The sequence below is a fragment of the Ideonella sp. sgz306126 genome (genome assembly GCF_056032705.1).
In genome coordinates this window covers 390,672-445,265 of the sequence record NZ_JBVYWP010000002.1, presented here as the reverse complement: position 1 = coordinate 445,265, position 54,594 = coordinate 390,672, and the positions used below count along the sequence as shown (strand labels likewise).

At 69.4% G+C, this 54,594-nt stretch carries 54 protein-coding genes (2 of these 54 running past the window's edge); 36 read left to right on the top strand and 18 right to left on the bottom strand.

The window, feature by feature from the left end:
* Positions 1 to 844, bottom strand: partial view of a TRAP transporter substrate-binding protein gene (locus tag AC0N04_RS06515; RefSeq protein WP_474280506.1) — the 5' portion only. It extends 164 nt beyond the left edge of the window; the window shows 844 of its 1,008 coding nt (coding positions 1-844); it begins with the start codon at positions 842 to 844; the stop codon falls past the left edge of the window.
* A gap of 162 nt (positions 845 to 1,006) precedes the next feature.
* Here AC0N04_RS06515 and AC0N04_RS06510 point away from each other — a divergent pair, with 162 nt between their 5' ends.
* The 4 genes from AC0N04_RS06510 to AC0N04_RS06495 all read left to right on the top strand — a co-directional run bounded on the left by AC0N04_RS06510 (position 1,007) and on the right by AC0N04_RS06495 (position 5,652).
* Positions 1,007 to 2,983 (top strand): sensor histidine kinase, encoded by a 1,977-nt coding sequence (locus AC0N04_RS06510; RefSeq protein ID WP_474279829.1) that lies wholly within the window; start codon positions 1,007 to 1,009, stop codon positions 2,981 to 2,983.
* A complete protein-coding gene (locus AC0N04_RS06505; RefSeq protein ID WP_474279828.1) occupies positions 2,980 to 3,609 on the top strand; it encodes a response regulator transcription factor in 630 nt (209 codons plus the stop codon). The genes AC0N04_RS06510 and AC0N04_RS06505 overlap by 4 nt, the downstream gene beginning before the upstream one ends.
* 70 nt (positions 3,610 to 3,679) lie before the next feature.
* Complete coding sequence (locus AC0N04_RS06500) at positions 3,680 to 5,008, top strand: class I SAM-dependent methyltransferase (protein ID WP_474279827.1); 1,329 nt, start codon at positions 3,680 to 3,682, stop codon at positions 5,006 to 5,008.
* Between the two features lie 74 nt (positions 5,009 to 5,082).
* On the top strand, positions 5,083 to 5,652 hold the full coding sequence (locus tag AC0N04_RS06495; protein WP_474279826.1) for an NnrU family protein: 570 nt from the start codon (positions 5,083 to 5,085) through the stop codon (positions 5,650 to 5,652).
* Between the two features lie 22 nt (positions 5,653 to 5,674).
* Here the strand turns inward: AC0N04_RS06495 and AC0N04_RS06490 are convergent, their stop codons facing one another.
* Positions 5,675 to 6,370 carry a phosphatase PAP2 family protein gene (locus AC0N04_RS06490; protein WP_474279825.1) on the bottom strand — a complete coding sequence of 232 codons (696 nt, stop codon included), beginning with the start codon at positions 6,368 to 6,370 and terminating at the stop codon, positions 5,675 to 5,677.
* A gap of 152 nt (positions 6,371 to 6,522) precedes the next feature.
* On the opposite strand from AC0N04_RS06490, the gene AC0N04_RS06485 reads away from it, so the two are divergent.
* The 7 genes from AC0N04_RS06485 (at position 6,523) to AC0N04_RS06455 (ending at position 13,788) form a co-directional block, all read left to right on the top strand.
* Positions 6,523 to 7,830, top strand: coding sequence for a DUF4397 domain-containing protein (locus tag AC0N04_RS06485; protein WP_474279824.1), 1,308 nt, complete (start codon positions 6,523 to 6,525; stop codon positions 7,828 to 7,830).
* 134 nt (positions 7,831 to 7,964) lie between these two features.
* Positions 7,965 to 8,246 (top strand): DUF427 domain-containing protein, encoded by a 282-nt coding sequence (locus AC0N04_RS06480; protein ID WP_474279823.1) that lies wholly within the window; start codon positions 7,965 to 7,967, stop codon positions 8,244 to 8,246.
* A gap of 118 nt (positions 8,247 to 8,364) precedes the next feature.
* Positions 8,365 to 9,912, top strand: a complete 1,548-nt coding sequence (locus AC0N04_RS06475) for a thioredoxin family protein (protein ID WP_474279822.1) — start codon at positions 8,365 to 8,367, stop codon at positions 9,910 to 9,912.
* Between the two features lie 57 nt (positions 9,913 to 9,969).
* Complete coding sequence (locus AC0N04_RS06470) at positions 9,970 to 10,338, top strand: glutaredoxin domain-containing protein (protein ID WP_474279821.1); 369 nt, start codon at positions 9,970 to 9,972, stop codon at positions 10,336 to 10,338.
* A complete protein-coding gene (locus tag AC0N04_RS06465) occupies positions 10,335 to 11,864 on the top strand; it encodes an alpha/beta hydrolase (protein WP_474279820.1) in 1,530 nt (509 codons plus the stop codon). The genes AC0N04_RS06470 and AC0N04_RS06465 overlap by 4 nt, the downstream gene beginning before the upstream one ends.
* Positions 11,861 to 12,628, top strand: coding sequence for an ABC transporter ATP-binding protein (locus AC0N04_RS06460; RefSeq protein WP_474279819.1), 768 nt, complete (start codon positions 11,861 to 11,863; stop codon positions 12,626 to 12,628). The genes AC0N04_RS06465 and AC0N04_RS06460 overlap by 4 nt, the downstream gene beginning before the upstream one ends.
* On the top strand, positions 12,625 to 13,788 hold the full coding sequence (locus AC0N04_RS06455) for an ABC transporter permease (RefSeq protein ID WP_474279818.1): 1,164 nt from the start codon (positions 12,625 to 12,627) through the stop codon (positions 13,786 to 13,788). The genes AC0N04_RS06460 and AC0N04_RS06455 overlap by 4 nt, the downstream gene beginning before the upstream one ends.
* A 20-nt stretch (positions 13,789 to 13,808) precedes the next feature.
* On the opposite strand, the gene AC0N04_RS06450 is transcribed toward AC0N04_RS06455, so the two are convergent.
* Complete coding sequence (locus AC0N04_RS06450; protein WP_474279817.1) at positions 13,809 to 14,123, bottom strand: hypothetical protein; 315 nt, start codon at positions 14,121 to 14,123, stop codon at positions 13,809 to 13,811.
* 196 nt (positions 14,124 to 14,319) lie between these two features.
* On the opposite strand from AC0N04_RS06450, the gene AC0N04_RS06445 reads away from it, so the two are divergent.
* A complete protein-coding gene (locus AC0N04_RS06445) occupies positions 14,320 to 15,048 on the top strand; it encodes a helix-turn-helix transcriptional regulator (protein WP_474279816.1) in 729 nt (242 codons plus the stop codon).
* 492 nt (positions 15,049 to 15,540) lie between these two features.
* On the opposite strand, the gene AC0N04_RS06440 is transcribed toward AC0N04_RS06445, so the two are convergent.
* The 3 genes from AC0N04_RS06440 to AC0N04_RS06430 form a co-directional block, all read right to left on the bottom strand.
* Entirely contained in the window at positions 15,541 to 15,738 is a 198-nt protein-coding gene (locus tag AC0N04_RS06440) for a YgaP family membrane protein (protein WP_474279815.1), read from the bottom strand.
* Between the two features lie 111 nt (positions 15,739 to 15,849).
* Positions 15,850 to 16,548, bottom strand: coding sequence for a Crp/Fnr family transcriptional regulator (locus AC0N04_RS06435; protein WP_474279814.1), 699 nt, complete (start codon positions 16,546 to 16,548; stop codon positions 15,850 to 15,852).
* A gap of 58 nt (positions 16,549 to 16,606) precedes the next feature.
* Positions 16,607 to 16,894: a YkgJ family cysteine cluster protein gene (locus AC0N04_RS06430; RefSeq protein WP_474279813.1), complete on the bottom strand. Its 288-nt coding sequence runs from the start codon at positions 16,892 to 16,894 to the stop codon at positions 16,607 to 16,609.
* Positions 16,895 to 17,166: 272 nt separating this feature from the next.
* Between AC0N04_RS06430 and mnmG the strand changes: the two genes are divergently transcribed.
* The 3 genes from mnmG to AC0N04_RS06415 all read left to right on the top strand — a co-directional run bounded on the left by mnmG (position 17,167) and on the right by AC0N04_RS06415 (position 20,880).
* Complete coding sequence (mnmG, locus tag AC0N04_RS06425) at positions 17,167 to 19,173, top strand: tRNA uridine-5-carboxymethylaminomethyl(34) synthesis enzyme MnmG (RefSeq protein WP_474280504.1); 2,007 nt, start codon at positions 17,167 to 17,169, stop codon at positions 19,171 to 19,173.
* Positions 19,174 to 19,208: 35 nt separating this feature from the next.
* Complete coding sequence (rsmG, locus tag AC0N04_RS06420) at positions 19,209 to 19,898, top strand: 16S rRNA (guanine(527)-N(7))-methyltransferase RsmG (protein WP_474279812.1); 690 nt, start codon at positions 19,209 to 19,211, stop codon at positions 19,896 to 19,898.
* Positions 19,899 to 20,088: 190 nt separating this feature from the next.
* Entirely contained in the window at positions 20,089 to 20,880 is a 792-nt protein-coding gene (locus AC0N04_RS06415; protein ID WP_474279811.1) for a ParA family protein, read from the top strand.
* Positions 20,881 to 20,919: 39 nt separating this feature from the next.
* On the opposite strand, the gene AC0N04_RS06410 is transcribed toward AC0N04_RS06415, so the two are convergent.
* Both AC0N04_RS06410 and argC read right to left on the bottom strand, forming a co-directional pair.
* Complete coding sequence (locus tag AC0N04_RS06410) at positions 20,920 to 21,513, bottom strand: hypothetical protein (protein ID WP_474279810.1); 594 nt, start codon at positions 21,511 to 21,513, stop codon at positions 20,920 to 20,922.
* A 304-nt stretch (positions 21,514 to 21,817) separates the two neighbouring features.
* On the bottom strand, positions 21,818 to 22,759 hold the full coding sequence (gene argC / locus AC0N04_RS06405) for an N-acetyl-gamma-glutamyl-phosphate reductase (protein ID WP_474279809.1): 942 nt from the start codon (positions 22,757 to 22,759) through the stop codon (positions 21,818 to 21,820).
* A 74-nt stretch (positions 22,760 to 22,833) separates the two neighbouring features.
* Here argC and AC0N04_RS06400 point away from each other — a divergent pair, with 74 nt between their 5' ends.
* From AC0N04_RS06400 to AC0N04_RS06375, 6 genes are all read left to right on the top strand, one after another.
* Entirely contained in the window at positions 22,834 to 23,400 is a 567-nt protein-coding gene (locus tag AC0N04_RS06400; RefSeq protein ID WP_474279808.1) for an RBBP9/YdeN family alpha/beta hydrolase, read from the top strand.
* A gap of 18 nt (positions 23,401 to 23,418) precedes the next feature.
* A complete protein-coding gene (locus tag AC0N04_RS06395) occupies positions 23,419 to 24,333 on the top strand; it encodes a ParB/RepB/Spo0J family partition protein (protein WP_474279807.1) in 915 nt (304 codons plus the stop codon).
* Between the two features lie 388 nt (positions 24,334 to 24,721).
* Positions 24,722 to 26,644, top strand: coding sequence for a PrkA family serine protein kinase (locus AC0N04_RS06390; RefSeq protein ID WP_474279806.1), 1,923 nt, complete (start codon positions 24,722 to 24,724; stop codon positions 26,642 to 26,644).
* A gap of 66 nt (positions 26,645 to 26,710) precedes the next feature.
* Positions 26,711 to 27,997 carry a YeaH/YhbH family protein gene (locus AC0N04_RS06385; protein ID WP_474279805.1) on the top strand — a complete coding sequence of 429 codons (1,287 nt, stop codon included), beginning with the start codon at positions 26,711 to 26,713 and terminating at the stop codon, positions 27,995 to 27,997.
* Positions 27,994 to 29,610: a SpoVR family protein gene (locus tag AC0N04_RS06380; protein ID WP_474279804.1), complete on the top strand. Its 1,617-nt coding sequence runs from the start codon at positions 27,994 to 27,996 to the stop codon at positions 29,608 to 29,610. The genes AC0N04_RS06385 and AC0N04_RS06380 overlap by 4 nt, the downstream gene beginning before the upstream one ends.
* A gap of 61 nt (positions 29,611 to 29,671) precedes the next feature.
* Positions 29,672 to 30,301, top strand: a complete 630-nt coding sequence (locus tag AC0N04_RS06375; RefSeq protein WP_474279803.1) for a TlpA family protein disulfide reductase — start codon at positions 29,672 to 29,674, stop codon at positions 30,299 to 30,301.
* 31 nt (positions 30,302 to 30,332) lie between these two features.
* Here AC0N04_RS06375 and AC0N04_RS06370 read toward each other — a convergent pair whose 3' ends face one another.
* The gene (locus tag AC0N04_RS06370; RefSeq protein WP_474279802.1) at positions 30,333 to 31,745 is read right to left on the bottom strand and encodes an FAD-binding oxidoreductase; all 1,413 of its coding nucleotides are present in this window, start codon (positions 31,743 to 31,745) and stop codon (positions 30,333 to 30,335) included.
* 39 nt (positions 31,746 to 31,784) lie between these two features.
* Between AC0N04_RS06370 and AC0N04_RS06365 the strand changes: the two genes are divergently transcribed.
* Positions 31,785 to 32,360: a cob(I)yrinic acid a,c-diamide adenosyltransferase gene (locus AC0N04_RS06365; protein ID WP_474279801.1), complete on the top strand. Its 576-nt coding sequence runs from the start codon at positions 31,785 to 31,787 to the stop codon at positions 32,358 to 32,360.
* A 21-nt stretch (positions 32,361 to 32,381) separates the two neighbouring features.
* Here the strand turns inward: AC0N04_RS06365 and AC0N04_RS06360 are convergent, their stop codons facing one another.
* Complete coding sequence (locus AC0N04_RS06360) at positions 32,382 to 33,503, bottom strand: 3-deoxy-7-phosphoheptulonate synthase (protein ID WP_474279800.1); 1,122 nt, start codon at positions 33,501 to 33,503, stop codon at positions 32,382 to 32,384.
* A 298-nt stretch (positions 33,504 to 33,801) separates the two neighbouring features.
* Between AC0N04_RS06360 and AC0N04_RS06355 the strand changes: the two genes are divergently transcribed.
* Both AC0N04_RS06355 and AC0N04_RS06350 read left to right on the top strand, forming a co-directional pair.
* Positions 33,802 to 35,196, top strand: coding sequence for a sulfatase (locus tag AC0N04_RS06355; protein ID WP_474279799.1), 1,395 nt, complete (start codon positions 33,802 to 33,804; stop codon positions 35,194 to 35,196).
* A gap of 234 nt (positions 35,197 to 35,430) precedes the next feature.
* Complete coding sequence (locus AC0N04_RS06350; RefSeq protein WP_474279798.1) at positions 35,431 to 36,735, top strand: hypothetical protein; 1,305 nt, start codon at positions 35,431 to 35,433, stop codon at positions 36,733 to 36,735.
* Positions 36,736 to 36,750: 15 nt separating this feature from the next.
* Here the strand turns inward: AC0N04_RS06350 and tldD are convergent, their stop codons facing one another.
* The gene (gene tldD, locus AC0N04_RS06345) at positions 36,751 to 38,214 is read right to left on the bottom strand and encodes a metalloprotease TldD (protein WP_474279797.1); all 1,464 of its coding nucleotides are present in this window, start codon (positions 38,212 to 38,214) and stop codon (positions 36,751 to 36,753) included.
* A 153-nt stretch (positions 38,215 to 38,367) separates the two neighbouring features.
* Here tldD and AC0N04_RS06340 point away from each other — a divergent pair, with 153 nt between their 5' ends.
* Positions 38,368 to 38,724: a hypothetical protein gene (locus AC0N04_RS06340; protein ID WP_474279795.1), complete on the top strand. Its 357-nt coding sequence runs from the start codon at positions 38,368 to 38,370 to the stop codon at positions 38,722 to 38,724.
* A 15-nt stretch (positions 38,725 to 38,739) separates the two neighbouring features.
* On the opposite strand, the gene rsmI is transcribed toward AC0N04_RS06340, so the two are convergent.
* Complete coding sequence (gene rsmI / locus AC0N04_RS06335; protein ID WP_474280502.1) at positions 38,740 to 39,666, bottom strand: 16S rRNA (cytidine(1402)-2'-O)-methyltransferase; 927 nt, start codon at positions 39,664 to 39,666, stop codon at positions 38,740 to 38,742.
* On the opposite strand from rsmI, the gene AC0N04_RS06330 reads away from it, so the two are divergent.
* The 3 genes from AC0N04_RS06330 (at position 39,665) to AC0N04_RS06320 (ending at position 41,418) form a co-directional block, all read left to right on the top strand.
* Entirely contained in the window at positions 39,665 to 40,099 is a 435-nt protein-coding gene (locus tag AC0N04_RS06330) for a YraN family protein (RefSeq protein ID WP_474279794.1), read from the top strand. The genes rsmI and AC0N04_RS06330 overlap by 2 nt on opposite strands.
* Before the next feature lie 68 nt (positions 40,100 to 40,167).
* A complete protein-coding gene (locus AC0N04_RS06325; protein ID WP_474279793.1) occupies positions 40,168 to 40,773 on the top strand; it encodes an SIS domain-containing protein in 606 nt (201 codons plus the stop codon).
* Between the two features lie 24 nt (positions 40,774 to 40,797).
* Positions 40,798 to 41,418, top strand: a complete 621-nt coding sequence (locus tag AC0N04_RS06320) for a BON domain-containing protein (protein ID WP_474279791.1) — start codon at positions 40,798 to 40,800, stop codon at positions 41,416 to 41,418.
* 52 nt (positions 41,419 to 41,470) lie between these two features.
* Here the strand turns inward: AC0N04_RS06320 and AC0N04_RS06315 are convergent, their stop codons facing one another.
* From AC0N04_RS06315 to AC0N04_RS06300, 4 genes are all read right to left on the bottom strand, one after another.
* A complete protein-coding gene (locus tag AC0N04_RS06315; protein ID WP_474279790.1) occupies positions 41,471 to 42,364 on the bottom strand; it encodes an NAD(P)-dependent oxidoreductase in 894 nt (297 codons plus the stop codon).
* Positions 42,365 to 42,452: 88 nt separating this feature from the next.
* Positions 42,453 to 43,589, bottom strand: coding sequence for a PilT/PilU family type 4a pilus ATPase (locus AC0N04_RS06310; RefSeq protein ID WP_474279789.1), 1,137 nt, complete (start codon positions 43,587 to 43,589; stop codon positions 42,453 to 42,455).
* Between the two features lie 21 nt (positions 43,590 to 43,610).
* Positions 43,611 to 44,258 carry a cyclic nucleotide-binding domain-containing protein gene (locus AC0N04_RS06305; protein ID WP_474279788.1) on the bottom strand — a complete coding sequence of 216 codons (648 nt, stop codon included), beginning with the start codon at positions 44,256 to 44,258 and terminating at the stop codon, positions 43,611 to 43,613.
* Between the two features lie 27 nt (positions 44,259 to 44,285).
* A complete protein-coding gene (locus AC0N04_RS06300) occupies positions 44,286 to 45,329 on the bottom strand; it encodes a type IV pilus twitching motility protein PilT (protein WP_474279787.1) in 1,044 nt (347 codons plus the stop codon).
* Between the two features lie 53 nt (positions 45,330 to 45,382).
* Here AC0N04_RS06300 and AC0N04_RS06295 point away from each other — a divergent pair, with 53 nt between their 5' ends.
* Positions 45,383 to 46,078 carry a YggS family pyridoxal phosphate-dependent enzyme gene (locus AC0N04_RS06295; RefSeq protein ID WP_474279786.1) on the top strand — a complete coding sequence of 232 codons (696 nt, stop codon included), beginning with the start codon at positions 45,383 to 45,385 and terminating at the stop codon, positions 46,076 to 46,078.
* Positions 46,079 to 46,106: 28 nt separating this feature from the next.
* On the opposite strand, the gene AC0N04_RS06290 is transcribed toward AC0N04_RS06295, so the two are convergent.
* Complete coding sequence (locus AC0N04_RS06290) at positions 46,107 to 46,598, bottom strand: Lrp/AsnC ligand binding domain-containing protein (RefSeq protein ID WP_474279785.1); 492 nt, start codon at positions 46,596 to 46,598, stop codon at positions 46,107 to 46,109.
* A 104-nt stretch (positions 46,599 to 46,702) separates the two neighbouring features.
* Between AC0N04_RS06290 and AC0N04_RS06285 the strand changes: the two genes are divergently transcribed.
* The gene (locus AC0N04_RS06285) at positions 46,703 to 49,744 is read left to right on the top strand and encodes an L-glutamate gamma-semialdehyde dehydrogenase (protein WP_474279784.1); all 3,042 of its coding nucleotides are present in this window, start codon (positions 46,703 to 46,705) and stop codon (positions 49,742 to 49,744) included.
* A 52-nt stretch (positions 49,745 to 49,796) separates the two neighbouring features.
* The gene (locus AC0N04_RS06280) at positions 49,797 to 50,429 is read left to right on the top strand and encodes an FABP family protein (protein ID WP_474279783.1); all 633 of its coding nucleotides are present in this window, start codon (positions 49,797 to 49,799) and stop codon (positions 50,427 to 50,429) included.
* On the opposite strand, the gene AC0N04_RS06275 is transcribed toward AC0N04_RS06280, so the two are convergent.
* The gene (locus tag AC0N04_RS06275) at positions 50,360 to 50,887 is read right to left on the bottom strand and encodes a hypothetical protein (protein WP_474279782.1); all 528 of its coding nucleotides are present in this window, start codon (positions 50,885 to 50,887) and stop codon (positions 50,360 to 50,362) included. The genes AC0N04_RS06280 and AC0N04_RS06275 overlap by 70 nt on opposite strands.
* Before the next feature lie 154 nt (positions 50,888 to 51,041).
* Between AC0N04_RS06275 and AC0N04_RS06270 the strand changes: the two genes are divergently transcribed.
* The 5 genes in view from AC0N04_RS06270 to AC0N04_RS06250 are tightly spaced (at most 54 nt apart) and all read left to right on the top strand, a layout consistent with a single transcriptional unit that may run on beyond the window.
* Complete coding sequence (locus tag AC0N04_RS06270; protein WP_474279781.1) at positions 51,042 to 52,670, top strand: peptide chain release factor 3; 1,629 nt, start codon at positions 51,042 to 51,044, stop codon at positions 52,668 to 52,670.
* A gap of 43 nt (positions 52,671 to 52,713) precedes the next feature.
* Positions 52,714 to 53,043: a DMT family transporter gene (locus AC0N04_RS06265; RefSeq protein ID WP_474279780.1), complete on the top strand. Its 330-nt coding sequence runs from the start codon at positions 52,714 to 52,716 to the stop codon at positions 53,041 to 53,043.
* A 7-nt stretch (positions 53,044 to 53,050) separates the two neighbouring features.
* Complete coding sequence (locus AC0N04_RS06260; protein WP_474279779.1) at positions 53,051 to 53,686, top strand: glutathione S-transferase; 636 nt, start codon at positions 53,051 to 53,053, stop codon at positions 53,684 to 53,686.
* Between the two features lie 54 nt (positions 53,687 to 53,740).
* Positions 53,741 to 54,019, top strand: coding sequence for a hypothetical protein (locus AC0N04_RS06255; RefSeq protein WP_474279778.1), 279 nt, complete (start codon positions 53,741 to 53,743; stop codon positions 54,017 to 54,019).
* A gap of 43 nt (positions 54,020 to 54,062) precedes the next feature.
* On the top strand, positions 54,063 to 54,594 hold the 5' portion of the coding sequence (locus AC0N04_RS06250) for an alpha/beta fold hydrolase (RefSeq protein ID WP_474279777.1). It continues 182 nt past the right edge of the window; 532 of the gene's 714 nt are visible here — the first part of the coding sequence; its start codon is at positions 54,063 to 54,065; its stop codon lies beyond the right edge, outside the window.

Here is a 54,594-nt window from a genome sequence, read left to right as displayed (position 1 = left end):
TCTTGGCCAGGGCCTCGTTGTTCAGCGCGTCGGCGCTGTCGTTGGCGACCTTGGTGGCTTCGACCATGGCCTGGTCCAGCTCGCCGCGGATATCAGCCGGCAGGCCGTCCCAGAACTTCTTGTTCACCACCACCGCGTAGCCCAGGTAGCCGTGGTTGGTCAGCGTGACGTGCTTCTGCACCTCGTACATCTTCTGGGTGTAGAGGTTGGAGTGCGGGTTCTCGGTGCCGTCCACCACGCCCGACTGCAGCGCCTGGTAGACCTCGGAGAAGGCCATCACCTGCGGGATCGCGCCGAGCGCGCGCATCTGCGCTTCCAGCACCTTGGACGACTGGATGCGCATCTTCAGGCCCTTCAGGTCTTCGGGCTTGTGCATCGGCCGGTTCGACGAGAACGACTTGAAGCCGTTGTCCCAGTAGGCCAGGCCCAGGATGCCCTTGGGCGCCAGCTTGGCCAGCAGGGCCTTGCCGACCGGACCGGCGGTGACCTTGTGCAGCTCGGCCTCGTTGTCGAAGATGTAGGGCAGGTCGAAGGCTTCGAATTCCTTCACGCCCAGCGGGCCGAACTTGCTCAGCGACGGCGCCAGCATCTGCACCGAACCCAGCTGCAGCGCCTCCATCTCTTCCTTGTCCTTGTAGAGCTGGCTGTTCGGGTAGACCTCGACCTTGACGCGGCCCTTGGTCAGCTCGGCGGCGCGCTTGGCGAAGAAGTCGGCGGCCTTGCCCTTGGGCGTGTCGGGGGCCACGACGTGGCTGAACTTGATCACGATCGGGGCCTCGGCGAAGGCGGCCGGCGCGAACGTGGCGGTCAGCGCGGCGGCGGCCAGCAGGCTGCGGCGGGTCAGGGAGCGGATCATCGGGTGTCTCCTTTGGAACGGTCACCGGGCAGGGGGCCGGCGCGTGCGGCGAATTCTGCGAGAGCGGCGGCACGCTGACCAGTTGTGGATTTCCACATCGGGCGTGCCGCCGGCCGCCGCATGCGTCGCGGCGCCCCTAGACTGCCGGCCATGGACGCCGCTCCCTTGCCCGCCGACCCCGCCCGCAGGCCCGCGCCGCAGCGCGGCCCGCGGCGCCTGGCCGCGCTGTGGTGGGCGGCGCCGTTCCTGCTGGCGCTGGCCTTCGTGGCGGCGGTGGCGGCCTGGCTGCAGTGGACCGACCTGCAGGACGCCGAGGACGAGCGCCACACGCTGATCGCCGACGCGCTGACGCTGGACAGCCGCATCGGCACCTGGATGCAGGGCGAGCAGGCGGCGGTGCAGTCGCTGGCGCTGCAGCTGACACCCCGCACCACCGCCGACCAGTTGCTGCGCCGGGTCGAGGTGATGGAAGGCATGCGGCGGCTGTGGATCAGCGTCACCGTGCTCGACGCCGACAACCGCATCCGCCTGCACGTGCCCGAGCAGGCGCCGATGCCCGAGCCGCTGGTGCGCGGCACCCGGCCCGAGGACGCCGGCCTGAGCGCGCACCTGTCGGCGCCGCTGCCGATGGTGGACGGCAAGCCCTCGGGCGAGCTGATCGTCCGTTTCGCCCCGACGATGCTGCTGCGCCAGACCGTGCCGTGGTGGCTGGCGCGGCGCTACGCGGTGCGCCTGGTCGACGGCTTCGACCAGACCATCGCCGCCGCTGGCGACGTGATGCCGCTGGCCGGCCATCCCAGCCACAAGGTCAGCGTCGAGCCGGTGATGGTCGACACCTACCTGGAGCTGACGGTGCGCGACGTGCGCAAGCCCTGGTGGCGCACGCTGCCGCTGCTGCTGATGGGCGCCTTCCTGCTGCTGACCGGCGCGGCCACGCTGATGCTGCGCCGCCAGATGCGCGAGGTGGCGCGCGCCGAGCAGGCCTGGCGCACCGAGGCCGCGTGGCGCCGGGCGATCGAGGATTCGCTCACCGTGGGGCTGCGCGGGCGCGACAACGAAGGCCGGCTGGTCCACGTCAACCGCGCCTTTTGCGACCTGCTGGGCTTCAGCCCCGAGCAGTTGCTGGGCTGCCTGCCGCCGATGCCCTACTGGCCGCCCGACCAGGTGGCGCAAAGCATGGAGCGCCACCTGCGCAACATGGCCGGCCAGGCGCCGCGCGAAGGCTACGAAACGCGCTGGGTGCGGGCGGACGGCCGCCTGATCGACGTGATGCTGATGGAGGCGCCGCTGGTGGACGCGGCGGGCCGGCAGATCGGCTGGATGGGGTCGATCGTCGACATCACCGAGCGCCGCCGCATGGAGGAGCGCGAGCGCCGCCAGACCGAGGCGATGGCCCACCAGGCGCGGCTGACCACGCTGGGCGAGGTGGCGTCGGCGCTGGCGCACCAGCTCAACCAGCCGCTGACCGCGATCGCCGGCTACAACGCCGGGGTGCTGCGCTCGCTGCAGCGCGCCGGCTATGGCGATGCGGTGGTGCTGCAGGCGGTGCAGCGCCTGGGCGAACAGGCGGCCGAGGCCGGGCGCATCGTGCAGCGCATCCGCGAATTCCTGACCCGCCGTTCGCCGCAGCGCGAGCCCTGCGATCTGGCCGCCACCTTGCGCCGCGCGGTCGAGCTGCTGGCGCGCGACCTGCGCCGCCAGCACGTTCTGCTGGAATGGGCGCTGGCGCCCGGCCTGCCGCCGGTGGACGCCGACCCGGTGCTGATCGAGCAGGTGCTGATCAACCTGGTGCGCAACGCCGCCGACGAGCTGGTGGCGGCCGGCCGGGCCGGCGGCCGGGTGCGGATCGCCGCGGCGATGGCCGGCGAGGGCTTCGTGCGGGTCGACGTGGACGACGACGGCCCCGGCCTGCAGGGCCGCGGCATCGAGCAGTTGACCGCGGCGTTCTACTCGACCAAGAGCGAGGGCATGGGCATGGGGCTGGCGATCTGCCGCTCGGTGATCGAAGCCCACCACGGCGGCATGGACGCCGGCGCCAGCCCGCTGGGCGGCGCACGCCTGTCGTTCACGCTGCCGCGCGTCGCGCCGGGCGATGATGGCGCCTGGCTCCGCCACGATCCCCCATGACCGACGACGCTTCCCCTCCCCTCGCGGTGCACCTGGTCGACGACGAGGCGCCGGTGCGCGACGCGCTGGCCTTCCTGTTCGCCTCGCACGGCATCACGGTGCAGGCCTACGACGGCGGCCCGGCGCTGCTGGCGGCCTTGGACGCCGGACCGCTGACCGGCTGCCTGCTGCTGGACGTGCGCATGGAGCCGATCTCCGGCCTGCAGCTGCACGACCTGCTGATGGCTCGCGGCGTGCGCGCGCCGGTGATCTTCCTGACCGGCCACGGCGACATCCCGATGGCGGTCGACGCGCTGAAGAAGGGCGCCTTCGATTTCATCGAGAAGCCGTTCTCGGACGCCGCGCTGGTGGAGCGGGTGCGGCGCGCGCTGGCGGTGGCCGCCGCCCAGCAGCGCAGCCGCGCCGCCGGCGACGAGCGCCAGGCGCGCCTGGCCAGCCTGAGCGAGCGCGAGCGCGAGGTGATGCAGCGCGTGGCTGCCGGCAAGCTCAACAAGGTGATCGCCGACGAGCTGGGCGTGGCGGTGCGCACGGTGGAAGTGCACCGCGCCCGGGTGTTCGCCAAGCTGGGCGTGCGCTCGGCCGCCGAGGTGGCGACCCTGCTGGCGGGCGGCGCGGGCGAGGGCTGAGGGCGTTCGGGCCGCGCCGGCATGCGGCTCCCCGGGTGCTGCGGCGACCAAACCCGCCGACAATCGCGCGATGAGCTCCGCGCCCCCCGATGACCTAGCCAGCCCCCTCGCCAGCGGCGCCGATACCGATGCCGACGCCGACGCCGGCCCGCTGCGCGAGGAGCGCAGCGCGCTGGCCGATCTGGCGCGGCGCGAGCGCTTCTTCGACACGCTGGCCGACAGCATCGCCTCGCAGCGCCTGGTCAAGCTGGTGCTGGGCAAGCCGCGCCAGCCAGGCTCGGATCTGGTGCGGGTCAGCGCGCGGCCGCTGCTGCTGCGCGGCCAGGCCTGCCTGAGCCTGGTCTACACCCACAAGACGCGCGACATCACCAAGAACCCGCCGCTGGCGGACGGGCTGGCGGCCTTGCGCGAGATGCTGGGGCGCGAGTTCAGCCATGCCCACTTGTTCACCAGCACCGAGGAGCTGCAGTTGCTGATCAGCAAGCGCGGCAAGATCGGACTGACGCAGCGGCGCCTGGACGAGCCGGTGGCGGCGGCGCTGGCCGGCGGCCATGACCGCGCCAAGCAGCGCGCGCTGTCGCTGGACCTGCCCTTCCTCGAAGACCTGGGCGTGACCGACGCCCAGCACCGGCTGGTGCCGGCGATGGCGCGCAAGTGGAAGCAGATCAACAAGTTCGTCGAGGTGCTGAGCCATGCGCTGGACGAGGCGCGGCTGGTGCCGCAGGCGGGCGGCGTCAGCGTGGTCGATTTCGGCGCCGGCAAGGGCTACCTGACCTTCGCCACCCACGATCACCTGACGCGCCAGCGCGGCTGGGCGGCGCGGGTGGTGGGCGTCGAGCTGCGCGACGACCTGGTCCAGCTGTGCAACGCGGCGGCGCGCCGACGCGGGCTGGCCGGGCTGGAATTCGTCTGCGGCGACGTGCGCAGCCACGTGCCCGAGAGGCTGGACGTGATGATCGCGCTGCACGCCTGCGACACCGCGACCGATTTCGCGCTCTACACCGGCATCCGCGCCGGCGCGCGCATCATCCTCAGCTCGCCCTGCTGCCACAAGCAGATCCGGCCGCAGATGCAGTTGCCGGCGCCGCTCAAGGGCATGTTGCAGCACGGCATCCACTTGGGCCAGCAGGCCGAGATGGTGACCGACAGCCTGCGCGCGCTGCTGCTCGATGCCCAGGGCTACGACGCGCAGGTGTTCGAGTTCGTCGCGTTGGAGCACACCAGCAAGAACAAGATGATCCTGGCCGTGCGGCGCGCCGACGACGCCCCCGGCGAAGCCCGGCGCCGCGGCGAGGCGCTGCGCCAGATCGACGAGATCAAGGCCTTCTACGGGCTCCGGGAGCATTGCCTGGAGCAACTGCTGCAAGCCGATGCGGCGCCGGCGGCGGCTCCACGCTGAGCGGCCCGCCGGCCGACGGGCCGGACGCAGGCCCCACAATCGGGCCCGTCGCGACTGTTGATCGAGGAGAGACGATGACCGTGCTGATCCTGGGCCTGCTGCTGTTCTTGGGCGTGCATTCGGTGCGCATCGTGGCCGATGGCTGGCGCACCGAGCAGATCGCGCGCCACGGCGAGAAGGCCTGGAAGGGCGCCTACGCGCTGCTGTCGCTGCTGGGGTTGGCGGTGCTGGTCTGGGGCTTCGGCCTGGCCCGGCAGCAACCGGTGGTGCTGTGGACCTCGCCGACCTGGACGCGCCACCTGGCCGCGCTGCTGACCCTGCCGGCCTTCGTGCTGCTGGCGGCGTCGCAGATTCCGGGCAACGCGCTGCGCGCCCGCCTGGGCCACCCGATGCTGCTGGGCGTCAAGCTGTGGGCGTTCGCGCACCTGCTGGCCAACCACACGCTCGCCGACGAACTGCTGTTCGGCTCGTTCCTGGTCTGGGCGGTGCTGGCCTTCCGCAGCGCCCGCCGGCGCCCGGTCGGCACGCCGCCGGTGGTGCAGGCGGGCCGCACCGCCTGGGCCGTGGGCGCGGGCGTGGCCGCCTGGGTGCTGTTCGCGTTCTGGGGCCACGCCGCGCTGATCGGCGTCCGGCCCTTCGGCTGACGCGGGCGGCGCCGGCTCAGGCTCAGGCCGAGCCGCGCTGCAGCCCGGGGCCGAAGCAACCGTGCCGGTCCCGGTAGGTGCGCCGCATCTGTTCCCGGGTGTAGGGCCGCGGGTGACCCGAGACCTTGAGCGACAGCGCGGTGACCCAGGCGTGGGTCTGGGCCTGGGGCGCGCCCACCGGCAGCGCCAGCAGCCAGCCGGCCAGCAGCCAGGTGGCGGCATGGGGGGCGCGCGGCGGACGCTGGGCGCCGCCGGGCGTCGCCAGCACCCAGAGGTTGACCGCGCACCCGAGTGAGCCCCCGAGCACCACTTCGCTCCACGAGTGGGCCCCGAGCCGGACCCGCGAGACCGCGATCAGCAGCGCCAGCGCCGCGCCGGGCAGCAGGTCGATCGCCCGCAGCCGGGCCTGCGGGCTGCGCAGCAGCAGCAAGGCGATCATCAGCGGCAGCAGCGACGAGGAGAACATCGCGTGGCCGGACAGGCCCGAGAAGTCGAGCGGCGCGAAGCCCAGGCCGAAGCCGATGAAGGCGACCTTGGTGGCGGTGGTCAGCGCGGTTGCGGCCACCGTGCCCGTCAGCCAGCGCCAGGCCAGCGGCCGCGAGCGGGCATGCAGGGACAGCCAGACCAGGGTGGCGGCCATCGCGGGCAGCAGGATCTGCGCCTCGCCGACGCGCGTCAGCAGATGCCAGGCCAGGGACGAGAAGGAAGCAAGCGCCATGCGCCCATGGTAGTGCGGGTCGCGCGGCGGCGACGCGGCGAATCCCCGGCCGGGCCGCTGCGCGGCGCATGGCCGGGCCGAGCAACAACGCAGTAACATCGCGCTTCGCACAATGGGATAGAGTCATTTCCCGCCATCTGATCGGACCTCACATGAAGAGAAGAACCTTGCTGGGCCTGCCGGCCCTGGTGCCCGCAGCGGCGTGGCTGAGCGCTTGTGGCAGCGGCAGCGGCGGAACGGCGTCGCTGCGCATGGTCAACGCGAGCCAGGGCTATGCCTCGCTCGATCTGTATTACCAGGATTCGAACAGCAACCTGACGAAGTGGATCTCGGGGGTCGCGTATGGCACGGGCAGCGCCTACACCAGCGTGACGGCAGGCACCGACAGCATCGTCTTCACCAACACCGGCAGCACCAGCAGCCTGTTGACCCAGAGCCGCACGCTCAACGGCAACACCCAGTACACGGTCGTCACCTTCACCTCGCAAGGCGCGTTGAAGTCGGTCGCGCTGGCCGACAACGTCACCGCGGCCAACAGCGGCCAGACCAAGGTCAGCGTGCTCAACGAGGCCGGCGATTCGGGCGCGCTCGACATCTACCTGACCGGCCCCAACGACAACCTGGCCACCTCCAGCCCGATCGCATCGAACGTGCTGGCCGGCGGCAGCCAGACGCCGTACTCGGTGCAGACGGCCGGCACCTACCGCCTGCGCGTGGTGGGCACCGGCGACATCACCGACCTGCGGCTGGATGTCACGGGCGTGGCGCTGGCCAGCACCGACGTCGTGACCTTCGTGCTGACCTCGGGCAAGTCGGGCGTGCTGGTCGACGCGATGCAGCTGAACCAGGGCGGCACCGTGACGCCGCTGCTCAACACCCAGGCTCGCGTGCGCGTGATCTCGTCGCTGGCGGACGGCTCCGCGGTGACCGTGTCGGTGGCCGGCGCCTTCATGAACGTCGGCGCGCTGCCGGCGGTGGGTTCGTACGCGCTGGTGACCGCGGGGACCGGCCTGGCCGTGACCGCCACGGTCGGCGCGACCGTGGTGAACGGCTCGCTGACGGCCAATCCCGGCGAGGACTGGACCTTGCTGGTCGAGGGCGCGACGGCCTCGGTGGCGACGGTGACCCTGATCGCCGACGACTACCGGCTGGCCAGCAACGTCGCCAACGCCAAGGTGCGCCTGATCAACGCCCTGGCCGGCAGCTCGCCGCTGACCATGACCGTCAACGGCGTCAGCGTGTCGACCACCGGCGTGTCCGAGGGCCAGGCCTCGCCGTACAACATCAACATCGTCGGCGCGAGCTCGGCGAGCGTGCAGGTCCTGTCGTCCACGGGGACGCTGGTGTCGCTGCCGACGCTGACCGAGGCCTCGCCGCCACTGGTGGCCCAGCATGTGTACACGATGTTCATGTACGGCTCGATGAGCTCGCCGCAGCACTTGTGGACCACCGACCGGTGATCCCGGCCGGCGGGCGCGGGAGCGCCCGCTGAGCCCGAGTCGGCCGAGGTCCCTGGCGACCTCGCGTCGATGACGCGAGGGTCCGGTGGCGCTGGCGGGCAGCGACGGACCGAACGATGCAGGAGACGCGTGCGATGAAAGCGATCTGGAACGGCGTGGTGGTCGCCGAGAGCGACGACACCGTGGTGCTGGAAGGCAACCATTACTTCCCGCAGTCGGCGCTCAAGCGCGAATACACCAGCTTCAGCAACCACCGCAGCAGCTGCGTCTGGAAGGGCCAGGCGCACTACCTGAGCCTGTTCGTCAACGGCGAGATGAACCCCGACGCGGTGTGGTTCTATCCGGAGCCCAGCGAGGCGGCGGCCCACATCAAGGACCGGGTGGCCTTCTGGAAGGGCGTGCAGATCGTCGAGTGATGGCGAGGCTGCCGTTGGGCAGAGGCGTCGGCACCCGGGCGGCCCGGTGCGGCGCGAGCCGCGCAACCGGCTGGAGGGCCGATTCCACGGCAGGCCGCCGTGCACGCAGGAGCGAGCGATGACGCGAACCCGGGTTCTGACGCAGGTGCTCACGCTGAGCCTGGCGATGGCGCTGCTGCCCAGAGGCGAGGCCGCGGTGCCGGCGGCGACGGTGGACTGGCAACCGGCTGCCAGCGATGCCGATGTGGCGCAGGCCTTCGCCCGCAGCCGTGCCGAGCACAAGCCCTTGCTGCTCTACTGGGGCGCCAGCTGGTGCCCGCCCTGCAACCAGCTGAAGGCCACGCTGTTCAACCGCCAGGATTTCATCGAGCGCTCGAAGCGCTTCGTCGCGGTCCATGTCGATGGCGATGCTCCGGGCGCCCAGCGCCTGGGCGCGCGCTTCAAGGTGCAGGGCTACCCGACGCTGATCCTGTTCAGTCCGGCGGGCGCCGAGATCACCCGCCTGCCGGGCGAGGCCGACGCGCCGCAGGTGATGCAGCTGCTGCAGCTCGGGCTGGCCGATGGCCGGCCGATCAAGGCGGTGCTGGCCGACGCGCTGGCGGGGCGCCCGGTCGGTCCCGACGAGTGGCGCCTGCTGGCCTTCTACAGCTGGGAGACCGACGAGAACCAGCTGGTCGGCGAGGCCGGGCGGCCCGCGCTGCTGGCGCGGCTGGCGCAGGCCTGCCCGGCCGCCCAGGCCGACGTCGCGACCCGTCTGCTGCTGCAGGCCCTGGCCAGCCGTCATGACGGCCAGGGGCTGCCCGTCGATGCGGCAACGCGCCAGCGGGTGCGGCTGCTGCTGGCCGATGCGCCGGCCGCGCGCCAGCAGATGGACCTGCTGGTCAACGACGCACCCGACCTGGTGCTGGCGCTGGCGCCGACTGCCGGGCCGGAGCGTGCCGCGCTGGCGGCGCAGTTCGATCACGCGCTGCAGACACTGCAGGCCGATGCCAGCCTGTCGCGCGCCGACCGGTTTTCGGCGCTGGGCGCGCGGGTCGACCTGGCGCGGCTGAACGGTCCGCGCGATGCGCTGCACCCGGCGCTGCCGTCGGCCTTGACGCGGCAGGTGCGCGAGCTCAGTGCGCGGGACGACCGCGACATCACCGATCCATACGAGCGCCAGGCGGTGATCACCGAGGCGGCCTATGTGCTGGGGCAGGCGGGCCTGTGGGCCGACAGCGACGCACTGTTGAAAGCCAACCTGGCCAAGAGCCATTCGCCCTATTACCTGATGAGCGAGTTGGGCAGCAACGCCCGCCGGCAAGGCCGCGCGGCGCAGGCGCTGGACTGGTACGGCCAGGCTTTTGCGCGCAGCCAGGGGCCGGCCACGCGCCTGCAATGGGGTGCCGGCTACCTGTCCGCCCTGGTCGAGCTGGCGCCCGGGGACGAGGCCCGCATCGAGCAGACGGCGCGCCAGATCCTGGACGAGGCGGCCCGCCAGCCTGCGGCGTTCGACGAGCGCAGCGGCCGTTCGCTGCAGCGCCTGGGCCATGCGCTGGCCACCTGGAACGCCCACCGCGCCCACCCCGCGGTGATGGAACGCCTGCGCGCCCGGCTCCAGCGGCTGTGCGGCGGGCTGCCCCGTGACGAGGCGTCGCAGCGCCGCCGTTGCGAGGCGCTGATCTGAGGCGCGCGGCGCGCAAGGCTGCTACCCTGCGCACCTGTCTTGTTCAAGGAAGCCGCGATGCCCCGTGCCGTGCTGGACGAAGCTCATATCCATTCCGCCGTGCGCGACCGCGTGGCGCATCTGCATGACGACATCGTTGCCGAGGTGGCCGCGGCCGTCGCCGCGCATCCGGTGGTGGTGGTCGGCATGGCCGGCAACCCGTGGCCGCGCAAGGCGCGCAAGGCGCTGGACGCCGCCGGCGTGGCGCATCACGACCTGGATTACGGCAGCTACCTGAGCGGCTGGCGGCGGCGCAATGCGCTGAAGATGTGGACGGGCTGGCCGACTTTTCCGCTGGTGTTCGTCAAGGGCCTGCTGGTCGGTGGCGCGGAGGACCTGCAGCGCCTGATCGACCGCGGCGAGCTCAAGGCGATGTTGGCCGCGTGAGGCACCGGGCGGTGCGGCTCGCCGCGGTGCTGGGCGCCGTGCTGGCGCTGATGGCGTCGGCGCACGCGGCGACGAGCCCGCCCGCCGCCGCGCTGAAGCTGTCCGCCTGCCGCCTGAAGGGGCTCGAGCACGAGGCGCGCTGCGGCGTGCTGCGTCGCCCGCTGGACCCGGCCCATCGCGACCGGGCCAGCTTCGATCTGCATGTGGCGGTGTTGCCGGCCTTGGCGCGCAACAAGCGGCCCGATCCGGTGTTCTTCTTCGCCGGCGGGCCGGGCCAGAGCGCGATCGCGCTGGCCGGCCCGGTCAGCGGCCTGCTCGCGCGCTTCCTGAACCGCCGCGACGTGGTGCTGATCGACCAGCGCGGCACCGGCCTGAGCGCGCCACTGGTCTGCGACGAGCCGTCCGCCGCGCGGCCGTTGCGCGAGCAGCTCGACCCGGCGCTGCAGGCGCGCGAGCTGCTGCGCTGCCGCGACCGGCTGCAGCGCCTGCCCTGGGGCGATCTGCGCTGGTACACGACGCCGCTGGCCGTGGCCGATGCCGAGGCGGTGCGCCAGGCCCTGGGCCTGGGGCCGGTGAACCTCATCGGGGCCTCGTATGGCACGCGGGTGGCGCTGGAGTACCTGCGTCAGTTTCCGGCCCACGTCCGGCGCGTGGTGGTCGATGGCGTGGCGCCGGCGGACCTGGTGTTGATGCGGGCCTCGGCCACCGACGCCCAGGCCGCCTTCGAGGCCTTGCTGCGCGACTGCGAGCGCGATCCGGCCTGCCGCCGCGACCACCCGGCGCTGCGCGCGCAATGGCAGGCGTTGTGGGCCAGCCTGCCGCGCGAGGTGACCGTGACCCAGCCGTTCACCGGGGCCGAGGAGACGCTGCGCCTGACCCGCGACGAACTGGCCTCGCTGGTGCGCGGGCCGCTCTATGCGCCGTGGATCGCTTCGGCCCTGCCGCTGGCGATCAGCGAGGCCGCGGCCGGCCGCTTCACGCCCCTGGTGGGGCTGAGCACCGGGCTCGACAGCGGCGGCCCAGGCGCGGGTCTGGCGATGGGCGAGCATTTCTCGGTGGTGTGTTCCGAAGACTATCCGCGCCTCGGTGCAGCGGTGGCGCCGCCGGTGCCGGACGGGGCGCCTGACGTCGGCGCGGGCCTTGAGGCGCAGTACCGCCAGGTCTGCGCCCATTGGCCGCGCGGGGCGCTGCCGGCGGCGTTCTATCAGGTGCCCGTGAGCCGCTCGCCGGTGCTGTTGCTGTCGGGTGCGATCGACCCGGTCACACCGCCGCGCCATGCGGCCGAGGTGGCGCGGGCACTCGGGGCCGACGCGGTGTCGCTGGTGGCGTCGCAGACCGGCCACGGCGTGATGTCGTCGCTGGCCTGCGCGCGCGAGCTGGTGTTCCATTTCATCGATCGGCCCGATGACGCGCAAGCCGTGAACGGCGCCCGCAGGGAGGCGGCCTGCCTGGCCGCGGTGCCGAGGCCGCCCGCGTTCGAGCCGCCGGGCGCCGATGCCGGCGAGGTGGCGGGGGGCGGTCGATGATCGAGGTGCAAGGCCTGGTCAAGTGCTTTCAGCAAGGGCGCGGTCGCCAACGCCAGCAGGTGCGGGCGGTCGACCAGGTCAGCTGGCAGGCGGGCGATGGGCGCATCACCGGGCTGCTCGGCCCCAACGGGGCGGGCAAGACGACCACGCTGCGCATCGTCGCCGGGTTGATCGCGCCGGACGCGGGCACCGCGCGGGTCGACGGCCTGGACGTGGCCACCCACCGCAGCGCCGCGCTCGCGCGACTGGGGGTGCTGTCGGATGCCCGCGGCCTGTACCCGCGCCTGACTGCGCGGGAGAACATCGTCTATTACGGCCGGCTGCAAGGCATGACGGGCCCGGCGGCGGAGCGTCGCGCGGACGCGCTGGCCGCGGTGCTGGACCTGCGCGCCCTGATGGATCGCCGTACCGAAGGCTTCAGCCAGGGCGAGCGCATGAAGACCGCGCTGGCGCGGGTGCTGGTGCACGACCCGCCCAACCTGCTGCTCGACGAGCCGACCAACGGACTGGATGTGCTGGCGATCCGCTCGCTGCGCGAGGTGCTGCGGCGGCTGCGCGACGACCACGGCAAATGCATCGTGTTTTCCACCCACATCATGCAGGAGGTCGAACGCCTGTGCGACGAGGTGGTGCTGATCGCCCAGGGGCGCACGGTGGCCCGCGGCAGCGTGCCCGAGTTGCTGGCGCGGACCGGCGAGACCGATTTCGAGGCGGCGTTCGTGCGCCTGGCCTTCGGAAGCGACGAATCAGGAGATCCGCGATGAACGCCGCCTGGCAGGTCTTTCGCAAGGAGCTGGTCGACGCGTTGCGCGATCGGCGCACGCTGCTGATGGTGTTGTTCAGCACGGTCGCGATGGGGCCGCTGGTGCTGGTGTTGCTGTCCAGCCTGGTCGGCGACATGGAGCGGCGCGCCGATGCGCGCGAAGTCTGGGCGGTGGGCCTGGCGAAGGCGCCGAGCTTGCGCAATTACCTGCAACGCCAGACCTGGACCGTGCACCAGGCGCCCGCCGATTACGAACAGCAGCTGTCGCACAGCCGGCTGGGCGAGCCGGTGCTGGTGGTGGGGCCGTCCTTCGAGTCGGCGTTGCGGGCGGGCGAGCAGCCGCGCTTGGTGATCGTCAGTTCCAGCGCCAACCCGCGTGCCGACGCTGGCGTGCGGCGCCTGGAAGCGGTGCTGGAGGGGTTCAACCGCGAGCAGGCGGCGCTGCGCCTGATGGTGCGCGGCCTGGCGCCCGCCTTGCTGCAGCCGGTGCGGGTCAGCACGCTCGATCTGGCGGACCCGGCGGCGCGGGCCGCCCAGTTGACCGGCATGCTGCCGTTCTTCGTGCTGATGGCGGTGGTGTATGGCGCGCTGAACGCGGCGCTGGACACCACCGCCGGTGAGCGCGAGCGCGGCTCGCTCGAACCGCTGCTGGCCAATCCGGCCTCGCGCCTGGCGCTGGTGACGGGCAAATGGGGCGCGGTGGCCGTGGTCAGCATGTTGATCGCGGTGTTGTCGTGCCTGAGCTTCCTGCCGGGGCAGTGGCTGTTGCGCAGCGACACGCTGGCGGCGATGTTCCGCTTCGGGGTGCCCGAACTGCGCGCTTTCCTGGTGCTGCTGCTGCCGCTGGCATGCGCGATGGCGGCGTTGCTGATGGCGGTCGCGATCCGCTGCAAGACCGTCAAGGAAGCCCAGGCCAGCGCGGCCGTGGTGGTGATGGCGGTCTCGCTGATGCCCCTGGTGTCGGTGATGAACCAGGGCGGTGAGAAGCCCTGGCATCTGTGGGTGCCGATCCTGGCCCAGAGCACGTTGATGAACCGGGCGCTCAAGAGCGAGCCGATCGGTGCGCTCGATGCCGCGACCCCGGCCTTGCTGTGTGCGGGACTGACGCTGCTCTGCCTGGTCTTCGTCGCACGGCGCCTGTCGGGCGCCGCGTCACGATGAACGCGAGTCCGTCGGCGGCCTCAGGCGGCGTGCAGCACGCGCCAGACCTCGTCCTGCCAGGGCAGGCGACGCACCAGGCGCGAGATGTGCAACGCTGCTTCGTCGGCCGTGAGCACGTCGCCGTGCTCGCTGATCAGGCGCAGGTTGGTCACGACGCCCAGCGGGTCGGCCATGGCCAGCACGCCGTGGGCGATCTCGATCCAGTCCCAGGCCAGGCCGGCCCGGCCATCGTCAAGTTGCTGGCCCCAGATGGTTTGGCCGGTCGACGGGTGGTCGGCGCCGCCGTTGCAGACAATTCTTGTGCCGAGATGAACGAATCCTGGTTTACGCTTCACGTCGGCCTGACAGAATACGGCAGGCCAGGAGAACAAGGTCCAGGGAGGCGGGGGCGTGATCGACGGTGCGGTTGGCATAATGACTATTTGATCGTCAGCATGCCCCGAAGTCTGGAGAGCTTGTCTTGCGTGTGCTAGCTGTAAATCCTGTCAGGGTTCACGCTTTGGGCCGTTGTCGGGCCGAAGGGTCGGTCTCATGAGTACGGATCTGCTGAGCGGCAGCTGCCAGACGATCATGGAGGCCAAGACGCAGGACGATTTCCGCGCCGGCATCGTCCGCTTCGCCCACGATCTCGATTTCGGCTACGTGTCGGCCATCACGGTGATCGACCACTCGCTGACCTATTCCGAGTTCATCAACGTCGGCAACATGCCGACCGAGTGGATCTCCGCCGGGGCCGCGCAGGTGACAACACACCGCCGTGATCCGGTGATGCAGCACTGCAAGAACGGCTCGGTGCCGATCATCTGGGATCAGCGAACCTACGCTGCACGGGACGCGAGCGACCTTTGGGAGGAGCAGGCGCACTACGGTTATCGCACGGGGATCTGCATGGCCCTGCATTTCCCGCAGGGCCGGCATTTCATCATGGGTGTGGATCGGGAAGCGGCGCTACCGACCAAAGCCGGGCATCTGACCCGCATCGTGGCCGATCTGCAGCTGTTCGCGGTGCACGCGCAGGACGCTGCCTTGCGCCTGTTTTTGCCCGACTCGCTTCAGGACGAGCGGCCGGCGCTGACGCCGCGCGAGCTCGAAGTGCTGCGCTGGACGATGGAAGGCAAGACCGCCTGGGAGGTCGGCATCATCCTCGGCATCAGCGAGCGCACCTCGGTGCTGCACATCCAGAACGCGATGCGCAAGCTGGGTTCGATCAACAAGCACCAGGCGGTGCTGAAGGCCTTGCGCCTGGGGCTGATCCACTGAGGGGGTTGACAAGCTGTCAGAGTTGACAGTGTTCAATCGGCGATGCACTTGGTTCAATGAGGTTGTGCGCTTCGATAGCGCTTCCTCTTCAACCGGAGTCACCATGAACCCGTCCGCTTTGACCTGCTTCGCCGCTCAACAGTTTGGCCTGTCTGCCGTGACCGAGTGCCCGCGTACCGGCTGGTAAGCCGTTCCGGGGCGCTTGTCTAGACAGGTGCCCGGGAGGCGCTCAGCAGGGAGGCGGCCCGCCAGGGGGGCCGACCGCGCCGAATTCCAAGTCCCGCTACCGCCGGCTGATGGCCCGAGGGGCTCCATCCAGGATGGGCGCCATCGGTGCTCGCCGGCCCTGGTTCCTGTTGCAGGTGTTGGCCGTGCTGGGCATGGTCAACACCTTTTTTTCGTGGCCGGTGCCCTCTGGCTTGTCGCGCCGACAGACCCACCGGGGTTGGCGCTGGCGCAAGTCCCTGCCCGGCCGGGCAGGGACGGTACGGGTCAGGCCTTTTTGTCCATCGGGCAGGTGGACATGCCCAGCAGCGGGTACAGCGGGCAGAACTTCATGACACCGGTGAGCAGCGGGACGACGCCGATCCAGCCCCAGGCGCCGATGGTGCCCGTCAGGGTCAGGGCGATCAGGATCAGGCCGACCAGGATGCGGGCGATGCGGTCGATGCCGCCGACGTTGACTTTCATGGGATCTCCTTCTATCCGTTGAGGCTTTGCACGAGCCGGTGAGGGCATCGTGCCTGCACAGTGTGCGCCTGTCTGTGACCCGGGTCACTCAGGGCAGACGACGAAGGCAGGTCACAGGCGGGTGCTGCTGCCGCTCGCCAGGTGGCGCAGGGCGGCGGCGTCCTGCAGCTCGATCCGCTCGCGGCCCAGCGTCAGCCAGCCGGCCCGCTCGAAGCGCTTGAGCAGGCGGGTGACGATCTCGCGCACCGTGCCCAATTCGTCCGCCAGGGCCTGATGGGTGGTCGACACCACCAGGCCGCGGCCGAGCAGGGCGCCCGCCAGGCGCTGATCCAGGCGCTGGAAGGCGACCGCTTCGGCCAGTGCCATCAGGTCGGCCAGGCGGTCTGCGAAGGTACCGAACACGAAGCGGCGAAAAGCCCCGTCGGCGACCCAGCGATCAAAGCCGCCTGGCGAGAGCAGCGCCAGTTCGCTGTCCTGCGTGGTGATGCCGTGGGCCACCAGCACACTGTGCCCGAACAGGCAGGAGGTCGATGCCACGCACAATTCACCCGGTGTGACTCGGTACAACTCCAGCGAGCGGCCGGCGTTCGAGCCGCGCGCCACCCGCACTTCGCCGCTCAGCACCATCGGAAAGCCCTGGCAGGGCGCCCCCTCCTCGAACAGCCGGGTGCCTGCGGGAGCTTGAAAGAGCGTGGCCTCGCGGGCCAGAACCTCCTCGCGCAATGTTTCCGGCAGGGCCGCGACGGCCGGATACATCGCTCCCAGGCGTGGGCTCCAAGGCGGTGGCATGCGGGAGGGGTCGGAATCCATGGGGGCAGTGTAGGGCCGGCTCCGTGAGGTGACGCCGACGCCTGCGGGTGGCGCGGGTTCAGCCGGAGCCAGGGTGGGGCGCGATCGCCGTGGTCGGGCGGGTCGCGGCTTCCAGCTGCGTCAACCCGCGCAGCGCGGAGCGGCGGTCGGTGCCGCACAGGTCGACGCTCGGGCGCAGCGAGGCGCAGACGGCCGGACGGCGGGGATCGCCGAAGAGTTGGCAGCGATCTTGGCGATCGAGCTGGATGCATCGTTCGCCCGCGGCCTTGCCGTCCGGCATGCCGGGAATCGGGCTGGAGATGGACGGCGCGATGCAGCATGCGGCGCAATGAGGGCGGCATTCCATGGCGAGGAGGCGTGTGGCGCGGCGTCGTGGTGATGGGCGGAAGGGATTTCCGGCATGCCGCAGGTCGGGGTGGGCTGGGGCCTTTAAAATCAAACGCTTGGCCAGATGCCAGCTTCGTTGGGGGCCCTGTCGATCAAGCGCTTTCCAGCCCGCATCGATCGCTGTTCTTCACGGGCCCCGGGTGGCTGCTTCGGGCGCTTGAGGCGCGTTGGCAGCATTTCAACACAGGCGCGGTGGCGGCAGGTCTGCCACTTCCTTTTCAGATCGGCCCCATGCTGTATCCCCAGGAATTTGACGTCATCGTCGTCGGTGGCGGCCACGCGGGCACCGAGGCCGCGCTGGCCGCGGCGCGCATGGGCTGCTCGACGCTTCTGTTGACCCACAACATCGAGACGCTGGGGCAGATGAGCTGCAACCCGTCGATCGGTGGCATTGGCAAGGGCCATCTGGTCAAGGAGGTGGACGCGCTGGGCGGGGCGATGGCGCTGGCCACGGACGAGGCGGGCATCCAGTTCCGCATCCTCAACGGCAGCAAGGGGCCGGCGGTGCGGGCGACCCGGGCCCAGGCCGATCGCATTCTCTACAAGGCGGCGATTCGGCGCCGGCTCGAGAATCAGCCCAACCTGTTGTTGTTTCAGCAGGCGGTGGACGATTTGATGGTGGAGGGGGATCGGGTGGTCGGGGCGGTGACCCAGGTGGGGATCGCCTTTCGGGCTCGGGCGGTGGTGCTGACGGCCGGCACCTTCCTCGACGGCAAGATCCATGTCGGTCTGCAGAACCATGCGGGCGGGCGGGCAGGTGACCCGCCGGCCGTGCGCCTGTCGGCACGCCTGAAGGAGCTGAAGCTGCCGCAGGGGCGACTGAAGACGGGGACGCCGCCGCGCATCGACGGCCGGTCGATCGACTTCGCCAGAATGACCGAGCAGCCGGGGGACTTGGACCCGGTGCCGGTGTTCAGCTTCATGGGCGATGCCGGCCTGCATCCGGTGCAGCGCCCGTGCTGGATCACGCACACCAACGAGAGGACGCACGAGGTGATCCGGTCGGGCTTCGACCGCAGTCCGATGTTCACCGGCGTCATCGAAGGGGTGGGGCCGCGATATTGCCCCAGCATCGAGGACAAGATCAATCGGTTCGCTGACAAGAACGCGCACCAGATCTTTCTGGAGCCCGAGGGCTTGTCGACCCACGAGTACTACCCCAATGGCATCTCGACCTCGCTGCCGTTCGACATTCAATGGGCGGCGGTGCGGACGATGGTCGGTCTGGAGAATGCCCACATCCTGCGACCAGGCTACGCGATCGAATACGACTATTTCGATCCCCGGGCGCTGCGCCACAGTTTCGAGACGCGGCAGATCCGGGGCTTGTTCTTCGCCGGTCAGATCAATGGCACCACGGGGTACGAGGAGGCAGCGGCCCAGGGGCTGTACGCGGGCGCGAATGCCGCCCGTCTGGTGCTGGGGCGCGAGCCGCTGCAGCTGCGCCGGGATCAGGCCTATCTGGGGGTGCTGGTCGATGACTTGATCACCCGGGGGGTGACCGAACCCTATCGGATGTTCACCAGTCGCGCCGAATACCGGTTGCAGCTGCGCGAGGACAATGCCGATGCCCGCTTGACCGAGATCGGGCGTGAGATGGGCCTGGTCGATGACCGCCGATGGGCGGCTTTCAATCGCAAGCAGGAGGCTGTTTCACGTGAAACCGAGCGCCTGAAGTCGACCTGGGTCCATCCCGGCATTCTTTCGGCGGCGGATGCCGAGCGATGGATCGGCAAAGCCCTGGAGCGGGAATACAGCCTCAGTGATTTGCTGCGCCGCCCGGGGGTCAGCTTCGACGACCTGGAGCAGGTGGCTCGGCGGAGCCGGCCAGACGCCGGTGTTTCACGTGAAACGCTGGAGAGCACCCTGGGTCCGGCGATGGCTTCCGAGGTCATCGAGCAAGTCGAGATCGCCACCAAGTATGCCGGCTACATCGACAAGCAGGTGGAGGACGTGGGGCGAGCGCAAGCCTGCGAGTCGTTGAAGCTGCCCGAGGAGCTGGACTACAGCCAGGTGACGGCGCTGAGCTACGAAGTGCGGCAGACGCTGGGCCGGCATCGGCCTGAGACGCTGGGACAGGCCGCGCGCCTGTCCGGGATCACCCCGGCCGCCATTTCGTTGCTGTTGGTTCATTTGAAGAAGAAGCGATTTCGCGGTTTCGCGGAAGCTCAGGCGCCGGAGCTTCCGTCGCCGGAGCGGGCAGGCGGACCCGCCGCAACCCCTCGGGCTCCGAACTGAGCGCGATGGCGCGACGACCTGAAGAAGGCCAACACATGGAATTGCATCCGCAACGGCAGGCGCTGCTGGAGGGCCTGGGGCGACTGGCGCTGCCGCTGCCGGACGGCGCCGAGGACCGATTGCTGGCCTACCTGGATCTGCTGGCCCGCTGGAGCCGCGTGTACAACCTGACGGCGGTACGCGATCCCGGGGACATGTTGACGCACCACCTGCTGGATTGCCTGGCCGTGGTGGCGCCGCTGCGGCGGTGGATCGGCCGCCCGGGCGCGACGTCGCCGACGGTACCCCGCGTGCTGGACGTGGGCAGCGGCGCCGGCTTGCCGGGGGTGGTGCTTGCGATCGCGCAACCGGATTGGTCCGTGACCTGCGTCGACACCGTGGCCAAGAAGGCCAGTTTCATCCGCCAGGCGGCGGTGGAGTTGGGGCTGGCCAATCTGGCCGCGCGGCATCAGCGCGTCGAGGACATGGTCGAGCAGGATTTCGACGTCGTGACCTCGCGGGCCTTTTCGTCGCTGGCTGATCTCGTCGCCTTGACCCGGGGGCGTCTGAGGCCGCAGGGCATCTGGGTCGCGATGAAGGCCAAGCTCACGGCTGACGAGCGGGAGGCCGTGGGGCCCGGCGTCGAGGTGTTTCACGTGGAACCGCTGTCCGTGCCTGGTCTGGATGCCGATCGGTGTCTGGTCTGGATGAGGCCCCGGGCGATCGCATCCCGCGCCGGCGACTGATCCGGTCGGCGCCTTGCCCGACCTCTGGCCGACGTGAGTTGCAGCGTCGGCGCCCTCGGCCGATGTTTCGTCGCGGCCCCCGGTCAAGCCTGGCTGGACAACGGCGACAATCACCTCGCGCCGATACCTCGCGCTGATGGCTTGCACCGCATCCGTTTCCCGAGAAAACCGACCCCACCGGACCGCCACCATGTCTCGCACCTTTTGCATCGCCAACCAAAAAGGCGGCGTCGGCAAGACGACCACCTGTGTCAATCTCGCCGCTGGATTGGCCCGCGTCGGGCAGCGGGTGCTGCTGGTGGACCTGGATCCACAAGGCAATGCCACGATGGGGTCGGGGGTCGACAAGCGCACGCTGGAAGTCAATGTCTACGACGTGCTGCTGGAAAGCGCCAGCGTTCAGGAGGCCCGCACCCGCTCGGAGAAAGGGGGCTACGATGTGCTGGGGGCCAACCGCGAGCTGGCGGGCGCGGAAGTGGAACTGGTCGCGCTGGACCATCGCAACGAGCGCTTGCGCCGCGCGCTCAAGGCGGCCGAGGCCGACTACGATTTCGTGCTGATCGATTGCCCGCCCAGCCTCAGCCTGCTGACCCTCAACGGCCTGTGCAGTGCCCATGGCGTGATCGTCCCGATGCAGTGCGAATACTTCGCCCTCGAAGGGCTGACCGACCTGGTCAACACCATCAAGCAGGTGCACGCCAACCTCAACCGCGACCTTCAATTGATCGGGCTGCTGCGGGTGATGTTCGATCCGCGGATCACCTTGCAATCCCAGGTCAGCGACCAGCTCAAGGGCCACTTTGGCGACAAGGTGTTCAACACCGTCATTCCGCGCAATGTGCGCCTGGCCGAGGCGCCCAGCTACGGACTGCCGGGTGTGGTCTTCGACCCGTCGTCCAAGGGGGCCTTGGCATTTGTCGAATTCGCCCGGGAGATGGTCGAGCGCGTCGGCAAGGAAGGGCTGACCGAAGCGCCGGCCTGAGCTCCTGGCAGGGGGTTCTGCCGGGCTGCAGACGAGTGGTCAGAAGTCGTGCATCACCACCACGGACAGGTGGTTCGAACCGACCCGGCGCGGGCCGACCACGCCGTAGATGCCCGAGCGATGATGAATGCGCAGCGCCAGCGACCAGTCGGGCAGCTTGGCATCTCGCAGCGCGATTTCCGGGGCCATGTGGAAGAGGGTGCGGTAACCGTCCGGCTTGGCGGGGTCGGTGTAGTCCGACCAGGGTTTGCCGAAGGCCTGCGACACGCCGATGCCCCAGCCGATCTCGAACCCCACCGAACCGACATGCCAGGGCGTGATCGAAGGCCGCCAGTCCAGCGCCAACTCGCCGTTGGTGGCCAGACCGCTGGCCTTGAGCACCGAGGCCTCGACACTGGTGGAGACGGGAATGTCGTGGGCGGCGCCCCAGGTCGCCAACCAAGCCGGTGCGGGTATCTTGCGGCGAATCACCAGGCCGCCGATATGGGCGCCGGGGAAGTCCAGCTGGCCACGCACCGCGTCGGGCAGGATTTCGAGCAGATTCGAATTGACGCCTTCGCCCATCAGCAGGCCCAGCGACCAGTTGCCCCCGGAGGTCGCGGGGGCCTGTGCCTGAGCCGCGGTCGGTGCCACCCCCCATCCGCCACACGCAACGACGGCCGCCAGCATCGATGCCACACCCCGTTGCCGGGGTTTCGCGGATCGGCCGCTTCGCACCTGCGCCCTCGACGGGATGGCGGAACCCCAGGGGCGGGCCATGGCCTGCTGCAGAGACCGGTCAGACAGAGATCGAGATTGAATCACCTGCACTCCCATGCCCCAAGGGGCTTGCTGGTCCGAAAGAGTATGCCCTGAGTGTTTCCAGATGTTGGCGGCCGGACGTCTGCCGACCTAGGGGAGGGCCGTGCCCGACGGGGTCGGGCCACCACCGTTCGGCTCACAGGCCCAGCGATTCTTCCTTGCCGAGGTGGATGTTCATCGCCTGGACGGCGGCACCACTGGCGCCTTTGCCCAAATTGTCCAGCCGGGCCATCAGCAGGGTCTGCGAGTCGTTGGCAAAGACAAACAGGTCGACCCGGTTGCTGTCGTTGCAGGCCTGGACGTCGAAGAAACCGTCTTCCAGTGTGGCGGGGTCCGACAAGGGCATGACCCGGACGAAGCGCTCGCGCGCGTAACGCTCTTCCAGCACCTGATGCAGGGCGGCACCCGTCGCTCCACCGGCCAGCTGGCTTTGGTGTAAGGGCACACTCACTGCCAGTCCCTTGTAGAAATTGGCAACGACGGGCATGAAGACCGGTGCGGTGTGCAGGCCGGTCTGGGCTTTCATTTCCGGCAGATGCTTGTGCGCGAGCCCCAGCGCATAAGGTCGCGGCGCGGACAGGCGCGCGTCGGCATCGGCCCGGTAATCCTCGATCATCTTCTTGCCGCCGCCCGAATAGCCGGTGATCGAGGTGGCGGAAACGGCCGCTTCGGCCGGCAGCAGGCCGGCATCGACCAGCGGCCGCAGCAGCAGGATGAAGGCGCTGGCATGGCAGCCGGGATTGGCGATGCGCTTGCTGGCGCGGATCGCATCGCGCTGGTCCGGGCACAGCTCGGGCATGCCGTAGATCCAGCCCGGGGCGGTGCGGTGGGCGGTGCTGGCGTCGATCAGGCAGGTCCGGGGGTTGGTGACCATCGCGGCCGCTTCCCGCGACGCGGCATCGGGCAGGCACAGGAAGGCCACATCGGCGGCGTTGAGCAGGCGTGCGCGTTCGGCGGCGTCCTTGCGCTTGTCGGCATCGATGCGCAGCACTTCCAGGTCGCCGCGCTGGGCCAGCACCTCGTGGATCCGCAGGCCGGTGGTTCCTTCCTGGCCGTCCACAAAGACCTTGAATGTCATGATGGTGTCTTTCGAAATGCTCGGACAAAAATCGGCGTGAGCCGCCGAGCATAAGCCAAGCCCAAGGAAGCCGCATGAGTCCTGTCCACCCTTTCCGCATCCTGCAGCTGCCGGGCTGGCTCGACTCCGGCCCTGGCCATTGGCAGTCCCGCTGGGAGGCGTTGCACGGCGACACCCGTGTCCAGCAGGACGACTGGACCTGGCCCCGCCGCGGTGACTGGATGGCGCGCCTCGAGGAGGTCTTGCTGGCCGACGAGCGCCCGGCCTTTCTGGTCGCGCACAGCCTCGGCTGCCAACTGGTGGCGGCCTGGGCCGCGCATTCGCGGCAGACGCGCCGGGTGGCCGGCGCGCTGCTGGTCGCGCCCCCCGACGTGGAGCGCGCCGACACGCCGCCGCACCTCAGCGGCTGGACGCCGATCGTACGCCAGCGCCTGCCGTTTCCGGCGCTGGCGCTGGTCAGCGACAACGATCCGTTTTGCAGCCCGGCGCGTGCTGCGCAGATGGCCGCCGACTGGGGTTGCAGCTGGCTGGACGTCGGGCCGCTGGGGCACCTCAATGGAGAGTCCGGCCTGGGCGACTGGCCCGAGGGCCGCCGCCTGCTGGCGGCCTTGATGGAAGAGCCCGAGGATGACGGCGACTGATCGCCGACAATCGCCGCCATGGCAACCAAAAAACCCAAGGGCCTGGGCATGGGCCTGGAGGCCTTGCTGGGCCCCAAGGTCAGCGATTCCCCTCAGGCGGGCGGCGAGGGCCCTGAGCGCGTGCCCAGCGCGCTGAAGCTGGATCAGCTGCAGGCCGGCAAGTACCAGCCGCGAACCCGCATGGATGAGGGGTCGCTCTACGAACTCGCGGAGAGCATCCGTGGCCAGGGCGTGATGCAGCCCATCCTGGTGCGTCCGGTGGGCGACCCTGCCGCGCAGCGCTACGAGATCATCGCCGGCGAGCGACGGTTCAGGGCGGCCCGGATCGCCGGGCTCGCCGAGGTCCCGGTGCTGGTCAAGGCCGTGCCCGACGAGGCGGCGGCGGTGATGGCGCTGATCGAGAACATCCAGCGCGAAGACCTGAATCCGCTGGAGGAGGCCCAGGGCCTGAAGCGACTGGTGGACGAATTCGGCCTGACGCACGAACAGGCGGCGCAAAGCGTGGGCCGCTCGCGCAGCGCGGCCAGCAACCTGCTGCGCTTGCTGAATCTGGCGGAGCCGGTGCAAAAGCTGCTGATGGCCGGTGATGTCGACATGGGGCATGCGCGCGCGCTGCTGCCGCTGCCGGCGGCGCAGCAAATCATGAGTGCCCACGAAATCGTGGCGCGCAAGCTGTCGGTGCGCGAGGCCGAGAAGCTGGTCGCCAAGGCGCTCAGCCCGGGGCGCCAGGCACCCTTGCTGCGGGTCAAGCAGGACAAGTCGCGCGACATCGTGCGGCTGGAAGAGCAACTGGCCGACAGCCTGACCGCCGACGTCGAAATCCGGGTCCAGCGCAAGACCCAGCGCGGCGAGCAGGGCGAGATCGCGATCCGCTTCGGTTCGCTCGACGAGTTGAACGGACTGCTGGACAAGCTGGGCGTGACCGAGCGCTGAGTGGAGCGAACGGAGGGCGCGGCATGCCCGTTTGGGGCGCGGCCCCGTCCACGGCGAGGCGTGGTGACCCCAAAGTGGGCACATTTACCCCAAGCCGGTAGGCATGAATCTCGCTGATGCGTTACAACAGCAGGGCATGGCAACGCGAGCGGCTTGAAAGGATGAAGAGCGGCATCGGGCGGTGTCTCATCGAGGCTTCCCCAAGCGCCATTCGCTTCACGCTGAACCCCTGGGCATCGAAACGATCGAACCCACATGAAATGACCTGACCGGAAAGCTCTGATGACGCCTGGGCCCGTACAGCCGGGACGCCATCAGAACTTCCCAGACGCCCTGATCGGAGTGGCTCCGAGGGGGGCGCCGCCTGACACACGACAGGAGGCCTTTCATGGACGTGATCAGCAGCTTCGCCGCCCGCTTCGAGCGCACTCGTGAAGAGGAGTTGTCCCTTGAGGACTACCTCGCCGAGTGCAAGCGCAACCCTCTGGCCTACGCCACCGCCGCCGAGCGCATGTTGAAGGCGATCGGCGAACCGCAGATGGTCGACACCCGCAACGATCCGCGGCTGTCCCGCATCTTCGCCAACAAGGTCATCAAGATCTATCCCGCCTTCGCCGAGTTCTACGGCATGGAGGATTCGATCGAGCAGGTGGTGTCCTACTTCCGCCACGCCGCGCAGGGGCTGGAAGAGAAAAAGCAGATCCTCTACCTGCTGGGCCCGGTGGGCGGCGGCAAGAGTTCGATCGCCGAGCGCCTGAAGGCGCTGATGCAGGACGTGTCCTTCTACGCGATCAAGGGATCGCCGGTGAACGAGAGCCCGCTGGGCTTGTTCGACGTCAACGAAGACGGCGAGTTGCTGGAACAGGAATATGGCATTCCGCGCCGCTACCTGAACCGCATCATGAGCCCCTGGGCGGTCAAGCGCCTGGAGGAGTACGGCGGCGACATCCGGCAGTTCAAGGTCGTCAAGCGCCACCCCAGCATCCTGAAGCAGGTCGGCATTGCCAAGACCGAGCCTGGCGACGAGAACAACCAGGACATCTCCAGCCTGGTCGGCAAGGTCGACATCCGCAAGCTCGAAACCTATGCGCAGGACGACCCGGACGCCTACAGCTATTCGGGCGGCCTGTGCCTGGCCAACCAGGGTCTGCTCGAATTCGTCGAGATGTTCAAGGCGCCGATCAAGGTGCTGCACCCGCTGCTGACGGCCACGCAGGAGGGCAACTTCAAGGGCACCGAGGGCTTCGGCGCGATCCCGTTCGACGGCATCGTGCTGGCGCACAGCAACGAAAGCGAGTGGAAGGCCTTCCGCAACAACAAGAACAACGAGGCCTTCCTCGACCGCATCTACATCGTCAAGGTGCCGTACTGCCTGCGTGTGAGCGAGGAGGTGAAGATCTACGAGAAGCTGCTCAAGGGCAGCTCGCTGCACGGGGCCACCTGCGCACCGGGGACGCTGAAGATGATGAGCCAGTTCGCCATCCTGACGCGGCTCAAGGAGCCCGAGAACTCGTCGCTCTACTCGAAGATGCAGGTCTACGACGGCGACAACCTGAAGGACACCGACCCGCGTGCCAAGAGCTACCAGGAGTACCGCGATTACGCCGGGGTGGACGAAGGCATGAGCGGCGTCAGCACCCGCTTCGCGTACAAGATCCTGTCCAAGGTCTTCAATTTCGACAGCCAGGAGGTGGCGGCCAATCCGGTGCACCTGATGTATGTGCTGGAGCAGCAGATCGAGCGCGAGCAGTTCCCTGCCGAGACCGAGCAGAAGTACATCGGTTTCATCAAGGAGCAGCTCTCGCCGCGTTACGCCGAGTTCATCGGCAAGGAGATCCAGACCGCCTATCTCGAGAGCTACAGCGAATACGGCCAGAACATCTTCGATCGCTACGTGACCTATGCCGACTACTGGATCCAGGACCAGGAATACCGCGACACCGACACCGGCGAGGTCTTCGACCGCGCGTCGCTGAACGGCGAACTGGAGAAGATCGAGAAGCCGGCCGGCATCGCCAACCCCAAGGACTTCCGCAACGAGATCGTCAACTTCGTGCTGCGCGCCCGCGCCAACAACGCCGGCAAGAACCCGCTTTGGACGAGCTACGAGAAGCTGCGCTCGGTGATCGAGAAGAAGATGTTCTCGAACACCGAGGAGCTGCTGCCGGTGATCAGCTTCAATGCCAAGGCCAGCGCCGACGAGGCCAAGAAGCACGAGGACTTCGTCGACCGCATGGTCGCCAAGGGCTATACCCCCAAGCAGGTTCGCCTGCTGTGCGAGTGGTACCTGCGCGTGAGAAAGAGCAGTTGATCGGCTGGCGGTGGCCCGGGCCGGCGAGCAGCGCGGCCCGGTGTGCGTCCCCGAAGGAGGTTCTGGATGGCGCTGCAATCAATCATCGACCGCCGGCTGGCCGGCAAGAACAAGTCGATTGGCAATCGCGAGCGCTTCCTGAGGCGCTACAAAGACCAGATCCGCGAGGCCGTCAAGCGCGCGGTGGACGGACGTGGCATCCGCGATCTGGAGCGCGGCGAAGAAGTGCGCATCCCGAAGAAGGATTTGTCCGAGCCGGTGTTCCACCATGGCAGCGGCGGCCAGCGCGAGATGGTGCATCCGGGCAACCAGGACTACCTCGCCGGCGACCGCATCGAGCGGCCCAAGGGTGGCGGCGGGCAGGGTGGTGGCAAAGGCCAGGCGAGCGACCAGGGTGACGGCGAGGACGAGTTCAGCTTCGCCCTGTCCAAGGAAGAGTTCATGCAGGTCTTTTTCGAGGATCTGGCGCTGCCGCACCTGATCCGGACCCAGATCGCCGAGGTGCCCGAGTACAAGACGCACCGTGCCGGCTACTCGACCGACGGCACCCCCAACAACCTCAGCGTGGTGCGCTCGATGCGCGGCGCGCTGGGTCGGCGCATTGCCCTGGGGGGCGAGTCGCGTCGTGAATTGCACCGGCTGGAAGAGCGCGTGGTTTTCCTCAAGCGCCATCACCCGGACGACCCGGTGGCGTTGAAGGAAATCGCCGAGCACGAGGCCGCCATCGCTGTCCTCAAGGCGCGCCTGGGCCTGATTCCGTTCCTCGATCCGATCGACCTGCGCTTTCGCAGCCGGGTCAAGACGCCGGTGCCCAGCAGCAAGGCGGTGATGTTCTGCGTGATGGACGTGTCGGGCTCGATGGACGAACAGCGCAAGGAGTTGTCCAAGCGCTTCTTCATCCTGCTGTACCTGTTTCTCACCCGGCACTATGAAAAGATCGACCTGGTCTTCATTCGCCACCACACCCAGGCCCAGGAAGTGACGGAAGAAGAGTTCTTCCATGCGCGTGAGACCGGTGGCACGGTGGTCTCGTCGGCCCTGGAATTGATGGACAAGATCATTCGCGAGCGCTATCCCGCTGGCGAATGGAACATCTACGGCGCCCAGGCCAGCGACGGCGACAACTGGCACCACGACTCGGGCCGCTGCCGCGAGTTGCTGGCCGACAAGATCCTGCCCGCCTGCCGCTACTACGCCTACGTGCAGGTGGCCGAAGAAGAGCAGAACCTGTGGGAGGAGTATGCGCGGCTGACCGAAACCCACCGCAGCTTCGCGATGCGCAAGGCCGTCGAGGCCTCGCAGATCTACCCGGTCTTTCGTGACCTGTTCAAGAAGGAAGGGGCACCGGCATGACCGACTATTCGCAGGACCGCCGCTTCGTCTACGACGCCCAGCGCATCCCGCAGGCCGGCGACCGGCGCCGGCCCCATACGGTGCTGGACGGCCCGCTGCCGCCGCCGCCGCGGCCCGCGCACCCCTTGCCCGATCCGAGCGACTGGTCGTTCGAGTTGATCGAGCAGTACCACGACGTCATCCGCCAGACCGCACGCCGCTTCGCGCTCGACACCTACCCGAACCAGCTGGAGATCATCACCGCCGAACAGATGATGGATGCCTACGCCAGCGTGGGCATGCCGGTGAACTACCGTCACTGGAGCTACGGCAAGGAGTTCATCGCCACCGAGAAGAACTACAAGCGCGGCAACATGGGCCTGGCCTACGAGATCGTCATCAACTCCAACCCCTGCATCAGCTACCTGATGGAGGAGAACACGATGGCGATGCAGGCCCTGGTGATCGCCCATGCGGCCTATGGCCACAACAGCTTCTTCAAGGGCAACTACCTGTTCCGCATGTGGACGGATGCCGCGTCCATCATCGACTACCTCGTCTACGCCAAGAATTACGTCGCCGAGTGCGAGGAGCGCCATGGCGTGGAAACGGTCGAGGAGTTTCTCGATTCCTGCCATGCGCTGCAGAACCACGGCGTGGACCGCTACCGCCGGCCCAGCAAGAAGACGCTGGCGCAGGAACTGGCGGCCCGCAAGGACCGCGAGAGCTACGCACAGCAGCAGGTCAACGACCTCTGGCGCACCCTGCCGCGCAAGGCCGAAGCCGCGGGCGAAGCGCAGGCCGCGCGGCGTTTCCCGGAAGATCCGGAAGAGAACCTCCTCTATTTCATCGAGAAGAACGCACCGCTGCTGGAGCCCTGGCAGCGCGAGGTGGTGCGCATCGTGCGCAAGGTGGCGCAGTACTTCTACCCGCAGCGCCAGTCGCAGGTGATGAACGAAGGCTGGGCCACCTTCTGGCATCACAAGCTGCTCAACACCATGTACGACGACGGCTTCCTGACCGACGGCGTGATGATCGAGTGGCTCAAGTCGCACACCAACGTGGTCTACCAGCCCAAGGTGGGCGAACGGGGCTATTCGGGCCTGAATCCGTATGCGCTGGGCTTCGCGATGTACACCGACATCAAGCGCATCTGCGACGCCCCGACCGACGAGGATCGACGGTGGTTCCCCGACATCGCCGGCACGCCCTGGTTGCCGGCACTGGACCAGGCCATGCGCAACTTCAAGGACGAGAGCTTCATCGGCCAGTATCTGTCGCCGAAGCTGATGCGCGACTTCCGCCTGTTCGCCATCACCGACGACGACCAGGAAAGCGAGCTGGAGGTCAGCGCGATCCACGACGAATCGGGCTACCGCAAGGTGCGTGAAGCCCTCTCGCGCCAGTACGACCTGGGCGCGCGCGAGCCCAACATCCAGGTCTGGAACGTCAACCTGCGCGGCGACCGCTCGCTGACTCTGCGCCACACCCAGCACAACAACCGCCCGCTGGACGACAGCGCGAACGAAGTGCTCAAGCACGTGGCCCGGCTGTGGGGCTTCGGCGTGCAGATGGAGAGCGTCAACAACGCCGGCGACGTCACCCAGCGCTTCAGCGTGCCGGCGCCGGCGTGAACCGCCGACGAAGCGGGGCGGCATGACCCTGGTCTACCATGGACAACCCTGCTGGCTCCCGATGTCTGCCGTGAGATTGCCTGTTGTTCATGCCGAGGCCCGCCCGCCGGGTCGTCCTGCCCTGCCGCGGTCCGGCCGTGCGCGCCTGCGAGGCTGGCGGCGACCGCTGCTGTGGCTTGGCGCGGCCGCGGGAGTGTGGCTGGCCGGTGCGACCCCGGCGGTGGCGGCAGACGGCGAAGTCCAGATCGGCCAACCGCTGCGCGACGCCTGGATGCAGGGGCTGAACGGCCCGTCGCACAAGCTCTCGGACTATCTCGGCCATCCGCTCGTCATCAACGTCTGGGCCAGCTGGTGCGGACCGTGCCGGCAGGAGATGGCCTCGCTGGAGCGGTTGGCCTGGCGTGACCACCGCGTGGCGTTTTCGATCATCGGCATCTCCACCGACGACGATGCCGACAGCGCGAAGCGCCTGCTGGAGGCGACGCATGCCACGATCACCCACTTCATCGACCACCAGCTCGTGATGGAACACATGCTGGGCGCATCGCGTCTGCCGCTGACGGTGCTGATCGGCGCCGACGGGCGCATCGTCGACAAGGTGGTTGGCGCGCAGGCCTGGGACGGGCCCGAGGCCGCGGCGCGGATCGACGCGGCGTTTCGCTCTGGCGCCGCACCGCTGCGGAAGAAATGAACACGCGGCCGGCCTGACCGGGGCCGCCCGGTCAGGCCGGGAAGATCTTGCCCGGGTTCAGCAGGTTGTCCGGATCCAGCGCCTGCTTGATCGACCGCATCATCGCCACCGCGCCGAGGCCGGTCTCGTCGACCAGGAAACCCTGCTTGTGCAGGCCGATGCCGTGCTCGCCGCTGCAGGTGCCCTGGGCGGCGATCGCTCGCTGCACCACCTGGTCATTGAGCCGTTCGGCCAGCTCGCGCTCGGCGGGCAGCGCCGGGTCGATCAGGTAGGCGATGTGGAAGTTGCCGTCGCCGACATGGCCGACGATGTAGTGCGGCAGTCCGGCGGCCTCGGCATCGGCCAGCGCGGCGCCCACCATCTCGGCCAGCCGCGAGATCGGCACGCAGGTGTCGGTGGTGACGGCGCGACAGCCGGGCCGCATCTGCAGGCCCGACAAATACGCGTGGTGGCGGGCCGCCCACAGCCGGCTGCGCTCCTCGGGCGTGCGGGCCCACTGGAAGGCTTCGCCGCCGTGGTCCCGTGCGATGCCTTGCACGGTGGCGGTCTGCTCGGCCACCGCGCCCGGGCTGCCATGGAACTCCATCAGCAGCATCGGCGCCTCCTTCAGGCCCAGGTGATCGTGGGCATTGACGGCGCGCACGGCGTTGGCATCCAGCAGTTCGCAGCGCGCGATCGGCACCCCGGTCTGGATGATCTCGATCGTGGTGTCCACCGCGGCAGCCACGTCGGGAAAGAAGCAGATCGCCGCGGCCACGTCCTCGGGCAGCGGGTGCAGCTTGAGCGTCAGTTCGGTGATGACGCCGAGCGTGCCTTCGCTGCCCACCATCAACCGGGTCAGGTCGTAGCCGGCGCTCGACTTGCGGGCCCGCGTGCCGGTCCGGATCACATCGCCGCGGGCCGTCACCACCTCCAGCGCCAACACGTTCTCGCGCATCGTGCCGTAACGGACGGCATTGGTGCCCGAGGCGCGGGTGGCCGCCATGCCGCCCAGCGACGCATCGGCACCCGGGTCGATCGGAAAGAACAGGCCGAGGTCCCTGATCTCGCGGTTGAGCTGCTGGCGCAGCACGCCGGGTTGCACGGTCACGGTCAGGTCTTCGGCGTGGACCTGCAGCACGCGGTTCATGCGCGAGACATCCAGGCTGATGCCGCCATGGATCGCCAGCAGGTGGCCCTCCAGCGACGAGCCTGCGCCGTACGGGATCACCGGCACCCCGTGCGAAGCGGCCTGGGCCACGGCAAAGGCGACCTCGGCCGTGCTTTCGCAAAAGACCACCGCGTCGGGCGGCGGCACGTCGAACGGCGACTCGTCGCGCCCGTGCTGCTCGCGCACCGCCAGCGCCAGCGAACAACGGGCGCCGAAACGCTCCGAGAGGCTGCGCACGAGCGCGTCGGGCAGGCGGGCCGGTGCGGGCGAATCGAGGGCGGACGCAGCGTTCATGGCGGCACTTTACGCCCGGCTGCACGTAACATCGCCGCCATGGCAAACCGACTGACCCAGATTGCGACGCGCACCGGCGACGATGGCACCACCGGCCTGGGCGACGGCCAGCGCGTGCCCAAGCACCACCTGCGCATTGCCGCGATGGGCGACGTGGACGAGTTGAACTCCCAGCTCGGCGTGCTGCTGGCCGAGCCGTTGCCGGCCGACGTGCGCGAGTTGCTGGTCGTGATCCAGCACGAGCTGTTCAACCTGGGCGGCGAGCTGTCGATCCCAGGCTACGAGCTGCTCAAGGCCGACGCCGTGCTTCGCCTGGACGAGGCGCTGGCTCTTCACAATGCGGCGCTGCCCCGCCTGGCCGAATTCATCCTGCCGGCCGGCACACGCAGCGCGGCGCTGGCCCACGTGGCGCGCACCATCGCCCGCCGCGCCGAGCGCGCCCTGGTGGCGCTGGCGGAGCACGAGCCGGTGAACGCCGCGCCGCGCCAGTACCTGAACCGTCTGTCGGACCTGCTGTTCGTGCTCGCGCGGGTGCTCAACCGCGCGAACCTCGACGGCCTGGGGGGCGACGACGTCTACTGGCGCAGCGAGCGGCTGCAGCGCGGCGAAGGCTGATCGGCGCCGGCCGCGTTGCGTTCAAGCGCGGCGCGCTTTCACCGCGTCGCTCAGCGTCTGCAGCACGCCGACCGAATCGTCCCAGGGGATGCAGGCGTCGGTGATGCTCTGGCCGTACACCAGCTTGGACGGATCGTCCTTGCCGGGCGTGAATTTCTGCGCCCCGCCCAGCAGGTGGCTCTCGACCATCACGCCGAAGATGCTGCGGCTGCCGGCGGCCACCTGGCTCGCCACGTCGCGCGCCACGTCGATCTGGCGCAGGTGCTGCTTGCTCGAATTGGCGTGGCTGCAGTCCACCATCAGCGTGGGCTCGAGCTTGGCCGCCGCCAGTTCCTGGCAGGCCGCCGCGACGCTCTGCGCGTCGTAGTTGGGCGTCTTGCCGCCGCGCAGGATCACGTGGCAATCCTTGTTGCCCTTGGTCTGCACGATCGCGACCTGGCCGTTCTTGTGCACCGACAGGAAGTGGTGCGGCCGGGCGGCGGCCTGGATGGCATCGGTGGCGATCTTGATGTTGCCGTCGGTGCCGTTCTTGAAGCCGATCGGCGCCGACAGGCCGGACGACAGTTCGCGGTGCACCTGGCTCTCGGTGGTGCGGGCGCCGATCGCCCCCCAGGAGATCAGGTCGCCGATGTACTGCGGGCTGATCGTGTCGAGGAACTCGCTGCCTGCAGGGACGCCCAGGCGGTTGATCTCGACCAGCAGCTGGCGCGCGATGCGCAGGCCTTCGTCGATGCGGAAGCTTTCGTCCAGGTACGGGTCGTTGATCAGCCCTTTCCAGCCCACGGTGGTGCGCGGCTTCTCGAAGTACACGCGCATCACGATTTCCAGCGTGTCGGCATGCTGCTCGCGCACGGCCTTCAGTCGGCGGGCATAGTCGACCGCGGCGACCGGGTCGTGGATCGAGCAGGGCCCGATGATGACCAGCAGCCGGTCGTCCTTGCCGGTCATGATGCGGCGCACGTTGTGGCGGGTGCGCTTGACCAGTTGTTCGACCGGCGTGCCGGCGATCGGGAAGAAGCGGATCAGGTGTTCGGGCGGCGGCAAGGGGGTCACCTCCTGGATGCGCTGGTCATCGGTTTCGCTGGTGCGCTCCGTCAGAGCGGGGGTACTGCGGGCGTCGCCAGCGGCGGCTTTGGCGTTCATGGAGCGGGTTCCTTGGGTCGGGCCTTGGGCACCGGCGAAAAAAAACCGCCGGGGCTTGCCGGCGGTTTTGGGGGGTGTTCGCTTTGCTTTCAGTCGCGCGCGATTGCCTCTCCAGCCGCCTGACGGGGCGAGATCCAAAAGTAGGCAAAGAAAAACGGGAGGGCGCGCATCACGGGCCGAATATAGCACGCGGTCCGCGCCACGATCCGGCAACGAATCTTCGCCGGCGCGACAGCCGCCTTGCGACCGGACTTTGCTACCCTGCGCGACGGATCAGACTTCCGAGGAGACCGAGGCCATGTCCAGTCACACGCTGAAGCGTCGTACGCTCTTGCAATGGGCCGGGCTGAGCGTCGCCGCCACCGGTTGCGGCGGAGGTGGCAGCGCCGCCGCGCCGTCGTCGCAGCCGAACGTGGTGGTGGTGGTGATCGACGATCTCAACGACTGGGTCGGCTACCTCGGCAACACCCAGGTCATCACGCCCCACCTCGACGCGCTGGCCGCGCGCTCGACGGCCTTCCTGCGGGCCTACTGCAACGACCCGCTCTGCAACCCGTCGCGGTCCAGCGCCTGGAGCGGCCTGAGCGTGCAGGACACCCGGGTCTACGACAACTGGGCCAGCCTCCGCAGCACGAACCCGAGCGCGGTGCTGCTGCAGAACTGGATGCAGCAGCACGGCTACGAGGTGGCGCAGTACGGCAAGGTCAACCACGTCTACACCGGCGTGCCCGAGCCCTATCCGCCCGCGCTGCCGGCGAACAACCAGCAATGCTCCGGGATCTTGCCGGGCAGCAATCCGGAGGGTGCGTTCGATTGGGCCGGCATGGCCGTCGACGACTCGGCAATGCCCGATTACCAGTACACGCAGCACGGCATCGACTTCCTCAATCAGCCGCATGGTGGGCCGTTCATGCTGTGCGTGGGCATGGTCCGTTCGCATCTGGCGTGGTATGTGCCGCAGCAGTACATCGACCTGTACCCGCTCGACAAGGTGGTGGTGCCCACGCCGCCGCCGAACGACCTGGCCGACATCCCTCCGGCGGGGCAGCAGGTCGCGCGCTGGCCGTTCGACGCGCTGGCCTGCGTGCAGAACCAGGGCCTGTGGGCGAGCGCCGTGCAAGCCTACCTGGCCAGCATCACCTTCGTCGACGGCCAGGTCGGGCGCCTGATGGCGGCGCTGGATGCCAGCGCCTATGCCGACAACACGGTGGTGGTGCTGTGGAGCGACAACGGCTTCCACCTGGGCCAGAAATTCCACTGGAACAAGCAGGCGCTGTGGGAGCAGACGACGCGGGTGCCGTTCATCGTCCGCACGCCCGGACAGACGCAGGGCGCGACGGTGTCGGCGGCCGTCAGCCTTTATGACTTCATGCCCACGGTCCTGGACCTGACCGGCGTCGCCGCCCCCTACGCGCTCGCCGGGCGCAGCCTGCGGCCGCTGCTGCAGGACGCCGCCACACCCTGGGATCACCCGGTGGTGATGACCAATGCCGTGATGGATGCCCAGAACAAGTACGCCACCGGCCTGTTCGACTACGCCGTGCGAACCAACCAATGGCGCTACATCCGCTACCGCGACGGCTCCGGCGAGCTGTACGACGACCTCGGCGATCCGCAGGAAATCACCAACCTCGCAGGCGTTGCCGCCAACAGCGGCCTGATCGCGAGCCTGAACGCGATGTTGCCGACGTGATCTGGGCACGACCCTTATCGACCGCAAGCGCGGTGACTTAAGGCAGAGATGAGCCGGTAATCTGCCACATACGCCGCTTAAGAGCGGGGCCCCGCAACCCGAAACCCCCTGTAGGCGCGACCACGTGGTGTCGCGCACCTGCAGAGGGGGTTCGCGATGCGCACTCAATTCAGCCCGGCCGGTGCGGCTCAGGCAAGCCATGGGGCTCTTCTTGGCGCAACCGCACTCGCCTCCTTGTTGCTGCTGTCGGCCTGTGGCGGCGGCGGCGCAGCGGCCAGCGACCCGGCGGCGGTCGCGGCGCAGACCGATACCAAGCAGGCCGCCGCGGCCGCGGTCACGCCGCCCAGCCTGACACTGGGCAGTGACTCGTTCTATTTCGCACCCGATGCGAGCCTGGCCGCCGCCGGGGCGCTGAACACCGTTGCCGGCGGCAAGGCGCTGTTCGCCGCCTGGGACCCCACCGATCCCAACGGCGCCCTTGCGCCGGGCATGAAGGTGATGTTCTTCGGTGCGGCTGCGAATTGCGCCAGCGGCACGCAGGGCCCGCTGAACAGCGTGCCCGATGCCCAGCTCTCCAGCGTGGCGGCGCTCACCGGCTTCTCGGCCGCGGCGGCCGCGAGCGATCTGCGCTGGACGCCGTCCGGCAGCGTGTCGGGCTGTTCCGCTGCGGCGCAGACACAGAGCGGCGCATCGTCGGTGTTCGTCAATGCCGCCAGCGGCAGCGGTGCCGTCGGCATGCTGACCACCTCGGGCCTGCAAAGCGACGGCAGCGAGCCCTTCCTGGGCCCCTACGGCACGCAAGGCGTGGACGGTCAGGGCACCAATGCCGGCATCACCGGCACCTTCGTGAACTTCCGCCAGAACTGGACCGCAACCACCCCCATCCATCCGTGGGCCGGCACCGCGGCGGCGCGCCTGGTCAGCACGCAGAACGTCGGTGACGTCGCCGTGTCCACCGTCGCAGGCGAGACCACGCAGGCCAAGCAGCAGATGATGGCCACCTTCCTCAACACCCGCTGCATGAGCGAGCTGAAGGCGCAGGGAGCCGCGTGCCAGATCCAGTACCTGCTGAACACCGCGATCGTGCGCTCGGGCGTGTCGGACTGGAGCCAGGTCGCCTGGTTCCAGAACGGGGGCCTGAGCTACGACCCGGCCCAGGGCAGCATCCCGGTGATCGACGGCCCGATCAAGGCCAGCGGCACCGACACGCTGGACCAGGCGAGCGGCCTGTCGCTGTTCACCTCGCAAGGCATGGCCACGCAGCACGCCAGCTTCAGCGGCGACACCTTCGACGTCACGATCAGCTTCACGCAGCTGCAGAACGTGCTGCGCATGACCACCGCCCTCGCCGACAAGACGACCCCGGCGGCGGTCACCGATGCCCAGATCGCCGCGCTCTGGGGCAGTGGCTGGTCCGATCGCAGCAGCTGGGTGCTGTTGTCCAGCGACGTGGGCCAGGAGGTCTACAACCCGGCGGCGGCGCGCAACGTGCAGATCGCCGGCGGCTTCAGCAGCCTGTTCGCCGGCACCCAACCCTGAGGTCGGGCGGCGCGGTCAGGCGGTACCGCCGACCGTCAGCGCGTCGATGCGCAGGGTCGGCTGGCCCACGCCCACCGGCACGCTCTGGCCTTCCTTGCCGCAGGTGCCCACGCCGGTGTCGAGTTCCAGGTCGTTGCCGATCATGCTGACCCGGGTCAGCGCGTCGGGGCCGTTGCCGATCAGCGTGGCGCCCTTGACCGGATACTGGATCTTGCCGTTCTCGACCCAGAAGGCCTCGGACGCCGAGAACACGAACTTGCCGCTGGTGATGTCGACCTGGCCGCCGCCGAAATTGGTGGCGTACAGGCCGCGCTTGATGCTGGCGACGATCTCTTCCCTGCTCTTGTCGCCGGCCAGCATGTAGGTGTTGGTCATGCGCGGCATCGGCACGTGGGCATAGCTCTCGCGGCGGCCGTTGCCGGTGGGCTTGACGCCGGTCAGCCGCGCGTTCATCGAATCCTGCATGTAGCCGCGCAGGATCCCGTCTTCGATCAGCACGTTGCGCTGCGACGGGTTGCCCTCGTCGTCGACATTGAGCGAGCCGCGGCGGTCGGCCAGCGTGCCGTCGTCCAGCACCGTCACGCCCTTGGCGGCGACGCGCTCGCCGATGCGGCCCGAGAACGTGGATGATCCTTTGCGGTTGAAGTCGCCTTCCAGGCCGTGGCCCACCGCTTCGTGCAGCATCACGCCGGGCCAGCCCGAGCCCAGCACCACGGTCATCTGGCCGGCGGGCACGGGCCGCGATTCGAGGTTGGTCAGAGCCGCATTGACGGCCTGGTCGACATAGGCATGGAGCTGCGCGTCCTGGAAGAAGCCCAGCCCGAAGCGCCCGCCGCCGCCGCCGGAGCCCACTTCGCGTCGGCCGTTCTGTTCGGCGATCACGGTGACCGACAGGCGCACCAGCGGGCGCACGTCGGCGGCGCGTGTGCCGTCGGCGCGGGCCACCATCACCACGTCGTATTCCGCCGCCAGCCCGGCCATCACCTGCACCACGCGCGGGTCGCGGGCGCGGGCCATCTGCTCGATCCTTTCCAGCAAGGCCACCTTCTGGGTGCTGTCGAGCGTGGCGATCGGATCGAGCGGCGCATACAGCAGGCGGCTCTTGGCCACCTGCGTCGCCCGGCCGACCCTGACGCGCCGGCTCTGCCCGGCGGCAGCGATGCTGCGCACGGTGCGGGCGGCGTCCAGCAGCGCGGCTTCGGAGATGTCGTCGGAATAGGCGAAGGCGGTTTTCTCGCCCGCCACGGCGCGCACGCCCACCCCTTGATCGATCGAGAAGCTGCCGCTCTTGACGATGCCTTCCTCCAGGCTCCAGCCCTCGTGCCGCGTGTACTGGAAGTAGAGGTCGGCATCGTCGACCCGGTGCTCGCCGATCGTGCCCAGCGCGCGCGCCAGCGACGCCTCGCTGAGCTGATACGGATCCAGCAGCAGGCTCTGGGCCACGGCCAGGCGTTCAAGGGTGGGTTCGCGGGAGATCATGCGTCGATTGTAGGAGCGAGGATCCTAGGGGGGTTTACAAACCCGGTGTCGTCGCTGTGTCGTCGGGTGCCGTTGTACGGCTCAAGACAACGGCGAGCGTCGTTGTCGGCCCGGGGAGGGCGCCGACGCCCTCCTCACCAACAGGAGTCTTGCATGATGGGTAAAACCTTGAAGCCGGCGTTGCTGGCAACGCTGTTGATCTCGGCCATGGCTTCGTCGATGGCGCAGGTGCCCGGTCCTGGCCCCGCGGCCTCGGCGGCACCGATTCAGCGGCAGGACAACCGGCAGGCACGCGAGCAGTCGCGCATCGCGGCCGGCGCGGCGTCCGGGAGCCTGAACGCTCAGCAGACGCAGCATCTCGAAAAGCAGCAGGCGCGCATCGACGCCCGGCAGCAGCGGGCGATGGCCGACGGCCAGATGAGCAAGAAGGAGAACCGCCGCATCGCCAAGCAGCAGAAGCACGCGGCCAAGGCGATCAAGCGCGACCAGGCGAAGGGCACCGGCAATTAGGCGGCGGCGTCGAGGTCAGTCGGCGTCGTGCTTCACGCTGAGCGCGTGGCGGTACAAGGCCTTGCGCGGCGAGCGGGTGATCTCGGCGGCGAGGCTCACTGCCTGCTTGAGCGGCAGCTCCTTCAGCAGGACCTGCAGGACCCGCAGCGCGTCGGCGGGGAGCGCGTCGGCGTCAGGGGCGAGCTGCGCGAGCCCGTGCAGCACCAGCACGAATTCTCCCTTGCGGCGCTGCTCGTCCGCGGCCAGCCAGGCCGGCCCCTGCGCGGCCGGGAGCGTCGCGACCTGCTCGAATTGCTTGGTCAACTCCCGGCACAGCGTGAGCGGGCGATCCGGGCTGGCCAGCGCCAACTCGGCCAACAGGTCGGCGATCCGGTGCGGTGCCTCGAACAGCACCAGTGCCCGGGGCTCGGCGGCCGCCTGCTGCAGCGCCAGCTGTCGCTCCTGGCCCTTGGCTGGCAGGAAGCCGAGGAAACAGAAGCCGCTCGCCAGGCCGGGCTGGGCCGCGCAGCCGGCCACGCTGAGCGCGGCGACGACGCTGCTGGCGCCCGGCAGCGGCATCACCCGGTGGCCTGCTGCGCGCGCCTGCGCCACCAGCACCGCGCCGGGGTCCGAGACCGCAGGCGTGCCGGCATCGCTGACATAGGCCACGCGTTCGCCAGCGGCCAGGCGCGCCAGCACCTGCATGCTGGCGTCCCGCTCGTTGTGCTCGTGCAGCGCAATCAGCGGCTTGTGGAGCCCGAGGTGATGGAGCAGGCCGCCGCTGACCCGGGTGTCCTCGCAAGCCACCGCGTCGACCAGTCCCAGCACGTGGAGCGCGCGCAGGCTGAAGTCCGCCAGATTGCCGATCGGCGTGGCGACCACGTACAGTGTGCCGGGCGGGAACTGCTGGTGGCCTGCGGCCAGGGCCGCAGCGTGTTGCAGCGTCGAGGCGAGGGAGGCGATGTTCAAGTGGAGAAAGTCCGGACAGGCGGCCGATGAGCCAAAGATGCCCGGGCCGGCGTCGCGGCGGAGCACTCTGGAGCGGGGGGCGCGCGCAGAAGAGCTGGCGCTGATCCATCTTCAGCAACAGGGTCTGCGGCTGGTCGAGCGCAATTATCGGGTGGCGCGCGGGCCGGGCCGCCGCGGCGGCGAAATCGACCTGATCCTGCGCGATCGCGACGGCACGCTGGTGTTCGTCGAAGTCCGATCGCGCGCCGACGCCGCGCATGGCGGCAGCGGCGCCAGCATCACCGCGGCCAAACGCGCGCGCCTGGTCTACGCGGCCCGGCACTACCTGCTGCGCCTGTCCGCGTGCCCGCCCTGCCGGTTCGACGTGGTGCTGCTGGAGGGATCCACCCTGCAATGGCTGCCCGCCGCGTTCTCGGCTGACGACTGACTGGCGGGAACTTCCCGGCGCCATTGCTCACCAACGGTGACGTGGTCGCCCGCTTATGATGCACGCCCATGCTTGAACCGCGTATCCAGCAACATTTTTTCGAGACCGCCGATCTTCTCTATCAGGTCGCAGAAACGCTGTCCCGGCCGCTGTCCGAGGCGGCCCAGATGGCGGTGGGGTGCCTGACGTCCGGCGGCAAGCTGCTGGTCGGGGGCGCGGGAGGCGGCCAGGTGCTGGCCCGCCTGATGTGCTCGGCGTTGATGCTGCGTCTGGAGCGCGATCGCCCGCCGTTGGCGGCGGTGTCGTTGAACGGCGATGCGCTGGTCTCGCTGTACAAGTCCGGCGAGTCGGCCGAAGTCGACGCGCCCTCGGCGCTGGCGCTGCAACTGATGGCGCTGGGCCAGCCCGGCGATCTGCTGGTGTTGTTCAGCCTCAGCGCCAGCGACCCGGCGGCGGTGGCGGCGATCGGCGAAGCCCATGCGAAGGACATGAGCGTGGTGCTGTTCGGTGCCGGTCTCGCGGCGCCCTGGCACGAATTGCTGGCCGAGACCGATGTGTGGATCGCCGTGCCGCACGAGCGTGCGCTGCGTGCGATGGAGTTGCAGTTGCTGGCGCTGCACGCGCTGTGCGACGCGATCGATGTTCAATTGCTGGGCGACGCGGTCTCCGCCTGAGCCCGGCTGATGAAGGAAATCCTGATGACGAAACCTCTCTTGCGGCGCGGCGCACCGCTGGCCGCCCTGCTGGCCTTGAGCGCGGCCCTGTCGGCTTGCGCACCGCTGCTGATGGGCGGCGCGGCCGTGGGCGGCGCGCTGATGTACAACGACCGCCGCACCTCGGGCACGCAGGTCGAGGATCAGGCGATCGAGCTCAAGGCGTCCAGCCGCCTGAAGGACGCCTTCGGCGACACCGCCCACCTGAACGTGACCAGCTACAACCGCGTGGCCCTGGTCACCGGGGAGGTGGCCAGCGATGCCGATCGCGCCAAGATCGACCCGATCGTCTCGGGCGTCGAGAACGTGCGCTCGACGGTCGACGAAGCCGCCGTGGCGGGGACCAGTTCATTGACCTCGCGCTCGAACGACTTGTTCATCACCGGCAAGGTCAAGGCCACGCTGGTCGAAGCCAAGGACATCCAGGCCAACGCGTTCAAGGTGGTGACCGAGCGCGGGGTGGTCTACCTGATGGGGCGCGTCACCGAGCGCGAAGCGTCGCGGGCGGTGGAACTGGCCCGCGGCATCGACGGCGTGCAGAAGGTGGTGCGGGTGTTCGAGATCCTGACCGAGGACGAACTGAAGGCGCTGGCGCCGACCAAGTAAGCCCCGGAGGCGCCGCGTGCCGCCTCGGCTCGCGCGGCGCTCAAGCCGCCGGTCAGCGCAGGCGCTTGATCAGGCTGGACGTGTCCCAGCGGTGGCCGCCCATCGATTGCACGTCGCCGTAGAACTGGTCCACCAGCGCGGTGACCGGCAGCTTGGCGCCATTGCGCCGGGCCTCGTCCAGGACCAGGCCCAGGTCCTTGCGCATCCAGTCGACCGCAAAGCCGAAGTCGAACCGGTCTTCGACCATGGTCTTGCCGCGGTTGTCGAGTTGCCAGCTCTGGGCGGCGCCCTTGCCGATCACGTCCAGCACCAGCGGCATGTCCAGGCCGGCTTTCTGACCAAAGGCGATCGCCTCGGCCAGGCCTTGAACCAGGCCGGCGATGCAGATCTGGTTGACCATCTTGGCCAACTGGCCCGCGCCGCTGTCGCCCACCCGCGTGATCGCGCGGGCAAAGGCCATCGCCACCGGCCGCATCGCCTCGAAGGGCTGGACATCGCCACCGCACATCACGGTCAGCGCGCCGTTGACCGCACCGGCCTGGCCGCCGGAGACCGGGGCATCGACGAAGTGCAGGCCGCCTGCCCGGGCGGCAGCGTGCAACTCGCGCGCCACCGCGGCCGACGCGGTGGTGTGGTCGACGAAGATCGTTCCCGGCGCCATGCCGGCGAAGGCGCCGTCGGGGCCGAGCACCACGGCGCGCAGGTCGTCGTCGTTGCCGACGCAGGCGAACACCAGCGAGGCGCCCAGCGCGGCCTCGCGCGGGGTCGCTGCCGCCTGGCCCCCATGGGCGGCGACCCAGGCCTGGGCCTTGGCCGCGGTGCGGTTGTAGACGCAGACCGAATGGCCTGCCGCCTGCAGGTGCGCCGCCATCGGCGCGCCCATCACGCCGAGGCCGAGAAAGGCCACGCGCTGCGGGGCGATGGCGTCATAAGTTCGAGAGGTCATGGGATGCATTCAGGAACGCCGCACCGCGCCGGGCGAACCGGCCGCCCCGTTCAGGGCGCGCGCCGTGGTGCGGTTGTCGCTGCGGCGCTCAGACGATGGTCAGATTTTCAGTGCCGGCGGCCAGGTCCGTGACCCGGGCGCGCTTGCTGTTGAGCTTGATCTGCAGGCGCAGATCGTTGATCGAATCGGCATTGCGCAACGCGTCTTCGTAGGTGACGGTGTGCGCCTCGTAGAGGTCGAACAGCGCCTGGTCGAAGGTCTGCATGCCGTGCTCGCGCGAACGCTTCATCAACTCCTTGATCTCGCCCACCTGGCCCTTGAAGATCAGGTCGGCCATCAGCGGCGTGTTGAGCATGATCTCGACCGCGGCGATGCGCCCCTTGCCCTCCTGGCGCGGCAGCAGGCGCTGGGAGATCATGCCCTTGAGGTTCAGCGACACGTCCATCAGCAACTGGTCGCGCCGCTCCTCGGGGAAGAAGTTGATGATCCGGTCCAGCGCCTGGTTCGAGCTGTTGGCGTGCAGCGTGGCCATGCACAGGTGGCCGGTCTCGGCGAAGGCGATCGCCAGTTCCATGGTCTTGCGGTCGCGGATCTCGCCCATCAGGATCACGTCCGGCGCCTGGCGCAGCGAGTTCTTCAGCGCGATGTCCCAGTCGTCGGTGTCGATGCCGATCTCGCGCTGGGTCACGATGCAGTTCTTGTGCGGATGGACGAATTCGACCGGGTCCTCGACGGTGATGATGTGGTCGTAGGCGTTCTCGTTGCGCCAGTCGACCATCGCCGCCAGCGAGGTGCTCTTGCCCGACCCGGTCGCGCCCACCAGGATGACCAGGCCGCGCTTGGTCATCGCCACCTCCTTGAGGATGCGCGGCAGACCCAGCTCGTCGATCGTCGGGATGGCGGCCGGAATGGTCCGCAACACCATGCCGACATGGCCTTGCTGCAGGAAGGCGCTGACCCGGAAGCGGCCGATGCCCTGCGGCGAAACCGCGAAGTTGCATTCCTTGGTGCGCTCGAAATCCGACGCCTGCTTGTCGTTCATCAGCGCCCGGGCCAGGGCCACCGTGTGGGCGCCGGTCAGCGGCTGCGGCGAGACTTTGGCCACCTTGCCGTCGACCTTGATCGCCGGCGGGAAGTCGGCGGTCAGGAACAGGTCGGAGCCCTTGCGCGTGACCAGCAGGCGCAGCAGGTCGTTGACGAATTTCGAAGCCTGGTCGCGTTCCATGGGGGGTCTCCCGAGGCGAGGTCAGTCGGTGGTCTGGCGGGTCAGCTGGGCGCCCAGCCGGGCATTGGCCTGGCGCAGCCGGGTCGAGACGCGCTTGCCCAGCCAGGTCAGCAGCGCGGCCGCCTGGCGCGGCTCGTCCTGCACCAGCCGCTCGAGTGCCGACGCACTCAGCACGGCCAGCGTGACGGGGGACACGGCGGTCCACGAGGACACCCGTGCCTCGCCGTCCAGCGCGGTCAGGTCGCCCAGCACGTCGCCCGGGCGCGCCTCGCCCAGGCGGGTGCGTTCGCCCGAGGGTTGCAGCCGCATCTCGGCCAGCATGCCCTGCAGCACGATCATCACGAAGTCGGCCTGCTCGTCCTGGCCGATGACCTGCTTGCCGGTGTCGATCTGAACGTAGTCGAGGTAGCCGCCGAGCAGCGACAGCGACTCGACCGGGATCCCGGCCAGGCCGCGGTCCTGCGCCAGCAGGCGCACCAGCGACAGCACGCCCAGCGTGGCATCGTAGGGCTGCGCGCCGAGGTCGGGCGCACGGTGGGCCCAGTGGACGAACAGCTGGGTGTCGGCGTGCTGGTCGACGAACTGGGTCGCGTAGAAGCCCGAATCGTCGGCGCGCGGCCCCGACGAGGCGGATGGGCGGCGCCACAGGCGCTTGAGGAGGGCGATCACGGGCGTCCGATGAGGCGGTGACGGGCCTCAGCCCGGGAAGTTCTCGGGGAACTTGGCACGCGAGCGCGCCTCGGACGACGAGATCACGTTGCGCCGCACCAGGTCGGCCAGACACTGATCCAGGGTCTGCATGCCCAGGCTCTGGCCGGTCTGGATCGACGAATACATCTGGGCCAGCTTGTTCTCGCGGATCAGGTTGCGGATCGCGGCGGTGCCTATCATCACTTCGTGGGCCGCCACGCGCCCCGCTCCGTCCTTGGTCTTGCACAAGGCCTGGGCGATCACCGCGACCAGCGACTCCGAGAGCATCGCGCGCACCATGTCCTTCTCGGCCGCCGGGAAGACGTCCACCACGCGGTCGACCGTCTTGGCGGCGCTGGAGGTGTGCAGCGTGCCGAACACCAGGTGGCCGGTCTCGGCCGCGGTCAGCGCCAGGCGGATGGTTTCCAGGTCGCGCAGCTCGCCCACCAGGATCGCGTCCGGGTCCTCGCGCAGCGCGGCGCGCAGCGCGTTCGAGAAGCTCAGCGTGTGCGGGCCGACCTCGCGCTGGTTGACCAGGCATTTCTTCGATTCGTGGACGAATTCGATCGGGTCTTCCAGCGTCAGGATGTGGCCGTACTCGCTCTCGTTCAGGTGGTCCACCATCGCCGCCAGCGTGGTCGACTTGCCCGAGCCGGTCGGCCCGGTCACCAGCACCAGGCCGCGGGGTTTGAGCGCCAGGTCGGCGAACACCTGCGGGCAGTTCAGCTGCTGCAGCGTCTGGATCTTGGACGGAATCGTGCGGAACACCGCCGCCGCACCGCGGTTCTGGTGAAAGGCGTTGACCCGGAACCGCGCCAGGCCCTGCACCTCGAAGCTGAAGTCGCACTCCAGCGTGTCCTCGTAGTGCTTGCGCTGGGTGTCGTTCATGATGTCGTACACCATCGCATGCACCTGCTTGTGCGCGAGCGGGTCGACATTGATGCGGCGCACGTCGCCGTGCACCCGGATCATCGGGGGCAGACCCGATGAAAGGTGCAGGTCGGACGCCTTGTTCTTGACCGAGAAGGCCAGCAGTTGGGTGATGTCCATGGTGCGATGGAGTGGGTCGACGTGGCGCCAGCGTCGCTTATGCTCGGGCCATCATGGCCAGTATCCCAGACAACATACTACATGTGCGGGCGCGCCTCGCGCAGGCCTGCGCCGCTGCGCACCGAAGCGAGAAAGATGTCCTGTTGCTGGCGGTCAGCAAGACCTGCCCGGCCGACGCGGTGCGGGTGGCGCATGCCGCCGGCTTGCGCGCGTTCGGCGAAAACTACGTGCAGGAAGCGCTGGACAAGCAGGCGGCGCTGGCCGACCTGCGCGCCGAGATCGAATGGCACCTGATCGGCCCGCTGCAGTCGAACAAGACCCGCGCGGTGGCCGAAGCCTTCGACTGGGTCCATGCGGTGGACCGGCTGAAGATCGCCGAGCGACTGTCCGCCCAGCGGCCCGCCGGCATGCCGCCGCTGAATGTCTGCCTGCAGGTCAACATCAGCGGCGAAGCCAGCAAGAGCGGCGCGATGCCGGCCGAGGTCGCGGCGCTGGCCCGGGCGGTGGCCGCGCTGCCCCGGTTGCGGCTGCGCGGCCTGATGGCCATCCCGGAGCCGGTGGCCGATGCCCAGGCGCAGCGCCGGCCGCACCGCCAGCTGCGCGAACTGCGCGACACCCTGGTGCGCGACGGCCTGGCGCTGGACACCTTGTCGATGGGCATGAGCGCCGACCTGGAGGCCGCGGTGCTCGAAGGCTCGACGCTGGTGCGGATCGGCACCGCGATCTTCGGCGGCCGGTCGGCGCGATGACGGTGCGGCGGCGCGCGCTGCCGGGCGCTCAGAAACTCAGCGCCGTGCTGTTCTTGACCTCTTCCATCACGGCGTAGGTGCGGGTCTCGCGCACGCCGGGCAGCGACCAGATCACATCGCCGACGAAAGTGCGGTAGGCGGCCATGTCCGACACCCGGGTCTTGAGCAGGTAGTCGAAGCCGCCGGCCACCAGATGGCATTCGAGGATCTCGGGCCGCACCTGCACCGCGGCGCGAAAGCTGTCCATCACGTCGTGCACGGTCCGGTCCAGCAGCACTTCGACGAAGACCATCAGCCCGGCGCCGAGCTTGGCCGGATTCAGCCGCGCCTCGTAGCCCAGGATGTAGCCCTCGCGGGTCAGGCGCTTGACGCGCTCCAGCACCGCGGTCGGCGACAGGTGCACGTCCTCGGCGAGCTTCAGGTTGCTGATGCGGCCGTCCTTCTGCAGCACGCGAAGGATGCGCAGGTCGATCTTGTCCAGGCCTCGTTCGGCCAAACCCGTGTCGGAAGAGGGGGGCATGCTGGCGAAAGCTCCGTGTCAGCGTTAAAACTCCGAATCTTTCGCAGAGATTGTCGGCTTACGCTAAGCATCCATCCAGTAGTGTTTCCTCTGCCATGAACCCCATGCCCTTCCCCCTTCCGCCGATCCGGCGCGAGCGCCTGCCGCAGCCCACCGTGCCCGAATCCGAGGCGCTGGCCGCGGCGCGCGCTGTGCTGGGCGAGGCCTGGCCCTGGAGCGCCGTCGTGGCCGCGGCCAGGCCCTGGGTCGAGGCGGTGCGGCAGCACCCGGCGCCGTTCTGGGCGCTCGAATCGCTGCTCAAGGAATACCCGATCTCCAGCGCTGAGGGCCTGGCCCTGATGCGCCTGGCCGAAGCCTTGCTGCGGGTGCCCGATGCCGAGACCGCGATCGCGCTGACCGCCGATCAGCTCGGGCGGGCCCGCTTCGAGGCGGGCGACGGCTCGCACGGCCTGCTGGCCGGCCTGTCCAGCAGCGCGATCGCACTGTCCAAGCGCTTTCTGCCCGACGCCGAGGCCGACGCCGGCCTGCTGGCGCGCCTGGGCTCGCGCACCGTCGTCGCGGCCACCGTGCGGGCCATCCAGCTGCTGGGGCGGCAGTTCGTCCTCGGACGCACCATCGCCGAGGCGCTGCACGAGGCCGATGCCCAGCGCCGCGCCCAGCCCGGGCTGCGCTTTTCCTACGACATGCTGGGCGAGGGCGCGCGCTGCGAGCGCGATGCCGAGCGCTACCTGGGCGCCTACCAGCGGGCCATCGATCAGCTCGCCGCGGTGCCGCGCAGCGGCGCAGCGACCGGCCCCGCATCGGCCGACGGCATCTCGATCAAGCTCTCGGCGCTGTTCTCGCGCTACGAAGATCCGCAGCGCGAGCGCGTCTTCGCCGAACTGCTGCCGCGGGTCTGGACTCTGATCGAGCGGGCGGCGGCCGCTGACCTGAACCTGACCATCGATGCCGAGGAGGTGGACCGCCTCGAGCTGTCGCTGGAGGTTTTCGAGGCACTGGCCGAACGCATCGCCCGGGACTGGCCGCGCTGGCGCGGCTTCGGCCTGGCCGTGCAGGCCTACCAGAGCCGGGCGCTGGCGGTGGTCGACGAAGTGGCGCGCATCGCCCGACAGCTGGGCCTGCGCTTCATGGTGCGGCTGGTCAAGGGCGCTTACTGGGACGGCGAGGTCAAGCGGGCCCAGGAGCTGGGCCTGGCCGGCTACCCGGTATTCACCCGCAAGCCGCACACCGACGTCTCCTACCTCGCCTGCGCCAAGCGGCTGCTGCAGCAGCGCGCGCAGATCTACCCGCAGTTCGCGACCCACAACGCCGGCACCATCGCGGCGATCCAGTCGCTGGCCTCGCAAGAGGGCGCGCGGCCCGATGTCGACTACGAGCTGCAGCGCCTGCACGGCATGGGCGAGGGCATTTACCGCGAAGTGATGAAAGGCGGCGCCAGCGCCTGCCGCGTCTATGCGCCGGTCGGCGAACACCGCGACCTGCTGGCCTACCTGGTGCGGCGCCTGCTCGAAAACGGCGCCAACTCGTCCTTCGTCCACCAGCTGTCGGATCCGCAGATCGATCCCGAGCAGTTGCTGGCGTCGCCGCTGGCGCTGGCCCAGGCGGGCGATGCGGCCGAGGGCCTGCCGCTGCCGGGCGACCTGTACGGCCCGGCGCGGCGCAACTCGGCCGGCGTGGACCTCAGCTGTCTGGCGCAGCGCGCCCCGCTGCAGGCGGCCATCGCCGCCACCGTGGTGCCCGAGGTGGCGTTGGCGGCGGCCGGCGAGGTCGATGCGGCGATGGCCCGCCTGAGCCAGGGCTTCGAGGCCTGGCGCGAGCGCAGCGTGGCCGAGCGCGCCACCGTGCTGCGCCGTGCCGCCGAACTGCTGGAGCTGCGCACGCCCGAGTTCTGCGGCCTGCTGGTGCGCGAGGCCCACAAGACGCTGGGGGATGCCGTCTCCGAGTTGCGCGAGGCGGTGGATTTCTGCCGCTACTACGCGGCCCAGGCCGAAGCCACGCTGGCCGACATCGAGCTGCCCGGCCCGACCGGCGAGCGCAACACCCTGCGCCTGCACGGCCGCGGCGTGTTCGTCTGCATCAGCCCGTGGAACTTCCCGCTGGCCATCTTCAGCGGCCAGGTGGTGGCCGCGCTGGTCGCCGGCAACGCGGTGGCCGCCAAACCGGCCGAGCAGACGCCAGCCATCGCCGCCCGCATGGTCGCGCTGCTGCACGAGGCCGGCGTGCCCGCCGATGCGCTGGCGCTGCTGCACGGCCCGGGCGAGACCATCGGCGCCGCGCTGGTGGCCGACGCGCGTACCGCCGGCGTCTGCTTCACCGGTTCGACCCAGGTGGCGCGCCTGATCAACCGCAGCCTGGCGCTGAAGGACGGGCCCATCGTGCCGCTGATCGCCGAGACCGGCGGTCTCAACGCGATGGTGGTCGACTCGAGCGCCTTGCCCGAGCAGGTCGTCGACGCGGTGGTGCAGAGCGCCTTCCGCTCGGCCGGCCAGCGTTGCTCGGCGCTGCGCCTGCTGTGCCTGCACGAGGGCATCGCCGACGCGGTGATCGAGATGCTGGCCGGCGCGATGGCCGAGCTGCGCCTGGGCGACACCGCCGACTGGGCCACCGATGTCGGGCCGGTGATCGACGACGAGGCCTTCGACCACTTGCAGGCCCAGGTGCAGCGCCTGCGACGCGAGGCCAGGCTGCTGGCCGAGACGCCGCTGCGCTCCGGCCCGGCGCGGCAAGTGGCGCCGGTGGCGTTCGAGCTCGGCAGCGTCGGCGATCTGACGCAGGAGATCTTCGGCCCGGTGCTGCACGTCGTGCGCTGGGGTCCGGGGCAGACCGGCCCTGGCGCGGCGGCCAGCGCGGATGCGGTGGTGCGCCAGATCAACGCGCTGGGCTACGGCCTGACCTTGGGCCTGCAGACCCGCATAGACAGCCGCGCCGAGCGCCTGGCGAGGGCCGCGCGCATCGGCAACGTCTACGTCAACCGCAACATGATCGGCGCGGTCGTGGGCGTGCAGCCCTTTGGCGGCGACGGCCTGTCGGGCACCGGCCCCAAGGCCGGCGGGCCGCATTACCTGGCGCGCTTCTGCGCCGAGCAGACGCTGACCGTCAACACCGCGGCGGCGGGCGGCAACGCGACGCTGCTGGCCGGGCTTTGACGCGGCGGCCGCGGCGCTACAGTGGGCACCTCTTCACTGGAGGCGGCCGGCCATGAGCGATTTTCCGAAGGACATCTACACCGAACCTCGCGACGTCGATGTCGACACCCTGGCCTGCCTGGGCCCGCTGCGGCCGATGGCGGGCGTCTGGCAGGGCCTGCGCGGCCTGGACGTGAAGCCCAAGGCCGAGGGGCCGAAGAAGCAGGCCTATGTCGAGCGCATGGAGTTGCAGCCGGTCGACCCGATCATCAACGGGCCGCAGCTGATGTACGGCCTGCGCTACCACCTGCACGTCACCAAGCCGGACCAGGTCAAGACCTACCACGAGCAGGTCGGCTACTGGCTGTGGGAGCCCGCCACCGGCGCGCTGATCCACACGCTGACCATTCCGCGCGGCGAGATCGCAATGGCCGGCGGCACCGCCGGGCCAGACGACACGAGTTTCGAGCTGGTCGCCACCCAGGGCCTGGACACCTTCGGCATCTGCTCGGCGCCGTTCCTGGACCAGGCCTTCAAGACCACCGAGTTCCGCATCCGCGTGACGGTCCACGCCGACGGCACCTGGAGCTACGACGAAGACACGGTGCTGCTGATCCGCGGCCAGGCCGAACCGTTTCACCACACCGATCGCAACACGCTGTCCAGGATCGGTGCGCCGACGCCCAATCCGCTGGCACGCGGCTGAGAGGCCGGACGCGGCGCCGGCCGAGGCGCGGCCTCGGGGCGCCACCCCAGCGCCTGCAGCAGCATCGCGCCGCTGGTGCCCTCGCCGGCCCGGGGGTGGCGGGCGAGCCACTCGCCCAGAGCGATGAAGGTTTCGGGCGTGGTCTGCCGCACATAGTCGGCCAGTTGGTGGATCTGGTCGGCATCGATCCGGGCGGCGTCTTCCGCGGCGGCACTCGGGCTCTGCCAGCCACGACGCCGGCGCAGCGCGGCGAAGGCGCCGTTGGCCACCGCCAGCAGGCCCAGCACGCCGACCGGCTGCATCAGGGTGTCGATCAGGTGCACCCGCAGGTCGGTGTCGGCCTCGGCGTACAGGCCGGAGATCCAGAGCGGGATCAGCGCATGGTTGTGTCGCGGCGGCACTGCCCGGCCCGACGGGGTCGCCAAGGACGGCAGCGTGGCGGCAAGGGCGTGGGTCATGGTCATGACCAGGATGCTGTGCCGCGCGCGTTGAACAGCCATGTCGGGCCGGCAAAGAAGCGTGTCGCCCGGGGCGGATGCTGTGAAGCAATGCAAGGCGCCGATAATCGCCGGTTTCGCGCTCAGCGGCCGCTTGCGGGCCGCGCCTCCGCCCATGTCCGCAGAACTCGCCGACCAGGTGCGCCGCCGCCGCACCTTCGCCATCATCTCCCACCCCGACGCCGGCAAGACCACGCTGACGGAAAAACTGCTGCTGTTCTCGGGTGCGATCCAGATCGCCGGCTCGGTCAAGGCGCGCAAGGCCTCGCGCCATGCCACCTCCGACTGGATGGAGATCGAGAAGCAGCGCGGCATCTCGGTGGCGTCGAGCGTGATGCAGATGGAGTACCGCGACTGCACCATCAACCTGCTCGACACCCCGGGCCACCAGGACTTCTCGGAGGACACCTACCGCGTGCTGACGGCGGTGGACGCGGCGCTGATGGTGATCGACGCGGCCAACGGCGTCGAGCCGCAGACGCGGCGCCTGCTGCAGGTCTGCCGCGCCCGCAACACGCCCATCCTGACCTTCGTCAACAAGTTGGACCGCGAGGTGCAGGAGCCGCTGGCGCTGATGGACGAGATCGAGCGCGAGCTGGGCATGACGGTGGTGCCCTTCACCTGGCCGGTGGGCATGGGCAAGTTCTTCGGCGGCGTGCTGGACCTGCGCAAGGACCAGATGCGCGTCTTCAGGCCGGGCGAAGACCGGGTGGCCGGCGGCGAGGAGATCGTCGACGGCATCGCCAACCCGGTGCTGGCCGAGCGTTTCGGTGCCGCCTACGAGCAGGCCGCCGGCGAAACCCTGCTGGTGCGGGACGCCGCGCCGGCCTTCGACGAGGCCGAGTTCCTGGCCGGCCACCAGACGCCGATGTTCTTCGGCTCGGCGGTCAACAACTTCGGCGTGCAGGAGGTGCTGGACGCGCTGGTCGACCTGGCCCCGCCGCCGGGCGACCGCCCCGCCATCCAGCGCGTGGTGCACCCGGACGAGCCCAAGTTCAGCGGCGTGGTCTTCAAGATCCAGGCCAACATGGACCCGGCCCACCGCGACCGCATCGCCTTCCTGCGCGTGGCTTCGGGCAAGTTCAGCCGCGGCATGACCATGAAGGTGGTGCGCTCGGGCAAGACGCTGCGGCCCAACACCGTGGTCACCTTCATGAGCCAGAAGCGCGAGCTGCTGGACGAGGCCTACGCCGGCGACATCATCGGCATCCCCAACCACGGCGTGCTGCAGCTGGGCGACACGCTGACCGAGGGCGAGACGCTGCAGTTCACCGGCCTGCCCTTCTTCGCGCCCGAGCTGTTCCGCTCGGTCGAGGTGGCCGACCCGCTGAAGACCAAGCAGCTGCGCGCCGGCCTGACCCAGCTGGGCGAGGAAGGCGCGATCCAGGTCTTCCGCCCGATGGCCGGCAGCGTGCTGCTGCTGGGCGCGGTCGGCCAGCTGCAGTTCGAGGTGGTGGCGCACCGGCTGGAGCACGAGTACGGCGTGAAGGCGCGCATCCTGCCGGCGCGCTACAACGTGGCGCGCTGGGTCACCTGCGAGGAGGCCGATGGGGGCGAGCGCGAGCTCAAGCGCTTCATCGACGCCAACAGCCATCGCATGGCGCTGGACGCGGTGGACGCGCCGACCCTGCTGCTGGAATACGCCGGCGAGCTGCGCGCCATCCAGGAGAACTGGCCGAAGATCAAGTTCCACGCGCTGCGCGAGCACGCCGGGCTGGTGTTCCAGCAGCGCATGGGCGACTGATGCGCGATCCGGAGCCGGGCGGCAGGCCGCAAAGCGCCAAGCCATGAACAATTGGATCTTTCTTGCCCTCGCCATCGTGGCCGAGGTGATCGCCACCTCCTCGCTCAAGGCGGCCGACGGCTTCACGAAGCTGGGGCCCTCGCTGGCGGTGGTGGCGGGCTACGGGCTGGCGTTCTACTTCCTGTCGCTGACGCTCAGGACCATCCCGGTCGGGGTCGCCTACGCCATCTGGTCGGGCTTCGGCACCGTGCTGGTGTCGCTCATTGCCTGGTGGTCGTTCGGCCAGAAGCTGGATATCGCGGCCGTGGTCGGCATCGGGCTGATCATGTCGGGCGTGGCGGTGCTCAATCTCTTTTCCTCGTCAACCCACTAGGGACACCATGAAACTCATCGGCATGCTGGACTCGCCGTACGTGCGGCGCGTCGCCATCTCGCTGCAGCTGCTGGGCCTGCGCTTCGAGCATCGGTCGCTGTCGGTCTTCAGCACCTACGCCGAGTTCCAGCAGATCAACCCGGTCGTCAAGGCGCCCAGCCTGGTGTGCGACGACGGCGAGGTGCTGATGGATTCGACGCTGATCCTGCACTACGCCGAGGCGCTGGCGCAGCCGCGCACGCTGATGCCCACGGACCGCCACGAGCTTCAGCATGCGTTGCGGCTCGTCGGCCTGGCGCTGGCGGCCTGCGAGAAGAGCGTGCAGATCGTCTACGAGCGTGGCCTGCGCCCGCCCGAAAAGCGCCACGATCCCTGGGTCCAGCGCGTGACGGGCCAGTTGCTGGCCGCCTATGGCGAGCTCGAACGCGAACTCGATCGCCGGCCGCTCGCGGCCACCCCGTCCACGCTGAACCAGGCGGGCGTCAGCGTGGCGGTCGCGTGGCATTTCACGCAGCGCATGCTGCCCGAGTGGGTGCCGGCGGCGGACTTTCCGCGCCTCGCTGCGTTCTCGGCGGCGGCCGAGGCGCTGCCGGCGTTCCAGGCGGCACCCCACGGCGACGGGACCTGCCGGAACCCGGACTGACGCCGGTCCGGGCCTGCGCTGTCCGGCCGCCGGCGCTTGGCACTACAGTCGCGCATGGCCAAAGCAATCGTCGTCTCCGCCGGGCTCGCCGCAGCCGTGACCGCCGCGGCGTTCGTCTTCAATCCTTCGCCCGAGCAGCACCGCGCCAAGATCCGGGCGGTGATCGCCGAACGCAGCCCGCTGGCGGGCGCGCTGGGCGTGGGTGTCTTCACGGCGTTCACCTCCACCTACCATCCGCTCGGCGTGGCGTCGTACACCACGGCGAACGGCCGTACCGTGTCCATCGGCGTGCTCGGCATGGTGTTCGTCCTGGACCCCGCGCAAGAGAAATGAGCGCGCCGCCAACCCGGGCCGACCTGGCCTCACCGGAGTCACGATGACCACCTTCGTTCTCGTTCACGGCGCCTGGGGTGGCGCGCATGGATTCCGCCATGTCAGGCGGCTGCTGCGGGCCGAGGGCCACGAGGTGTTCACGCCCAGCCTGACGGGCATCGGCGAACGCGTGCACCTGGCCAGCCCGCAGGTGAGTCTGAGCACCCACGTGCGCGACGTCGTCAACCAGGTGCTGTACGAGGACTTGCAGGACATCGTGCTGCTCGGGTTCTCGTATGGCGGCTTCGTCGTCACCGGTGCCCTGGAGCACATCGCGGACCGGGTCGCCCACCTGGTCTTCCTCGACGCCTTCGTGCCGGCGAACGGCGAATCGATGTTCAGCCACCTGGGCCGCGGGGACCGAGCGCGGATCGAGCTGGGCGAGGAATGGGCGCTGACCGGGCCGGCGCGCGACTACGACGACCCTGCCGAGGCCGACTGGATGAAGCCGCGGCGCACCGCGCATCCCAAGGGCTGCTTCACCGAGGCGGTCTACCTGGCGCGGCCGCTGGAGGACTTCCCTTTCAGCCGCACTT

Excerpts from the sequence above, each read along its gene's own strand:
- AC0N04_RS06510 (WP_474279829.1), top strand. The coding sequence starts at position 1,007 with ATGGACGCCGCTCCCTTGCCCGCCGACCCCGCCCGCAGGCCCGCGCCG.
- AC0N04_RS06505 (WP_474279828.1), top strand. The coding sequence starts at position 2,980 with ATGACCGACGACGCTTCCCCTCCCCTCGCGGTGCACCTGGTCGACGAC.
- AC0N04_RS06500 (WP_474279827.1), top strand. The coding sequence starts at position 3,680 with ATGAGCTCCGCGCCCCCCGATGACCTAGCCAGCCCCCTCGCCAGCGGC.
- AC0N04_RS06495 (WP_474279826.1), top strand. The coding sequence starts at position 5,083 with ATGACCGTGCTGATCCTGGGCCTGCTGCTGTTCTTGGGCGTGCATTCG.
- AC0N04_RS06490 (WP_474279825.1), bottom strand. The coding sequence starts at position 6,370 with ATGGCGCTTGCTTCCTTCTCGTCCCTGGCCTGGCATCTGCTGACGCGC.
- AC0N04_RS06485 (WP_474279824.1), top strand. The coding sequence starts at position 6,523 with ATGAAGAGAAGAACCTTGCTGGGCCTGCCGGCCCTGGTGCCCGCAGCG.
- AC0N04_RS06480 (WP_474279823.1), top strand. The coding sequence starts at position 7,965 with ATGAAAGCGATCTGGAACGGCGTGGTGGTCGCCGAGAGCGACGACACC.
- AC0N04_RS06475 (WP_474279822.1), top strand. The coding sequence starts at position 8,365 with ATGACGCGAACCCGGGTTCTGACGCAGGTGCTCACGCTGAGCCTGGCG.
- AC0N04_RS06470 (WP_474279821.1), top strand. The coding sequence starts at position 9,970 with ATGCCCCGTGCCGTGCTGGACGAAGCTCATATCCATTCCGCCGTGCGC.
- AC0N04_RS06460 (WP_474279819.1), top strand. The coding sequence starts at position 11,861 with ATGATCGAGGTGCAAGGCCTGGTCAAGTGCTTTCAGCAAGGGCGCGGT.
- AC0N04_RS06455 (WP_474279818.1), top strand. The coding sequence starts at position 12,625 with ATGAACGCCGCCTGGCAGGTCTTTCGCAAGGAGCTGGTCGACGCGTTG.
- AC0N04_RS06445 (WP_474279816.1), top strand. The coding sequence starts at position 14,320 with ATGAGTACGGATCTGCTGAGCGGCAGCTGCCAGACGATCATGGAGGCC.
- AC0N04_RS06440 (WP_474279815.1), bottom strand. The coding sequence starts at position 15,738 with ATGAAAGTCAACGTCGGCGGCATCGACCGCATCGCCCGCATCCTGGTC.
- AC0N04_RS06435 (WP_474279814.1), bottom strand. The coding sequence starts at position 16,548 with ATGGATTCCGACCCCTCCCGCATGCCACCGCCTTGGAGCCCACGCCTG.
- AC0N04_RS06430 (WP_474279813.1), bottom strand. The coding sequence starts at position 16,894 with ATGGAATGCCGCCCTCATTGCGCCGCATGCTGCATCGCGCCGTCCATC.
- mnmG (WP_474280504.1), top strand. The coding sequence starts at position 17,167 with ATGCTGTATCCCCAGGAATTTGACGTCATCGTCGTCGGTGGCGGCCAC.
- rsmG (WP_474279812.1), top strand. The coding sequence starts at position 19,209 with ATGGAATTGCATCCGCAACGGCAGGCGCTGCTGGAGGGCCTGGGGCGA.
- AC0N04_RS06415 (WP_474279811.1), top strand. The coding sequence starts at position 20,089 with ATGTCTCGCACCTTTTGCATCGCCAACCAAAAAGGCGGCGTCGGCAAG.
- argC (WP_474279809.1), bottom strand. The coding sequence starts at position 22,759 with ATGACATTCAAGGTCTTTGTGGACGGCCAGGAAGGAACCACCGGCCTG.
- AC0N04_RS06400 (WP_474279808.1), top strand. The coding sequence starts at position 22,834 with ATGAGTCCTGTCCACCCTTTCCGCATCCTGCAGCTGCCGGGCTGGCTC.
- AC0N04_RS06395 (WP_474279807.1), top strand. The coding sequence starts at position 23,419 with ATGGCAACCAAAAAACCCAAGGGCCTGGGCATGGGCCTGGAGGCCTTG.
- AC0N04_RS06390 (WP_474279806.1), top strand. The coding sequence starts at position 24,722 with ATGGACGTGATCAGCAGCTTCGCCGCCCGCTTCGAGCGCACTCGTGAA.
- AC0N04_RS06385 (WP_474279805.1), top strand. The coding sequence starts at position 26,711 with ATGGCGCTGCAATCAATCATCGACCGCCGGCTGGCCGGCAAGAACAAG.
- AC0N04_RS06380 (WP_474279804.1), top strand. The coding sequence starts at position 27,994 with ATGACCGACTATTCGCAGGACCGCCGCTTCGTCTACGACGCCCAGCGC.
- AC0N04_RS06375 (WP_474279803.1), top strand. The coding sequence starts at position 29,672 with ATGTCTGCCGTGAGATTGCCTGTTGTTCATGCCGAGGCCCGCCCGCCG.
- AC0N04_RS06370 (WP_474279802.1), bottom strand. The coding sequence starts at position 31,745 with ATGAACGCTGCGTCCGCCCTCGATTCGCCCGCACCGGCCCGCCTGCCC.
- AC0N04_RS06365 (WP_474279801.1), top strand. The coding sequence starts at position 31,785 with ATGGCAAACCGACTGACCCAGATTGCGACGCGCACCGGCGACGATGGC.
- AC0N04_RS06360 (WP_474279800.1), bottom strand. The coding sequence starts at position 33,503 with ATGAACGCCAAAGCCGCCGCTGGCGACGCCCGCAGTACCCCCGCTCTG.
- AC0N04_RS06355 (WP_474279799.1), top strand. The coding sequence starts at position 33,802 with ATGTCCAGTCACACGCTGAAGCGTCGTACGCTCTTGCAATGGGCCGGG.
- tldD (WP_474279797.1), bottom strand. The coding sequence starts at position 38,214 with ATGATCTCCCGCGAACCCACCCTTGAACGCCTGGCCGTGGCCCAGAGC.
- AC0N04_RS06340 (WP_474279795.1), top strand. The coding sequence starts at position 38,368 with ATGATGGGTAAAACCTTGAAGCCGGCGTTGCTGGCAACGCTGTTGATC.
- AC0N04_RS06330 (WP_474279794.1), top strand. The coding sequence starts at position 39,665 with ATGTTCAAGTGGAGAAAGTCCGGACAGGCGGCCGATGAGCCAAAGATG.
- AC0N04_RS06325 (WP_474279793.1), top strand. The coding sequence starts at position 40,168 with ATGCTTGAACCGCGTATCCAGCAACATTTTTTCGAGACCGCCGATCTT.
- AC0N04_RS06320 (WP_474279791.1), top strand. The coding sequence starts at position 40,798 with ATGACGAAACCTCTCTTGCGGCGCGGCGCACCGCTGGCCGCCCTGCTG.
- AC0N04_RS06315 (WP_474279790.1), bottom strand. The coding sequence starts at position 42,364 with ATGACCTCTCGAACTTATGACGCCATCGCCCCGCAGCGCGTGGCCTTT.
- AC0N04_RS06310 (WP_474279789.1), bottom strand. The coding sequence starts at position 43,589 with ATGGAACGCGACCAGGCTTCGAAATTCGTCAACGACCTGCTGCGCCTG.
- AC0N04_RS06300 (WP_474279787.1), bottom strand. The coding sequence starts at position 45,329 with ATGGACATCACCCAACTGCTGGCCTTCTCGGTCAAGAACAAGGCGTCC.
- AC0N04_RS06295 (WP_474279786.1), top strand. The coding sequence starts at position 45,383 with ATGGCCAGTATCCCAGACAACATACTACATGTGCGGGCGCGCCTCGCG.
- AC0N04_RS06290 (WP_474279785.1), bottom strand. The coding sequence starts at position 46,598 with ATGCCCCCCTCTTCCGACACGGGTTTGGCCGAACGAGGCCTGGACAAG.
- AC0N04_RS06285 (WP_474279784.1), top strand. The coding sequence starts at position 46,703 with ATGCCCTTCCCCCTTCCGCCGATCCGGCGCGAGCGCCTGCCGCAGCCC.
- AC0N04_RS06280 (WP_474279783.1), top strand. The coding sequence starts at position 49,797 with ATGAGCGATTTTCCGAAGGACATCTACACCGAACCTCGCGACGTCGAT.
- AC0N04_RS06275 (WP_474279782.1), bottom strand. The coding sequence starts at position 50,887 with ATGACCCACGCCCTTGCCGCCACGCTGCCGTCCTTGGCGACCCCGTCG.
- AC0N04_RS06270 (WP_474279781.1), top strand. The coding sequence starts at position 51,042 with ATGTCCGCAGAACTCGCCGACCAGGTGCGCCGCCGCCGCACCTTCGCC.
- AC0N04_RS06265 (WP_474279780.1), top strand. The coding sequence starts at position 52,714 with ATGAACAATTGGATCTTTCTTGCCCTCGCCATCGTGGCCGAGGTGATC.
- AC0N04_RS06260 (WP_474279779.1), top strand. The coding sequence starts at position 53,051 with ATGAAACTCATCGGCATGCTGGACTCGCCGTACGTGCGGCGCGTCGCC.
- AC0N04_RS06255 (WP_474279778.1), top strand. The coding sequence starts at position 53,741 with ATGGCCAAAGCAATCGTCGTCTCCGCCGGGCTCGCCGCAGCCGTGACC.